Origin of the sequence: Altererythrobacter sp. C41 (assembly GCF_016803135.1) — a bacterium.
Taxonomy (GTDB): Bacteria; Pseudomonadota; Alphaproteobacteria; order Sphingomonadales; family Sphingomonadaceae; genus Pelagerythrobacter.
The window spans coordinates 294487-336822 of the sequence record NZ_JAEVFE010000004.1 but is presented as its reverse complement, the minus strand read 5'-3'; the positions used below and the strand labels follow the sequence as shown (position 1 = coordinate 336822).

42 protein-coding genes and 1 riboswitch (1 of these 43 only partly in view) are annotated in these 42336 nt (G+C 67.4%); of the genes, 17 read left to right on the top strand and 25 right to left on the bottom strand.

Annotation, left to right across the window (positions count from 1 at the left end; genetic code table 11):
- Nucleotides 1-109: 109 nt before the first annotated feature.
- Nucleotides 110-283, bottom strand: coding sequence for an ATP-binding protein (locus JNO53_RS15570; protein ID WP_203110466.1), 174 nt, complete (start codon nt 281-283; stop codon nt 110-112).
- A 247-nt stretch (nt 284-530) separates the two neighbouring features.
- Entirely contained in the window at nt 531-3521 is a 2991-nt protein-coding gene (gene uvrA, locus JNO53_RS10210; RefSeq protein ID WP_203110464.1) for an excinuclease ABC subunit UvrA, read from the bottom strand.
- Between the two features lie 131 nt (nt 3522-3652).
- On the opposite strand from uvrA, the gene JNO53_RS10205 reads away from it, so the two are divergent.
- The 3 genes from JNO53_RS10205 to JNO53_RS10195 all read left to right on the top strand — a co-directional run bounded on the left by JNO53_RS10205 (nt 3653) and on the right by JNO53_RS10195 (nt 7333).
- On the top strand, nt 3653-4177 hold the full coding sequence (locus JNO53_RS10205) for an endonuclease domain-containing protein (RefSeq protein ID WP_238401806.1): 525 nt from the start codon (nt 3653-3655) through the stop codon (nt 4175-4177).
- A gap of 221 nt (nt 4178-4398) precedes the next feature.
- The gene (gene thpR, locus JNO53_RS10200; protein WP_203110462.1) at nt 4399-4932 is read left to right on the top strand and encodes an RNA 2',3'-cyclic phosphodiesterase; all 534 of its coding nucleotides are present in this window, start codon (nt 4399-4401) and stop codon (nt 4930-4932) included.
- Nucleotides 4933-5074: 142 nt separating this feature from the next.
- Nucleotides 5075-7333, top strand: a complete 2259-nt coding sequence (locus JNO53_RS10195) for a M3 family metallopeptidase (protein ID WP_203110460.1) — start codon at nt 5075-5077, stop codon at nt 7331-7333.
- A gap of 154 nt (nt 7334-7487) precedes the next feature.
- On the opposite strand, the gene JNO53_RS10190 is transcribed toward JNO53_RS10195, so the two are convergent.
- Nucleotides 7488-9422, bottom strand: coding sequence for a TonB-dependent receptor plug domain-containing protein (locus JNO53_RS10190; RefSeq protein WP_203110458.1), 1935 nt, complete (start codon nt 9420-9422; stop codon nt 7488-7490).
- Nucleotides 9423-9511: 89 nt separating this feature from the next.
- Nucleotides 9512-9726, bottom strand: a riboswitch (cobalamin riboswitch).
- Nucleotides 9727-9931: 205 nt separating this feature from the next.
- Here JNO53_RS10190 and JNO53_RS10185 point away from each other — a divergent pair.
- The 14 genes from JNO53_RS10185 (at nt 9932) to JNO53_RS10120 (ending at nt 26424) form a co-directional block, all read left to right on the top strand.
- Nucleotides 9932-11059 carry a cell wall hydrolase gene (locus JNO53_RS10185; RefSeq protein WP_338015336.1) on the top strand — a complete coding sequence of 376 codons (1128 nt, stop codon included), beginning with the start codon at nt 9932-9934 and terminating at the stop codon, nt 11057-11059.
- A 143-nt stretch (nt 11060-11202) separates the two neighbouring features.
- The gene (locus JNO53_RS10180; protein ID WP_203110456.1) at nt 11203-11547 is read left to right on the top strand and encodes a hypothetical protein; all 345 of its coding nucleotides are present in this window, start codon (nt 11203-11205) and stop codon (nt 11545-11547) included.
- Between the two features lie 141 nt (nt 11548-11688).
- Nucleotides 11689-13668 (top strand): putative bifunctional diguanylate cyclase/phosphodiesterase, encoded by a 1980-nt coding sequence (locus JNO53_RS10175; protein ID WP_238401805.1) that lies wholly within the window; start codon nt 11689-11691, stop codon nt 13666-13668.
- Nucleotides 13669-13949: 281 nt separating this feature from the next.
- Nucleotides 13950-14912, top strand: a complete 963-nt coding sequence (mdh, locus tag JNO53_RS10170) for a malate dehydrogenase (RefSeq protein WP_203110454.1) — start codon at nt 13950-13952, stop codon at nt 14910-14912.
- Between the two features lie 96 nt (nt 14913-15008).
- Entirely contained in the window at nt 15009-15899 is an 891-nt protein-coding gene (gene sucD, locus JNO53_RS10165) for a succinate--CoA ligase subunit alpha (RefSeq protein WP_203110452.1), read from the top strand.
- Between the two features lie 51 nt (nt 15900-15950).
- On the top strand, nt 15951-16235 hold the full coding sequence (locus tag JNO53_RS10160; RefSeq protein WP_203110450.1) for a GIY-YIG nuclease family protein: 285 nt from the start codon (nt 15951-15953) through the stop codon (nt 16233-16235).
- Nucleotides 16236-16287: 52 nt separating this feature from the next.
- Complete coding sequence (locus JNO53_RS10155) at nt 16288-19137, top strand: 2-oxoglutarate dehydrogenase E1 component (RefSeq protein ID WP_203110442.1); 2850 nt, start codon at nt 16288-16290, stop codon at nt 19135-19137.
- Nucleotides 19138-19148: 11 nt separating this feature from the next.
- Nucleotides 19149-20420 carry a 2-oxoglutarate dehydrogenase complex dihydrolipoyllysine-residue succinyltransferase gene (gene odhB / locus JNO53_RS10150; RefSeq protein ID WP_203110440.1) on the top strand — a complete coding sequence of 424 codons (1272 nt, stop codon included), beginning with the start codon at nt 19149-19151 and terminating at the stop codon, nt 20418-20420.
- A complete protein-coding gene (locus tag JNO53_RS10145) occupies nt 20420-20773 on the top strand; it encodes a hypothetical protein (RefSeq protein ID WP_203110437.1) in 354 nt (117 codons plus the stop codon). The genes odhB and JNO53_RS10145 overlap by 1 nt, the downstream gene beginning before the upstream one ends.
- Nucleotides 20766-22181 carry a dihydrolipoyl dehydrogenase gene (lpdA, locus tag JNO53_RS10140; protein ID WP_203110435.1) on the top strand — a complete coding sequence of 472 codons (1416 nt, stop codon included), beginning with the start codon at nt 20766-20768 and terminating at the stop codon, nt 22179-22181. Before JNO53_RS10145 ends, lpdA begins: the two co-directional genes overlap by 8 nt.
- A 96-nt stretch (nt 22182-22277) precedes the next feature.
- Nucleotides 22278-23756, top strand: a complete 1479-nt coding sequence (locus JNO53_RS10135) for a DUF4403 family protein (protein WP_203110433.1) — start codon at nt 22278-22280, stop codon at nt 23754-23756.
- Nucleotides 23757-23820: 64 nt separating this feature from the next.
- Entirely contained in the window at nt 23821-25152 is a 1332-nt protein-coding gene (locus tag JNO53_RS10130) for an amidase family protein (protein ID WP_203110431.1), read from the top strand.
- A 49-nt stretch (nt 25153-25201) separates the two neighbouring features.
- The gene (locus JNO53_RS10125) at nt 25202-25624 is read left to right on the top strand and encodes a YbaY family lipoprotein (protein WP_203110429.1); all 423 of its coding nucleotides are present in this window, start codon (nt 25202-25204) and stop codon (nt 25622-25624) included.
- Between the two features lie 146 nt (nt 25625-25770).
- Nucleotides 25771-26424: a trimeric intracellular cation channel family protein gene (locus tag JNO53_RS10120; protein ID WP_203110428.1), complete on the top strand. Its 654-nt coding sequence runs from the start codon at nt 25771-25773 to the stop codon at nt 26422-26424.
- An 18-nt stretch (nt 26425-26442) separates the two neighbouring features.
- Here JNO53_RS10120 and JNO53_RS10115 read toward each other — a convergent pair whose 3' ends face one another.
- From JNO53_RS10115 to rpsQ, 22 genes are all read right to left on the bottom strand, one after another.
- A complete protein-coding gene (locus tag JNO53_RS10115) occupies nt 26443-27117 on the bottom strand; it encodes a hypothetical protein (protein ID WP_203110426.1) in 675 nt (224 codons plus the stop codon).
- 113 nt (nt 27118-27230) lie between these two features.
- Entirely contained in the window at nt 27231-27743 is a 513-nt protein-coding gene (locus JNO53_RS10110) for a hypothetical protein (RefSeq protein ID WP_203110424.1), read from the bottom strand.
- A gap of 265 nt (nt 27744-28008) precedes the next feature.
- Entirely contained in the window at nt 28009-30165 is a 2157-nt protein-coding gene (locus JNO53_RS10105) for a prolyl oligopeptidase family serine peptidase (RefSeq protein ID WP_203110422.1), read from the bottom strand.
- Nucleotides 30166-30240: 75 nt separating this feature from the next.
- Nucleotides 30241-31596 (bottom strand): serine hydrolase domain-containing protein, encoded by a 1356-nt coding sequence (locus tag JNO53_RS10100; RefSeq protein ID WP_203110420.1) that lies wholly within the window; start codon nt 31594-31596, stop codon nt 30241-30243.
- A gap of 94 nt (nt 31597-31690) precedes the next feature.
- Nucleotides 31691-32113: a 50S ribosomal protein L17 gene (rplQ, locus tag JNO53_RS10095; RefSeq protein WP_203110418.1), complete on the bottom strand. Its 423-nt coding sequence runs from the start codon at nt 32111-32113 to the stop codon at nt 31691-31693.
- Nucleotides 32114-32367: 254 nt separating this feature from the next.
- Nucleotides 32368-33420, bottom strand: coding sequence for a DNA-directed RNA polymerase subunit alpha (locus JNO53_RS10090; RefSeq protein WP_203110416.1), 1053 nt, complete (start codon nt 33418-33420; stop codon nt 32368-32370).
- Nucleotides 33421-33520: 100 nt separating this feature from the next.
- Nucleotides 33521-33910: a 30S ribosomal protein S11 gene (gene rpsK, locus JNO53_RS10085; RefSeq protein WP_047805755.1), complete on the bottom strand. Its 390-nt coding sequence runs from the start codon at nt 33908-33910 to the stop codon at nt 33521-33523.
- Nucleotides 33911-33969: 59 nt separating this feature from the next.
- Nucleotides 33970-34338, bottom strand: a complete 369-nt coding sequence (gene rpsM, locus JNO53_RS10080) for a 30S ribosomal protein S13 (RefSeq protein ID WP_203110414.1) — start codon at nt 34336-34338, stop codon at nt 33970-33972.
- A 372-nt stretch (nt 34339-34710) separates the two neighbouring features.
- The gene (locus JNO53_RS10075; protein ID WP_238401804.1) at nt 34711-35400 is read right to left on the bottom strand and encodes an SRPBCC family protein; all 690 of its coding nucleotides are present in this window, start codon (nt 35398-35400) and stop codon (nt 34711-34713) included.
- 79 nt (nt 35401-35479) lie between these two features.
- Nucleotides 35480-36124 carry an adenylate kinase gene (locus tag JNO53_RS10070; RefSeq protein WP_203110412.1) on the bottom strand — a complete coding sequence of 215 codons (645 nt, stop codon included), beginning with the start codon at nt 36122-36124 and terminating at the stop codon, nt 35480-35482.
- Between the two features lie 33 nt (nt 36125-36157).
- Nucleotides 36158-37522: a preprotein translocase subunit SecY gene (secY, locus tag JNO53_RS10065; protein ID WP_203110410.1), complete on the bottom strand. Its 1365-nt coding sequence runs from the start codon at nt 37520-37522 to the stop codon at nt 36158-36160.
- Nucleotides 37523-37626: 104 nt separating this feature from the next.
- The gene (rplO, locus tag JNO53_RS10060) at nt 37627-38151 is read right to left on the bottom strand and encodes a 50S ribosomal protein L15 (RefSeq protein WP_203110408.1); all 525 of its coding nucleotides are present in this window, start codon (nt 38149-38151) and stop codon (nt 37627-37629) included.
- A 123-nt stretch (nt 38152-38274) separates the two neighbouring features.
- Nucleotides 38275-38460, bottom strand: a complete 186-nt coding sequence (rpmD, locus tag JNO53_RS10055; RefSeq protein WP_203110406.1) for a 50S ribosomal protein L30 — start codon at nt 38458-38460, stop codon at nt 38275-38277.
- Nucleotides 38461-38465: 5 nt separating this feature from the next.
- Nucleotides 38466-39278, bottom strand: coding sequence for a 30S ribosomal protein S5 (gene rpsE / locus JNO53_RS15355; protein ID WP_238401803.1), 813 nt, complete (start codon nt 39276-39278; stop codon nt 38466-38468).
- The gene (rplR, locus tag JNO53_RS10045; protein ID WP_203110404.1) at nt 39278-39622 is read right to left on the bottom strand and encodes a 50S ribosomal protein L18; all 345 of its coding nucleotides are present in this window, start codon (nt 39620-39622) and stop codon (nt 39278-39280) included. Before rplR ends, rpsE begins: the two co-directional genes overlap by 1 nt.
- A gap of 1 nt (nt 39623) precedes the next feature.
- A complete protein-coding gene (rplF, locus tag JNO53_RS10040) occupies nt 39624-40157 on the bottom strand; it encodes a 50S ribosomal protein L6 (protein WP_203110402.1) in 534 nt (177 codons plus the stop codon).
- Nucleotides 40157-40552 carry a 30S ribosomal protein S8 gene (gene rpsH / locus JNO53_RS10035; protein ID WP_203110393.1) on the bottom strand — a complete coding sequence of 132 codons (396 nt, stop codon included), beginning with the start codon at nt 40550-40552 and terminating at the stop codon, nt 40157-40159. The genes rplF and rpsH overlap by 1 nt, the downstream gene beginning before the upstream one ends.
- A gap of 11 nt (nt 40553-40563) precedes the next feature.
- Complete coding sequence (gene rpsN, locus JNO53_RS10030; RefSeq protein WP_203110385.1) at nt 40564-40869, bottom strand: 30S ribosomal protein S14; 306 nt, start codon at nt 40867-40869, stop codon at nt 40564-40566.
- Between the two features lie 43 nt (nt 40870-40912).
- Nucleotides 40913-41497 carry a 50S ribosomal protein L5 gene (rplE, locus tag JNO53_RS10025; RefSeq protein WP_238401802.1) on the bottom strand — a complete coding sequence of 195 codons (585 nt, stop codon included), beginning with the start codon at nt 41495-41497 and terminating at the stop codon, nt 40913-40915.
- The gene (gene rplX, locus JNO53_RS10020) at nt 41490-41810 is read right to left on the bottom strand and encodes a 50S ribosomal protein L24 (RefSeq protein ID WP_203110378.1); all 321 of its coding nucleotides are present in this window, start codon (nt 41808-41810) and stop codon (nt 41490-41492) included. Before rplX ends, rplE begins: the two co-directional genes overlap by 8 nt.
- Entirely contained in the window at nt 41810-42178 is a 369-nt protein-coding gene (gene rplN / locus JNO53_RS10015) for a 50S ribosomal protein L14 (RefSeq protein WP_061924894.1), read from the bottom strand. The genes rplX and rplN overlap by 1 nt, the downstream gene beginning before the upstream one ends.
- A 98-nt stretch (nt 42179-42276) precedes the next feature.
- Nucleotides 42277-42336 carry the 3' end of a 30S ribosomal protein S17 gene (rpsQ, locus tag JNO53_RS10010; protein WP_203110376.1) on the bottom strand. 216 nt of this gene lie beyond the right edge of the window, so only the last 60 of its 276 coding nucleotides appear in the window; its start codon lies off the right edge, out of view; the stop codon is at nt 42277-42279.

Genomic DNA, 42336 nt, shown 5'->3' with positions numbered 1-42336 from the left:
GCCTCCGCTTCCTTCAGCACGCCGATGATCTGCTCTTCCGAAAACCTCTTACGCTTCATCTCGTCCGTCCTTCCATCAGGGCCGGACTCTAATCGAACGTGGAGGAAAATCAGGGGGTCAGGTCACTATGGATCGCTTCAAGGATGGTGGTCTTTCCACTCTCGTTTAGACCCACGAGGGAAAACACATTGGCCCCTGTCGAAGACCGTAAGTCGACCTCGGTGTCCTTGATGCCTTTGAAGTTCTGGATCCGAAATTTTAAGTAGCGCACCTTCCCCCCCATCCGACGCACTTCGCTTGCCCTCAGCTCTGGAGAGTATCACTTTCCGCGCGGATACCAACCTTTTCGGTTTCGAGACGGGGCGGCAATACGATGATCGGCTAAATGCCCTCCGAACTTCGCTTCCAAAAGTAGGCTAAAGCCCCCCAACTTCTCCAGCATCGGCTTCAATACCGCCCCGTACAGCTCGCCGGCGTCGCCGCGACCTCCTCCGGCCCCGGATCACGTCCGGGGCAGGCTCGTTCCCGGGTCACGCCTTCAGCATGGCTTTAAGGTATTGGCCGGTGTAACTCCTCGGATTGCGAGCGACCTCTTCGGGAACACCCTGCGCCACGATCTCCCCGCCGCGCACGCCGCCGCCGGGGCCGAGGTCGAGGATGTGGTCGGCGGTCTTGATCACGTCGAGGTTGTGTTCGATGACGACGACGGAATTGCCCTGGTCCACCAGGCGGTGGAGCACTTCGAGGAGCTTGCGAACGTCCTCGAAATGGAGGCCGGTGGTCGGCTCGTCGAGGATGTAGAGGGTCTGGCCGGTGCTGCGGCGGCTGAGTTCCTTGGCGAGCTTCACACGCTGCGCCTCGCCGCCCGAGAGCGTGGTCGCCTGCTGGCCGACCTTGACGTAGCTTAAGCCCACCTCGTTCAGCATGTGCATCTTGTCGCGGATCGGGGGGACGGCCTTGAAGAACTCCTCCGCATCCTCGATCGTCATGTCGAGCACGTCGGCGATCGAGAGGCCCTTGAACTTCACCTCCAGCGTCTCGCGGTTGTAGCGCTTGCCGTGGCATTCCTCGCAGGTGACGTAGACGTCGGGCAGGAAGTGCATCTCGATCTTGATCAGCCCGTCGCCCTGGCACGCCTCGCACCGGCCGCCCTTGACGTTGAAGCTGAAGCGGCCCGGCTTGTAGCCGCGCGCCTGGCTTTCGGGCAGGCCGGCGAACCAGTCGCGGATCTGGGTGAAGGCGCCGGTGTAGGTCGCCGGGTTGGAGCGCGGGGTGCGGCCGATCGGCGACTGGTCGATCTCGATCACCTTGTCGCAGAACTCGAGGCCGGTGACCTTGTCGTGCGGGCCGGCGATCACGCGCGCGCCGTTGAGCGCGCGGGCCGCGGCGGCGTAGAGCGTGTCGATGGTGAAGCTCGACTTGCCCGAGCCGGAGACGCCGGTGACGCAGGTGAACGTGCCGAGCGGGAGGCTGGCGGTCACGTCCTTGAGGTTGTTCGCGCGCGCGCCGTGGACGGTGAGCTGGTGCCCGTTGCCCTTGCGGCGCTCGGCCGGGACCGCGATCTCGCGCCGGCCGGTGAGATAGTCCGCGGTGAGCGAGCCCTTGGCCTTGAGGATCTGCTTGAGCGTGCCCTGCGCGACCACCTCGCCCCCGTGGACGCCGGCGCCGGGGCCGAGGTCGACCACGTGGTCGGCGGCGCGGATCGCGTCCTCGTCATGCTCGACCACGATCACCGTGTTGCCGAGATCGCGCAGGCGCTTGAGCGTTTCGAGCAGGCGGTCGTTGTCGCGCTGGTGGAGGCCGATCGAGGGCTCGTCGAGCACGTAGAGCACGCCCGACAGGCCGCTGCCGATCTGGCTGGCGAGGCGGATGCGCTGGCTCTCCCCGCCCGAGAGGGTGCCCGAGGTGCGGTCGAGGTTGAGGTAGTCGAGCCCGACGTTGTCGAGGAAGCCCAATCGCTCGTTGATCTCCTTCAGGATGGCGTGCGCGATCTGCGCCTGGGTCTCGCTGAGCTGCCCCTCGAGCCCGAGGAACCAGGCCTTGGCGTCGGCGACGCTCATCTTCGTGGGGGTGGCGATGTCGGTCGGCCCCTCGGCGCTGGGGACCTTCACCGCCAGCGCCTTCTCGTTCAGCCGCTTGCCGCCGCAGGTCTCGCACGGCTGCGCGGTCTGGAACTTGGAAAGCTCCTCGCGCATCCACGCGCTCTCGGTCTGGAGCATGCGGCGGTTGAGATTGCCGATCACCCCCTCGAACGCCTTGCGCACCGTATATTCCTTGCGTCCGTCCTTGAAAGTGAGCGGGACCGGCTTGCCGCGGGTGCCGTGGAGGATGATGTCGCGGTGCTCCTCGCTGAGCTCACTCCACGGCGTGGTCAGGTCGAACCCGAACTCGGCCGCGAGGCTGGCGAGGACCTGCATGTAGTAGGGGCTCGGCGGGTTGGACTTGGCCCAGGGCACGACGGCGCCCTGCTTGAGCGTCAGCGCCTCGTTGGGCACGACGAGCTGCGGGTCGAAGAGCTGCTTCTCGCCCAGCCCGTCGCACGTGGCGCAGGCGCCCTGCGGGGCGTTGAACGAGAACAGGCGCGGCTCGACCTCCTCGATCGTGAAGCCGGAGACCGGGCAGGCGAAACGCTCCGAGAAGACGATGCGGTTGGGCGGGAGGCCGGCGCCTTTGAGCTTGCCGCCTGCACCACCCCCAACCCCCTCCTCTAAAGAGGAGGGGACTTTTCCGGCGCGCTCTTTCTTCCCCCCCTCCTCTTTAGAGGAGGGGGTCGGGGGGTGGTGCAGTTCAGCCACGGTCCCGTCCGCCAGATCCACATACGCCAGTCCGTCCGCCAGCTTGAGCGCCTGCTCGAAGCTGTCGGCCAGCCGCGTCTCGATCCCCTCGCGCACCGCGAGGCGGTCGACCACGACCTCGATGTCGTGCTTGTACTTCTTGTCGAGCGCGGGCGCCTGCTCGATCTCGTACATCTCGCCGTCGATGCGCACGCGGGTGAAGCCGGCCTTCTGCCATTCGGCGAGCTCCTTGCGGTACTCCCCCTTGCGCCCGCGCACGACCGGCGCGAGCAGGTAGAGTCGCGTCCCCTCCGGCAGCGTCATGACCCGGTCGACCATGTTGGAGACGGTCTGCGCCTCGATCGGCAGGCCGGTCGCGGGCGAGTACGGCACCCCTACCCGCGCCCACAGCAGGCGCATGTAGTCGTAGATCTCGGTCACCGTCGCGACGGTCGAGCGCGGGTTGCGGCTGGTCGTCTTCTGCTCGATCGAGATCGCCGGGCTGAGGCCGTCGATATGCTCGACGTCCGGCTTCTGCATCATCTCGAGGAACTGGCGCGCATAGGCGCTGAGCGACTCGACATAGCGCCGCTGCCCCTCGGCATAGATCGTGTCGAACGCGAGGCTCGACTTGCCCGAGCCGCTGAGCCCGGTGATCACGATCAGCGCATCGCGCGGCAGATCGATGTCGATGCCCTTGAGATTGTGCTCGCGCGCGCCGCGCACGGAGATTTGTGTGAGAGCCATGAAGTGCCGTGTTCCGGAAATGTTCGCTGCCGTCAAGAGGGGTGCGGGAGGTCAGCGGTGAGGATGCGATATGGTTTCGGCGGGCCGATTTGCAACGGGTGAGGACGGGCGGGGAGAGAGCAGTTCTGATCATGGTCGACGCACCGGCCCACCCCGCTGCGACTAGGTTCGCTGCGCTCACCAAGTCTCGCGCCCCTCCCGCAGGCGGGAGGGGTTGGGCGTCTGGGCTCACCCTCTGTGGCTGGCCTCTCCCCTCCCGCTTGCGGGAGGGGCTAGGGGTGGGCAGTGCGGCGGTGCCAACCTTCAAACCGCGGAACACGAAGCGCGCACGGGAGCTTCGCAACCGGGCCACTCCGGCGGAGCGGGTTCTATGGCGGTATCTTTCGAAGTCGCAGCTCGGGGTGAAGTTCAGCAGGCAGATGCCGGTCGGGCCGTATTTCGCCGATTTTCTGTGCCGCGAGCGCAAGCTTATCGTCGAGCTCGACGGGTGGTCGCATGATGTGGCGCCGGAGCGGGATGTCGTGCGGGAGCGGTTTCTGCGGGGTCAGGGGTATCGGTTGCTGCGCTTTATGAACGAGGATGTTCGGGGCAACGTCGAAGGGGTCGTGACCGCCATTCGGCTGGCGTTGCGCGAGGGCCCACCCCGCTGCGACTAGTTTACTTGGAGCACACGACCCACCCCGCTGCGACTAGCTTCGCCTCCGGCTCAGCAAGTCTCGCTCCCCTCCCGCAAGCGGGAGGGGCTGGGTGCGACTGGCCTGCGCCGCTCGGGCCGGCCTCCCCCCTCCCGCTTGCGGGAGGGGTCGGGGGTGGGCTGGCCTGGAATGAGCCAACCACTGCGGATGCGGCCCGGCTCGCGACCTGCTAAAGCCGCCCCATGCACCGCCTGTTCGCCGCCCTGCCCTTGCCGCCAGACGTAACCGACACCCTGCTCGACACGATGGACGGGATCGAAGGGGCGCGGTGGCAGTCGGAGGAGCAGCTTCATCTGACCCTGGGGTTCGCGGGCGAGCTCGATCCGCGGCAGGGGGAGGATCTGGTTACGGCGCTGTCGCGGGTGGAGAGCCCAGCGTTCGATCTGGAGATCCGCGGCGCCGGGCATTTCGAGCGCAAGGGGCGGCCGCATACGCTCTGGGCCGGGGTTGCGCCGAGCGAGCCGCTGGCGGTACTCCAGCGGCGGGTCGAGCGGGCGTGCCGCGCGGCGGGCCTGCCGCCGGAGACGCGCAAGTTCGTGCCGCATGTCACGCTCGCCCGGCTCAACAGCGGCAGCGGGCCGATCGGCGGCTGGCTGGCGGACAACGCCCTGCTTTCGGCCGGGCCGTGGCGGGCGGAGTGCTTCGCGCTCTACGAGAGCCGGCTGACGCCCTACGGCCCGGACTACGAGCGGCTGGAGGACTTTGCGCTCCGCTGAACGCGCAGCCACGTGCCGCTTCGTTGCCCCCGTGCAAGCCCTTGCATTCGCCATCAATCTCCGGTTCAAGCGGCCGCAGGAAGATTCCGTCGCATGTCAGGCACGCCGTGCCGGTGCCGTTCGAAACGAGATTGGAGAGACGATGAAGGCCCATATTCTGGCCACCACCGCCATTGCGTTCGCGCTCGCGGGTTGTTCGACCATGCGGGAGGGTAACGTGCAGTCCGCCAGCGATAGCTCGCCCGCCGCCGCCGCCGACATTCCCGAGGCGACCGGCTATTTCGCGCAGCCGAGCACGCTGCCGTTCCATGCGCCCGACTTCACCAAGATCCAGGACAGCGACTACAAGCCTGCGTTCGAGCAGGCGATGATGATCCACAGCGCCGAGATCGAGGCGATCAAGACCAATCCCGAGGCGCCGACGTTCGAGAACACGATCGTCGCGCTCGAGACCTCGGGCCAGATGCTGAACCGCGTCGCGACCGTGTTCTTCGCGCTGACCGGCGCCAACACCAACGACACGCTCGACGCGGTCCAGGCCGAGATGGGGCCGAAGCTGTCGCAGCATTCGGACGCGATCGTGCTCGACCCCGTGCTGTTCGAGCGGGTCAAGGCGGTCTACGACAACCGCGCGGCGATGAGCATGACGCCCGAGGACGCCAAGCTGCTCGAGGAAACCTACGAGCAGATGGTCCACGCCGGCGCGCTGCTGACCCCGGCGCAGAAGGAACAGGTCAAGACGATCAACTCGAGCCTGTCCGAGCTGACGACCGAATTCTCTCAGAAAGTGCGCGAGGCGACCGTCGCCGGGGCGCTGGTGGTCGAGGACCCGGCCGAGCTCGCGGGCCTTTCTCCGTCGGAGATCGATGCCGCGGCCAAGCTCGGCGTCGAGCGAGGTCTGCCCGGCAAGTACGTGATCGCGCTGCAGAACACGACGCAGCAGCCGCTCCTGCCCGATATGGAGAACCGCGCCGCGCGCGAGAAGCTGTTCATGAACAGCATCCACCGGGCCGATCGGGGCGGCCCGAACGACACGCGCACGCTGCTGGCCGAGATCGTGGAGCTGCGCGCGAAGAAGGCCGCGCTGTTCGGCCAGCCCGACTGGGCGAGCTACGTCATGTACGACCGCATGGCGGAGAACCCGAAGACCGCGCTCGACTTCATGCAGCAGATGGTCCCCGCCCTTGCCGCGACGCAGCGGCGCGAGGCGGCCATGCTCAACGAGCAGATCAAGGCCGAAGGCGGCGACTTCGAAGTCAAGCCGTGGGACTGGTACCGCTACGCCGAGAAGGTCCGCAAGGCGAAGTACGACATCGACGAGAATGCGGTGAAGCCGTATTTCGAGATCACCAGCGTGCTCGAGAACGGCGTGTTCTACGCCGCCAACAAGCTCTACGGCCTGAGCTTCAAGAAGCGCACGGACCTGCCGGTCTATCACCCCGACGTCACGACCTATACCGTCTATGACGCCGACGGCAGCGAGCTCGGGATCTTCTATTTCGATCCCTACCAGCGCCCGAGCAAGCGCGGCGGGGCGTGGATGAGCAACTTTGTCGAGCAGAGCCACCTGTATGGCACCAAGCCGGTGATCTACAACGTGCTCAACATCCCCAAGGCAGCCGAGGGCGAGCCGCAGCTCGTGAGCTTCGACAACGTCAACACGATGTTCCACGAGTTCGGCCATGCGCTGCACGGGTTCTTCGCGGACCAGAAGTACGCCTCGCTCTCGGGCACGGCGACGGCGCGCGACTTCGTCGAGTACCCGAGCCAGGTGAACGAGCTCTGGGCGACCTATCCGGACGTGCTGCGCAACTATGCCAAGCACTACCAGACCGGGGCGACGATCCCGGCCGAGCTGATCCAGAAGATCGAGGCCGCGGCGAAGTTCAACCAGGGCTACGACTTCGGCGAGACGGTCGAGGCGGCGCTGCTCGACATGAAGTGGCACGCGCTGACGCCCGAGCAGGCCGCGGCGATCGACACGCCCGAGGAAGTCGACGCGTTCGAGCGCAAGTCGCTCGAGGAGCTGGGGCTGGAAGTCGACCTGGTGCCGCCGCGCTACCGCTCGAGCTACTTCAACCACATCTTCTCGAGCCCCGCGGGCTACAGCGCCGGGTACTACTCGTACCTGTGGACCGAGATGCTCGACCGCGACAGCCGCAAGTGGTTCCTCGAGAACGGCGGCCTGACGCGCGCGAACGGCGACCACTACCGCAAGACCGTGCTCAGCCGCGGCGGGACGATGAACTACTTCGAGATGTTCGAGAACTTCGCCGGCCGCCAGCCGGACGTGACTCCGATGCTCGAAGCGCGCGGCCTCGTCGGCAACGATCCGACCGCGGAACCGGGCACTTCGGACGGCCCGCTGCCGCCCGAGACGACCGACGAGGGGGCGCGGTAAGGCCCTCCCGTCATCCCAGCGAAAGCTGGGATCGGGTGCAGCCAGGTCCGACCGGGCGGAGAGCGATCCCAGCTTTCGCTGGGATGACGGACGGTTGAACGCTCAGAAAATCGAAAGCGCCCGGCCTCCCGCGAGGCCGGGCGCTTTTTCATTATCAGAACCGCGCGCGGGCGCCGATGTAGGCGCTGCGGCCGGGCGTGGCGTAGCCGGCGGCGGTCTGGTAGTCGGTGTCGAACAGGTTCTCGACCCGGCCGAACAGCTCGAACCGCTCGCCGAACGGCAGCGAGGCGCGCACCGAGGCGAGCGCGTAGCCGTCGAGCGGGGTGGTGTTGGCCGCGTTCTCGAACGAGTCGCTGACCATCCGCACGTCCCCGCCGATCGTGAAGTTGCGGAGCGGCGTGCGCCAGTCGGCCGATAGCGTCAGCGCGTGCTGCGGGCGCCGGGCGAGCACGTTGCCCTGGTTGGCCGAGCCCGGCGTGCGGTTCTCGGTATCGACGTAGGCGTAGACCGCGCGGGTGGTCACCCGGTCGGACGGGCGCGCGCCGAGTTCGACTTCGACGCCCTGCGCCCGGGCGCGGTCGGTGTTGCCGTAGTAGCCGAACGGCCGGTCCGCGCAGAACGGGTCGGTCCCGCCGAAGCAGCTCACGAACTCGATCTGGTCGCGCGCGTCGCGGCGGAACGCGGTGAGCGCGCCGTAGAAGCGGGACTTCGTCAGCGAGCGGTCGCCGTGGATCAGGCCGATGTCGTAGCTGGTGCTGCGTTCGGGCTGGAGCGCCGGGTTCCCGTAGTCGGAGAAGAGCTGGTAGAGCGTGGGCGCCTTGAAGCCCTCGCCCACGCTGGCGCGCAGGCGCAGGTCGCGGGTCAGGGCATAGCTGATGTCGCCGCCGAAGCTCGTCTCGCTGCCGAAGCGCGCGTGGTCGTCCAGCCGCACGCCGGCGTGCGCGGCGAGCGGGCCCATCTCGATGCCGACCTGGGTATAGGCGCCGAAGATGCGCGTGGTCTGGCGCTCTTCGGTGGAAGTGCTGAAGGCCTCCCATTCGTTCTCGGCGCCGAAGTTGACCAGCAGCGGGCCGATCGGGCGCCACTCGCCGCGCACTTCGACCCGGTCCGAATGGCCGTCGCTGGAGAAAGTCGGCTCGCCGGCGGCATCGCGGTTCACCCGCTCGGTATCGGCGAAGGAGTAGGCGGCGCTGACGAACAGCGGGCCGGTGTCGTAGATCGCGCCCGCTGAGCCCGAATATTGCCGGGTGTCCTGCGTGTCCCCGGTATCGGCGAGCGCGAAGTCCGGCGCCGGGAAGCCGTCGAGGTCGAGGTCGCCTTCGGCCCAGCGGCCGCGGGCGAAGATCTCGAAGCTGGGCGAGAGGTAGAGGCGGCCCTGCCCGCCGGCGGTCCACTGCTCGAACCCGTCGGCTTCGGTGCCGTTCGCGGCCTGCGAGAAGCCGTCAGTACGATAGTAGCTCGCCGAGGCGCCGAGGAAGCCGCGATCGCCGCCGATCCCGCCCGAGACGGCGCCGGTGGCGGTGTCGCGCGCGCCGTATTCGGCACTCGCCTGGAGGCCGCTTTCGGCGCGGGTCGAGGCGACGATCACCCCGCCGATCGCGTCCGAGCCCCAGATCGTGCTGTTCGATCCGCGCAGCACCTCGATCTTGGCGAGATTGCTGGTGAGCAGATTGCCGAAGTCGAACGCGCCGCCGGGCGAGGCCGGATCGGCCACGCGCACGCCGTCGATCAGGACGAGAAGCTGCTCGCCCTTCGCGCCGCGCAGGCCGACGTTGGTGACCGCGCCGACGCCGCCGTCGCGGCTGACCGCCAGGCCGGGTACCCGCTCGAGCACGCGCGTCAGGTCGGCGCCCTGGATGCTCTGGATCTCGTGCTCGCCGATCACGGTGACGGCTTGACCGGTGTCCTCCAGCTCGATCCGCGTGCCGGTGGCGGTAACGGTGATCTCCGTCTCCTCCGGCCGGAAGTCGGCGAAGGGATCGGACGAGATCTTCGGGGCTTCGGCCGCCGCATCGTCGCCGCTGTCCTGCGCCTGAAGCGGCGCGGCGAGCGCCACGAGACTTGCACCGATTATCAAGTAATTACGCATGTATCCTCCTGTCACGAACGAACTGCCGCTCATGACGGAGCGAGGGCGCACGCCCTCCCCGCTTGCTTCCGGTGCACCCCGCCCGGCAGCGCGAACGACCGTCATCGGCAGGTCTCCTGGCTCCCGGATCTTCGCGGCCCGCTCCGCCTTCCCGGCCGTCCGAGGGACGAGACCAGTGGCGCGTGGGAACGGGCGCTCCCCGGTCACAGTTGCGGGGGCAGCGGGGGCATTCAACCCCCTTCCCTCTTCGGTCCGCCCTCCCTTGCGAAAGGGCAGGCGGACAACCCATGACGTCGCGGGCCCTTAGACGCGCCTCCGCGCCGCGGCAAGCCACTGGGCCAATGATGCGACGTCGCCGTTCGTAACCCGTTCTTCAGCATCCCGATTAACCGGCGCTTGCGATCTGTACCGCCAAGGGACGCCCGCGACGGGGCGGTCGAAGCGCGCCTTCGCTGCTGATACGCGCCGCCAGCGCGCCGCGCATTTGCCTCCTCGAATCAAGGACAGCCGTGACCCCTGCCCCCGCTTCCGCTGCGAAATTCCGCACGCGCCGCAAGCCGGTGACGCTGTGGTCGCGCCTGGCGCGGCGCCTGAGCGGGCGGCGGATCCTCGCGCTGGCCGCGGCGATCGGCGTGCCGGCGATGGCGGCGCCCGGCGACTGGACAGCGTTCGGCGAGCCGGCCGCCGCGCTGACGCAGGCGGAGACGGTCCAGCCGCTCGCCTACGAGCGCGCGGGGCAGAACTTCCCCGGCTCCGCCTTCTACTTCCTCGAGGACGCGCCGCGCGTCGCCTACGCCCTGCCCGAGAATGCCGCCACGCTCTACGATCCGACCGGCACCGGCGACGGCGTGGCCGCCGAACTCGCCGCTGCGCGGGTCGCGGGGCCTGCCGCCGCAGCGTTCCGGCTGGCCGGAACAGGCATCGACAAGGCGCGCGCGCTGCACTGCCTGGCGAGCGCGGTCTATTACGAGGCGGCGAGCGAAGCGATCGGCGGGCAGCGCGCCGTGGCGCAAGTCGTGCTCAACCGCGTGGCGCACCCGAGCTATCCGAACAGCGTGTGCGGCGTCGTGTTCCAGGGGTCGGAGCGCAAGACCGGCTGCCAGTTCACCTTCACCTGCGACGGTTCGCTCGCGCGCAAGCCGATGAAGGCGGCGTGGGACCGGGCGCTGACCGTGGCGCGGCAGGCGCTGGCGGGCGAGGTCTACGAGCCGGTCGGCCTCGCGACCCATTACCACACGATTTGGATCAACCCGTACTGGGCATCGAGCCTCGACACCGTCGGCACCATCGGCGCGCACCGTTTCTACCGCTGGCGCGGCGCCGCCGGACGGCCGGCGGCATTCACCGCAAGCTATCGCGGGGTCGAGCCGGCCGCTGCGCCCCACCCGCGCTCCTCCGCCCCGGAGCCCGCCGCAGCGACCGATCCGGTGGCGCTCGCTCGCGCTTACGAGGAAGCGCGGATCAGCGCGGCGGCGGCGAGCCCCGGAACGGCCGCTCGCGCGCCGGCGCCCGACTACGCGGCCGCGGTGGAGGCGCACGGCGGCGACGCGGCATTCACCGCCGACAGCTTGCCCTCGGGCGGCACGGTCCGGCCCGAATATGCCAACAGCGGGCGGTGGATCGCGCAGCCGAACTGACCGGCTCGCGGGGGCCGGCGGGCCCCAAGTCTTAACGCCGCGGAAACCGTAGCGCCAAACGCTCGCTTAGGGGCTCGGGCCCTAGTTCCATCGCAAGTCGCAACCGGCACCGCCCCGGCGGGAGCCTGATGGAAGGCCATCGCATGACATTCCGCTTCGCAGCCTCGCGCTCTGCCGCGAACTCGCCGCTCGCGCGGATTCTCCAGCGCCGCGGAGCCGCCGCCGCTGCGAACGACAACTGCACGACGCGCGGCGACGACCGCATGCTGCACGCCGCGCTGCGGCACTTCGCGCGCCACGGCCTCGGCGCCGCCCGCGAGGCGCGCCGCCAGGCGGAGCGCGCCTTCTTCGCCGGCGACCGGGAAAGCTACGACTGGTGGCTCGGGATCTGCCGCGCGCTCGATGCGCGGATCGCGCGGTCGCTGGAGCAGGGAACCCGCGGACGCCCGCAGGCCGTAGTGCGGCCCGCGTCGGATGGCTCGGGATAGAGAGGACCGTCGTCCCAGCGAAAGCGGGGATCGGGTGCCGCGAAGTCAGACCAGGCTGACAGCGATCCCGGCTTTCGCTGGGATGACGGACTATGCGCAGTGCGCCCCGTAAGCAGCCTGTTAACTATGCAGTGACCACTTATGGTTATGCCCCCGCACATGGCGACCAGCGATCCCGAGGGGAAGGCCTTCAACGCCTTGTCCTACTTCGAGAGGGGCGACGCGTTGTCGGAACGCGTGCGCCGCACGCTGGTCCGCACGCTCTACACCCAGCCGAGCAGCCTCGCCGCCGGCGCGGCGAGCGGCATCGTCTCCTCGCTGGTGGTCGCCTACGTCAGCGATTCTGCAGTCATGTACGTGCTCACCGTGGCGCTGTGCATCGTCGCGCTGGCGCGGGTCACACTCGCCTTCAGCCACTCGCCCGACAGCGACACCAGCACCAGCGAACTGGAGATCGTCTACGAAGTCGGCGCGTTCACCTACTCGTTCCTTCTCGGCACCGCCGCGGCGGCGGCGCTCGTGCTGAACGTCGATCCGGCGGCGCAAGTGCTGATCTCCGCCAACGCCATCGGCTACGGCGTCGCCATCTGCGCCCGTAACGCGGGCCGCCCGGTGATCGCGATCGGCCAGCTCATTCTCGTCTCGCTGCCGATGATCGCGGCATGCGTCTATCTCGGCTCGCTGGCCTTCACCGTCTTCGGTGTCACCATCCTCCTGATGGTCCCGGCCATGGCCGCGATCACGATGAGCGTGTTCAAGGTGCTGCGGGACAATATCGCCGCGGCCGAAACCAGCGCCCGCCTGGCGGAGAAGATGCAGCAACTCGCCCGGACCGACGCGGTGACCGGCCTCGCCAATCGCGCGGGGCTCAACCACGCCATGGTCGAGACGCTGATGGACCTGCCCGACGGGCAGATGATGGGCATGATCTGGATCGACCTCGACCGGTTCAAGGAAGTGAACGACCTGCTCGGGCACCCGGTCGGCGACCGCCTGCTGCAGACCGTGGCGAAGCGACTGCAGGAGATCACGCCCCCCGGAACCACCGTCGCGCGCTTCGGCGGGGACGAGTTCATCGTCTTCTGCGCGGTCGAAAGCCGGGCCGACTGCATGCGGCTGGCGAGCGAAGTCCATGCCGAGATCATGCGCCCGGTGCGGATCGACGGCGAGCGGCTGGAGATCGGCGCCTCGCTCGGCGTCGCCGTGCTGCCCGAGGACGGCGCCGATGCCGACAGCGTGATGCAGGCCGCCGACCTCGCGCTCTATCACGCCAAGGTCAACGGCCGGCGCCAGACCTGCTTCTTCGATGCCGCGATGAGCCGCGATCTCGCGCGCCGCCGCGAAGTCGAGGCGGAGCTGCGCGGCGCGATCCAGAAGAACGAGTTGTCGATCTTCTTCCAGCCGATCGTCGACCTTTCGACCGGGCGCATCCGCACGTTCGAGGCGCTGGTGCGCTGGTTCCACCCGAAGAAGGGCGAGATGCGGCCCGACGAGTTCATTCCGGTGGCGGAAGAGACCGGGGTGATCGTCACGCTCGGCAACTGGATCACTGCGCAGGCGGCCCGCGCCGCGGCGCAGTGGCCGGCGGACGTGACGCTGGCGGTCAACCTCTCGCCGCTACAGATCAAGGCGCCGGGCGCGGCGCTGGGGATCATCAACGCGCTGCGCGAGGCGGGGCTCGATCCCGCCCGGCTGGAGCTGGAAGTGACCGAGAGCCTGTTCCTCGACGACAGCGAGGCGACCGATGCGTTCATCCGCGAGCTGTCGGAACGCGGCGTGCGCTTCGCGCTCGACGATTTCGGCACCGGCTACTCCTCGCTCGCCTACGTCAACAAGTATCCGTTCCGGAAGATCAAGGTCGACCGGAGCTTCGTGTCCGGCCCCGAGGTGTCCCGGCGGACCGAGGCGATCATCCGTGCGGTCGCCGAAATGGGCGCGCAGCTCGACATGGAGATCGTCGCCGAAGGGCTGGAGACGATCGAGCAGGTCACCGCCGTGCGCGACGCGGGCTGCACGCTCGGCCAGGGCTACTACTTCAGCCGTGCCGTGCCCGACTATCTCGCGGCCATGCTGCTGGCGCAGGAGCGCGACGAGGACCTGCTGCGCAGAACCGCCTCCTGACGGCCTTCGCGAGCGCGAGCGGGGAACCCGATGCGCAACGATCGATTTCTTATCCGATAGCCCGCGAGCCCGCAGTTATCGTCCCGTTACAACTATTTATTGCAAATGCGAACCAATCGCAAAGATAGTTCCACACGCGGGACCTTTCACGGTTGCAATCGCCATTCGCCGAGCCTAGGTCGCATGCCGTTCAACCGGCGCGGCTTCCTCGCGGGACACGGGGCTGCGCGCATTACGGCCAGGCATCACGTCCCGCGTATCGGAAGGACACACGCTCAGCCATGGCTCGTAAGAAGATCGCCCTCGTCGGCGCCGGCATGATCGGCGGCACTCTCGCCCACCTCGCAGCGATGAAGGAAATGGGCGACGTCGTCCTGTTCGACATCGCCGAAGGCATGCCCGCGGGCAAGGCGCTCGACCTCAGCCAGGCGGGCCCGGTCGAAGGCTTCGACGCGAAGCTCAAGGGCACGAGCGACTACAAGGACATCGCCGGCGCCGACGTGGTGATCGTGACCGCAGGCGTGCCGCGCAAGCCGGGCATGAGCCGCGACGACCTGCTCGGCATCAACCTCAAGGTGATGAAGGCCGTGGGCGAAGGCATCAAGGCCAACTGCCCCGACGCCTTCGTGATCTGCATCACCAACCCGCTCGATGCGATGGTCTGGGCGCTGCGCGAATTCTCCGGCCTGCCGCACAACAAGGTCGTCGGCATGGCCGGCGTGCTCGACAGCGCGCGCTTCCGCCACTTCCTCGCCGAAGAGTTCGACGTCTCGATGGAAGACGTCACCGCCTTCGTGCTCGGCGGCCACGGCGACACCATGGTCCCGGTGATCGAGTACTCGACCGTCGCCGGCATCCCGGTCCCCGACCTCATCAAGATGGGCTGGTCGACGCAGGAGAAGATCGACGCGATCGTCCAGCGCACCCGTTCGGGCGGCGGCGAGATCGTCCAGCTTCTCGGCAACGGTTCGGCCTACTACGCGCCGGCGACCAGCGCGATCCAGATGGCCGAGAGCTATCTCAAGGACAAGAAGCGCGTCCTCCCCTGCGCCGCGCACCTGACCGGCCAGTACGGCGTCGACGGCCTCTACGTCGGCGTGCCGATCGTGATCGGTGCGAACGGCGTCGAGCGCGTGGTCGAGATCCCGCTGGACGACGAGGCGAAGGCCGGCTTCCAGAAGAGCGTCGACGCGGTCAAGGAGCTGCTGGTGGCGTGCAAGGGCATCGACGAAAGCCTGAAGTAATTCGTGAGTCCCCGCGGAGGCGGGGACCTCAGTCGGCCCAGCGCCAATCTGCCTGAGACCCCCGCCTTCGCGGGGGATCGGAAAGGGAAAAGAAGAATGTCCATCCTCGTCGACAAGAACACCAAGGTCATCACCCAGGGCATGACCGGTGACACCGGCACGTTCCACACGCAGCAGGCGCTCGATTACGGGACGCAGATGGTTGCGGGCGTGACGCCGGGCAAAGGCGGCACCGAGCATATCGGCCTGCCGGTCTACAACACCGTCGCCGAAGCGAAGGCCGCGACCGGCGCGACCGCGAGCTGCATCTACGTGCCGCCGCCGTTCGCCGCGGACTCGATCCTCGAGGCGATCGACGCCGAGATCGAGCTGATCGTCGCGATCACCGAGGGCATTCCGGTGCTCGACATGGTCCGCGTGAAGCGCGCGCTCGACGGTTCGAAGTCGCGCCTGATCGGCCCCAACTGCCCTGGCGTGCTGACCCCCGGCGAGTGCAAGATCGGCATCATGCCCGGTTCGATCTTCCAGAAGGGTTCGGTCGGCGTGGTCAGCCGCTCGGGCACGCTGACGTACGAAGCCGTGCACCAGACCACGCAGGTCGGCCTGGGCCAGACCACCGCGGTCGGCATCGGCGGCGACCCGGTCAACGGCACCAACTTCATCGACGTGCTCGACCTGTTCCTCAGCGACGACGCGACCAAGTCGATCATCATGATCGGCGAGATCGGCGGCTCGGCCGAGGAAGAAGCGGCCGAGTTCATCAAGGACCAGGCGAAGAAGGGCCGCAAGAAGCCGATGGTCGGCTTCATCGCCGGCCGCACGGCTCCTCCGGGCCGCCGCATGGGCCACGCGGGCGCGATCGTCAGCGGCGGCCAGGGCGGCGCCGAGGACAAGATCACCGCGATGGAAGCCGCCGGCATCCGCGTCTCGCCCTCGCCCAGCGAACTCGGCACGACGCTCGACGCCATGCTGAAGGAACTGGCCTAGCTATCGGTGTGTCCCCGCGAAGGCGGGGACCTCAGGCCGCCCGGACGACGCATGAGAGCAGGCTATGTCTACATTCTCACCAACAAGCCGATGGGCGTCCTTTACATCGGAGTCACCGACGATCTGGCGAAGCGTGTCGAGCAGCATCGCTCGGGCGCAGTGTCGAGTTTTTCGAAACAGTACAATTGCCACCGACTGGTCTGGTTCGCGGAATTCGAGAACATTCACGATGCCCGTTCGTTCGAACGGCAAATGAAAAAATGGAACCGCTCATGGAAAGTGGCTCGGATCGTCGAAATGAACCCGGAGTGGCAGGACCTTGCGGACGAATTGTAATCATGCGGCAGCGGCCTGAGGCCCCCGCCTTCGCGGGGGCTCGGAGATAGAAATGGGTAACGAGAGCCACGATTTCCTCCCCGAACTTTCCGATCAGGGAGGGCCGCAGCCGGGGCCGAGCTGGGACAACCCCCGCTGGCCGCTGACCGGGATCGATGCCGAGAGCGACCTGACCCAGGCGCTCGACCCGACGACGATGAAGATCGCGGTCAAGGCCGCGGCCGAGAAGGCGGGCAAGCCGACCGATCCCAGGGCGATCGAGGAAGCCGCGGCGGATTCGATCCGCGCCATGCTGCTGATCCGGCTCTACCGCGTGCGCGGGCACCTGGCGGCCGATCTCGATCCGCTCGGCCTCAGCAACCGCGAGCTGCCCGAGGATCTGCGGATCGAGTGGCACGGCTTCGCCGGACAGGACGACAAGGAAGTCTACGTCGGCGGGCTGATGGGCCGCGACTGGCTGAAGGTCGGCGAGCTCGCCGAGATTCTGCGCTCGAGCTACTGCGGCAAGGTCGGCCTCGAATACATGCATATCGCGGACGTCGAGGAACGGCGCTTCCTGCAGGAGAAGTTCGAAGGGCCGGAAGACGTCATCCAGTTCACGCCGGAGGGCAAGCGCGCGATCCTCGCCGCGGTCATCCGCGGCGAGCAGTACGAAGCGTTCCTCGCCAAGAAGTACGTCGGCACCAAGCGCTTCGGCCTCGACGGCGGCGAGTCGATGATCCCCGCGCTCGAGGCGGTGATCAAGTACGGCGGCCAGTCGGGCGTGCGCGAGATCATCTACGGCATGGCCCACCGCGGCCGGCTGAACGTGCTCGCGAACGTCATGGGCAAGCCCTACAAGGTGATCTTCCACGAATTCTCCGGCGGCAGCGCCAATCCGGAGGACGTCGGCGGGTCGGGCGACGTGAAGTACCACCTCGGCACCAGCACCGACCGCGAGTTCGACGGGATCGACGTGCACATGAGCCTCGTGCCCAACCCCTCGCACCTCGAGGCGGTGGACCCGGTCGTGCTCGGCAAGACCCGTGCCCAGCAGGCGATCCGCGACGATCTGAAGAAGCACGAGCAGGTCCTGCCCGTGCTGATCCACGGCGACGCGGCCTTCGCCGGCCAGGGCATCGTGTGGGAATGCTTCGGCTTCTCCGGGGTAGCCGGCTACAACACCGGCGGCTGCATCCACTTCGTCATCAATAACCAGATCGGTTTTACGACGAGCCCCAAGTTCGCCAGATCGTCCCCCTACCCCTCCGATGTCGCCAAGGGCGTCCAGGCGCCGATCCTGCACGTCAACGGCGACGATCCGGAAGCGGTGACGTTCGCCTGCAAGCTGGCGATGGAATACCGTCAGCGGTTCGGCCGGGACATCGTGATCGACATGTGGTGCTATCGCCGCTTCGGCCACAACGAGGGTGACGAGCCCAAGTTCACCCAGCCGCTGATGTACGAGGCGATCAAGAACCATCCCAAGGTCAGCGAGATCTACGCGGCGCGGCTGGTCGAGCAGGGCGTGATCGACGAAGGCGAGCGCGACAAGCTCTGCGCCGAATTCGTCGACACGCTGGAGCAGGAGTTCGAAGCGGCGAAGAGCTACAAGCCCAACGAGGCGGACTGGTTCGGCGGCCGCTGGACCGGGCTCAACAAGCCGGCCGATCCCGAAACCGCGCGCCGCAACATCGACACCGGCGTAGAGCGCAAGCTGTTCGACAGCCTCGGCCGCACGCTCACCGGCGTGCCCGAGGGCCTGACGATCCACAAGACGCTGGGCCGCGTGCTGGACGCCAAGCGCAAGATGTTCGAAAGCGGCGAAGGCTTCGACTGGGCGACGGCCGAGGCTCTCGCCTTCGGCAGCCTCGTGACCGAAGGCTTCGGCGTGCGCCTGTCGGGCCAGGATTCGGGCCGCGGCACGTTCAGCCAGCGCCACGCGGTCTGGGTCGATCAGACCGACGAGCACAAGTACATCCCGCTCACCCAGCTCCCGCACGGCAAGTTCGAGGTCTACGACAGCCCGCTGAGCGAATACGGCGTGCTCGGCTTCGAATACGGGTTCGCCTCTGCCGATCCGAAGACGCTGGTGCTGTGGGAGGCGCAGTTCGGCGACTTCGCGAACGGCGCGCAGATCATGATCGACCAGTATATCGCCGCGGGCGAGGTCAAGTGGCTGCGCGCGAACGGTCTCGTCCTGCTGTTGCCGCATGGCTACGAAGGCCAGGGGCCGGAGCACTCGTCCGCCCGCCTGGAACGGTTCCTGCAGCTCTGCGCGAACGACAACATCCAGGTGTGCAACATCACCGTGCCGGCGAACTACTTCCACGTCCTGCGCCGGCAGATGAAGCGCTCGTTCCGCAAGCCGCTGGTCATCATGACCCCCAAGTCGCTGTTGCGGCATCCGATGGCCAAGAGCAGCGCGGACGAGTTCCTGGGCGAAAGCCACTTCCGCCGCATCGTCAGCGACACGGCCGACATCGCCGACGAGACAATGCGCCGCCTCGTGCTATGTTCGGGCAAGGTCGCCTACGACCTGATCGAGAAGCGCGACGAGGAAGGACTGGACGATGTGTCGATCGTGCGAATCGAGCAGCTCTATCCCTTCCCCGGCGAAGCGCTCGCGCTGCGCCTCGGCCGCATGGTGAACCTCGAGGAGGTGATCTGGTGCCAGGAAGAACCGAAGAACAACGGCGCCTGGTTCTTCGTCGAGAGCCAGATCGAGGAAGCGCTCGCATCTGCCGGGCATCAGGGCATGCGGCCGCGCTATGCCGGACGCGAGGTCGCGGCCTCCCCCGCAACCGGGCTCGCCAAGCGGCATGAGGAGCAGCAGCGCTGCCTCGTCTCGATGGCGCTCGGACTGAACGATGGCGGCGAGGCCGCGCGCAATGGCAAGACTGCCGGCAAGAAGAAGGCTTGAGGAACGCGAATATGGCCAGCGAAGTCAAAGTCCCCACACTCGGTGAATCGGTCACCGAAGGCACGATCGGCGAGTGGCTGAAGAAGCCCGGCGACGCGGTGAAGGTCGACGAGCCGATCGTCAGCCTCGAGACCGACAAGGTCGCGGTGGAAGTCCCCTCGCCCGTTGGCGGCGTGCTGAGCGAGCAGAAGTTCGCCGTGGGCGACACGGTCGAGGTCGGTGCGGTGATCGCCGTGATCGAGGACGATGTGGCCGCGGGCGAAAGCACCAAGGTCGAGCCGCGGCAGGAGAAGGCCCCCGAGCAGCCGGCGGAGGAGAAGGCGGACAAGCCGGCCCCCGCGCCCGCCGCCGCCAAGGAAGCCGCCCCGGTCGACACCCAGACGCTGTCCCCCGCGGTGCGCCGCGCGGTGCTGGAGCACGGGGTCGACCCGACGACGATCAAGGGCACCGGCAAGGACGGCCGCCTGACCAAGGAAGACGTGCTCGCCGCCGCCGAGGCCAAGAAGGGCGGCGCGGACACGATCGACGACGCCGCGCCAGCGCAGGCGAAGATCGACATCCCTGCCCCCGCCGCCGAAGGCGCGCGGCGCGAGGAACGCGTCAAGATGACGCGCATGCGCCAGACGATCGCCAAGCGTCTCAAGAGCGCGCAGGAGAATGCCGCGCTGCTCACCACCTTCAACGACTGCGACATGAGCGCGGTGATCGAGGCACGCGAGAAGTACAAGGACCTGTTCGCCAAGAAGCACGACATCAAGCTCGGCTTCATGGGCTTCTTCGCCAAGGCCGCCTGCCTCGCGCTGAAGGACGTGCCCTCGGCCAACGCGTATATCGAGGGCGACGAGATCGTCTATCACGACTTCGTCGACATCTCGGTCGCGGTCAGCGCGCCCAACGGGCTGGTGGTGCCGGTGGTGCGCGATGCGGACCGCAAGAGCTTCGCCCAGATCGAGAAGGACATCGCGGACTTCGGCAAGCGCGCCCGCGAGGGCACGCTGACGATGGAGGACATGAAGGGCGGCACCTTCACGATCTCCAACGGCGGCGTATTCGGCAGCCTGATGTCGACCCCGATCATCAACCCGCCGCAGAGCGCGGTGCTCGGCCTGCACCGGATCGAGGACCGCCCGGTCGTGGTCGACGGCGAGATCGTGGTGCGCCCGATGATGTACATCGCGCTCTCCTACGACCATCGCCTGATCGACGGCCGCGAGGCGGTGACCGCGCTGAAGATCATGAAGGAGGCGATCGAGGATCCGACGCGGATGCTGATCGATCTTTGATGGAACAGAGGAAACAGATGCTCGGGAAAACGGTCGCCCTTCTGCTCGTCGCGGGATCGCTCGCGGGCTGCGATGCGGCGACGCAGATCGCCGGCGACGCCGTCGAAGGCGAGGTGCGCAACGCCGTCGCAGCCCAGTGCGCGCAGATGGCCGGGAGCGCCGGCATCGTGGGCGCGCGGGTCGCCGAAGTATGCCAGTGCAGCGCGGATACCTTCATGGCCGATCCCGACCTGACGCTCGAGGATGCGACCCCTGAGCGCATTGAGGGGATCGTCAACGACTGCGCCACGCGCACGGCTGGGGCGACCGGCAATGCGGCCGACACCATGACAGCGGAGAATATTGGTGGCTGACCAGAACTACGACTACGACGTCCTCGTCATCGGTGCCGGCCCCGGCGGTTACGTCGCGGCGATCCGCGCGGCGCAGCTCGGGCTGAAGACGGCCTGCGCGGAAAGCCGCGACACGCTCGGCGGCACCTGCCTCAACGTCGGCTGCATCCCCTCTAAGGCGATGCTCCACGCGAGCGAGTATTTCGACGCCGCCGCGAACGGCGCGATGGCGAAGATGGGTGTCGAGGTCAGTCCCAAGCTCAACCTCGAGGCGATGCACGGCCAGCGGCTCGACGCGATCAAGCAGCTCACCGGCGGGATCGAGTTCCTGTTCAAGAAGAACAAGGTCACCTGGCTCAAGGGCCGCGCCGCGTTCGAGGATGCGCATACGGTCAAGGTCGGCAACGAGACGGTGACGGCGAAGAACGTCGTCATCGCCACCGGTTCCTCCGTGACCCAGCTCAAGGGCGTCGAGGTCGACAATGCCAAGGGCGTGGTGGTCGACAGCACCGGCGCGCTCGAGCTCGCCGCAGTGCCGAAGAAGATGGTCGTGATCGGCGGCGGCGTGATCGGGCTGGAGCTCGGCTCGGTCTGGCGGCGGCTCGGAGCGGAAGTGACGGTGGTCGAATTTCTCGACCAGCTCCTCCCCGGCATGGACGGCGACGTGCGCAAGGAAGCGGCCAAGATTTTCAAGAAGCAGGGCATGGAACTGCGCCTCTCGACCAAGGTCACCGCCTGCACGGTCAAGGGCAAGAAGGCGACGCTGACGCTCGAACCCGCCAGCGGCGGCGAGAGCGAGACGCTGGAGGCGGACTGCGTGCTCGTCTCGATCGGGCGGCGGCCGAATACCGAAGGGCTCGGGCTCGATGCGATCGGGCTGGAGCCGAACCAGCGCGGCCAGATCGAGACCGATCACGATTTCCGCACGAAGGTCGCCACAGAACACGGGGGCGTCTGGGCGATCGGCGACGTGATCCCCGGCCCGATGCTGGCGCACAAGGCCGAGGACGAGGGCATCGCGGTCGCGGAGAACATCGCCGGCCAGACCGGCATCGTGAACCACGCCGTGATCCCGAGCGTCGTCTACACCTGGCCCGAAATCGCCGGCGTCGGCCTGACCGAAGAGCAGGCGAAGGAAAAGGGCGAGGTCAAGGTCGGCAAGTTCCCGATGCTCGCCAACTCCCGCGCCAAGACCAACCACGAGCCCGAGGGCTTCGTGAAGGTGATCGCCGATGCCGAAACCGACCGCGTGCTCGGCGTCTGGTGCATCGCCAGCGTCGCCGGCACGATGATCGCGCAGGCGGCCCAGGCCATGGAATTCGGCGCCACCAGCGAGGACATCGCCTACACCTGCCACGCCCACCCGACGCACAGCGAAGCGATCAAGGAAGCGGCGATGGCGGTGACCGGCAAGCCGATCCACATGTAAGCAGCGGCCCGGTTCCGGCGCGCGAGGCTCTTTCGCGCTGGAACCGATCGCCGGCCCGGGTATATCTGCATCCAGGGCAACAGGATGCAGCGATCCATGGCGATCGGTCGAATTGCCGCATTGGCGGCCCTCGTGGCCGCATTCGCACTGACGGGCTGCAAGAAGGATGCGCCCGCCGGCCCTCCCCCGCGGGCGCAGGGCACGATCCAGGTGCCGCCGCAGTCCTCCGTCATCGCCGTGCCGGTCACGGCCGACCTGTCCGCGCTCGGCGCCGCGCTCGAACGGGAGGTGCCGCGCACGCTATGGACGATCGACCGCAAGGGCGAAACCTGCGTCGCCTCCGAGCGGATCGAGGTCGCCTTCGTCAAGCTCAAGACGCCGCGGATCGAGTGCGACATCGTCGGCACGGTGACGCGCGGGCGGCTGACCTTCGAGGGGCGCGGGCAGCGGATCGTGGTCACCATGCCGATCCACGCCGAGGTGCGCGCCAAGGACATCGCCGGCGTGTTCAAGCAGGAGACCGCGACCGGCGACGCACAGGTGCGCGCGGTGGTCGACATCGCGCTCAACCGCGACTGGAGCCCGCGCGGCACGGTCGACATCCAGTACGACTGGACCGATGCCCCGCACGTCGACTTCCTCGGCCAGCGCATCGAATTCACCAGCAAGGCGGACGCCAAGCTCAAAGGCGTGGTGGCGCGGCTGGAGCGCACGCTGCCGCGCGAGATCGCCAAAGTGCAACTCCGCGGCGAGGTCGAACGGCTGTGGAGCAAGGCCTTCACCTCGCTCCAGCTCAACGAATCGAACCCGCCGGTGTGGATGCGCATCACTCCGCAGGAACTGCAGTACGGCGGCTTCACGCTCTCGGGCAAACGGATCGAGCTGCAACTCGGCATGAAGGCGCGCACCGAGACTTTCGTCGGCGACCGGCCCGCCGATCCGGCCGCCACGCCGCTTCCCCCGCTCGAGGAACTGGACGAGGAGCCGGGCAAGCTGGTGTTCTTCATCCCGGTGATCGCCGACTACGCCCAGCTCGAACCGGTGATCGCGGAGGCCCTGGCAAAGCGTGCGCAGCGGCCCTTCGCCCTCCCCGGCATCGGCGCGGTGGACGCGCGGTTCGGCGAGGTCGAGGCCTATGGCACCATCGGCGGCCGGCTGGCGGTGGGTGTCACCTTCACCGCCACGCCGCGCGACCGCGCGCTCGGCGCCGCCAGCGGCACCGTCTGGCTGACGGCCAGGCCAGTCAACGCGGAGAACTCGCGCGAGGTTTCGTTCCGCGATCTCGAAGTCACCGGCGATACGAACCGCACGGGCGCGGATCTGCTGCTCGATCTCGCCAACTCGCCCGGCTTCTCGCAGACGATCGCGCTGGCGCTCGCCCAGAACTTCGAGAACGACTACGACGAACTCCTGGCGAAGATCGGGCGGGCGATCGAGAGCAAGCCCGAAGGCGACCTGCTGATCCGGGCGCGGATCGAGGACGTGCAGACCGGCCGCCTCACCGCGGCGGGACAAGGGCTCTACCTGCCGGTCCGCGGCACGGGAACGGCGTCGATCACCCTCGCCCCGCGTTGACCTCCGCGCTTGCAAATCAGGCCCGTTTGCCCATGCTGCGGCGGCGAACGGGAGATACGATCGAATGATTCCGACATTGACCGACCAGCCGGGCGCGATCGCGCTCGCGGCGCAGATCCGCAGCGGGGCGCTGTCGCCGCTCGAGGCGGTCGATGCGGCGATCGCCCGGATCGAGGATCGGGACATGCAGATCGACGCGGTCGTGGTCTGCGATTTCGAGCGCGCCCGCGAGACGGCCGCGGCGCTCGACGGTCAGACGCCCGGGGAAGACCGCCCGCTGTTCGGCGTGCCGATGACGATCAAGGAAAGCTTCGACATCGCCGGCCTGCCGACCACCTGGGGGCACGAGCAGTTCGCCGGGAACATCGCCAGGCGCGACGCGCGGATCGTGCAGAAGCTGAAGGCGGCCGGCGTGATCTTCATCGGCAAGACCAACGTGCCGCCCGATCTGGCCGACTGGCAGTCGCGCAACCCGGTCTACGGCCGCACCCGCAACCCCCACGACACCTCGCGCAGCCCGGGCGGCTCCTCGGGCGGATCGGCGGCGGCGGTCGCGAGCGGCATGGTACCGTGCGAATACGGCACCGACATCGGTGGATCGGTCCGTGTGCCCGCGCACTTCTGCGGCGTCTGGGGCCACAAGACGAGCTGGGGCCTTATCTCGAAGCACGGCCACGATCATCCGATGATGGCCGGCAGCGACGCGCACGACGGAGCGCTCTCGATAGCCGGACCGCTCGCGCGCAATGCCGACGATCTTGCGCTCCTGCTGCAGTTGACCGCGTCGATCCCGATGCACGCGAGCGGCAGGCGGCTCGCCGATTGCCGGCTGCTGCTGGTGACCGACTATCCGGGGAGCCCGGTCGACGCGGCGGTGCTCGGCCCGATCGAGGCGGCGGTCGCGGCGCTGGAGGACGCCGGCGTGCGGGTGGAGCGCACGACCGACCTGCTGCCCGATCTCGCGCGGCAGCAGCAGGACTATATGAAGATGCTCAACGTCGCCATGGCGCGCGGGATGCCCGCGCCCGACGGCAAGCGCGCCACCGCGACCGACTGGTTCGACCTGCTCGACGCACAGGCCCGCACCGAAGCGGCGTGGCACGCGCTGTTCGAAACCTACGACTTCGTCCTCGCGCCGCCGGCGCCGGTGCTCGCCATGCCGCACCGCGAGGGGCGTGTGTTCGACGGCACGCTGACGATCAACGGGCGCGAGGAAAGCGCGGCCGCCGGGCTCGCCTGGGCCGGGATCGCGACCTTCCCCAACCTGCCCTCCACCGTGCTGCCGGTCGGCGCGACCGACGGCCTGCCCTGCGGCATGCAGGTGATCGGCCCGCGCTGGGCCGACCTCGACTGCATCGCCGCGGCAAAGGCGATCGGGGAGATTTTGCACGGGTGATGGCCGCCTAATGGCGCTACACCGGGCAAATCCATCGGGAGAAACGACGATGCGTCTTCTACTGTTGCTGCCGATCCTTGCGGCGCTCGCCGCCTGCGAAACCACCGATACCTCGTCTGCGGCGTCCGAAACCGCGGCGGCCCGCGTGACTCTCGACGGAACCGCTGCTTATCGTGAGCGCATAGCCCTGCCGCCCGATGCGCGGCTCAGGGTCGCGATTTCGGACGTAAGCCTGGCGGATGCTCCGGCTACGGTCATCGCGGAAACCGAGATCGAGACGGCAGGAAGGCAAGTACCGATCCCCTTCGCTCTCGAGTATGATCCGGCACGGATCGTACCGGGCCGCAGCTATGCCGTCTCGGCCCGGATCACCGACGCTTCGGGCACACTGCTGTGGATCACCGACACCCGGTTCGCGCTCCCCGCACCGGGGACGCCGGCAAACCTGATGCTCGTGCGGGTGCAACGCTAAGCGCGATGGGGGGCGAGCGCGGTGGCAGCGCTGTCGCCGGGATCGGGCTCGTGACCGGATACTTCAACTCGAGTTGAAGTTTACTCTCCGGGGGGAACACACACCGCCCGTTCCCTCGCACGAGAAACGGGCCTAGGAATGGCATCATGTTTCCGGACGCCCCTGCCCTCCCCCCGGCGCTCGATCTTGCCGGCACCGCGGTCTTCGCGCTCACGGGTGCGCTGCTTGCGGCGCGGCTGCAGCAGACCTTCGTCACCATGGCGTTCTTCGCGCTGGTGACGGGCGTGGGCGGCGGGTCCGTGCGCGACATGCTGATCGGCGCACCCGCCTTCTGGCTGCGCGATCCGTGGGTGGCCCTGGTGATCTTCGTGACGGCGCTGATCGCCTGGTTCACGCCGCGCCGCTGGTGGGAGGGGAGCCTGCTCGAATGGGCCGATGCGGCGGGGATGGCGGCCTTCGCCGTGCTCGGCGCGGCCAAGGCGCTGGCCTATGGCGTCGACCCGTTTCCCGCCGCCGTTCTCGGCATCATCACCGGCTGCGCGGGCGGCGTGGTGCGCGATGTGATCGCCGGTGTCCCGTCGATCATCATGCGGCCCGAGCTCTACGTCACCGCCGCGGCGCTCTCGGCGAGCCTGACGGTGGTCGGCACCGTCGCCGGTCTGCCCGACGCGGCGGCGTGGACCACGGCCTGGGCGGCCGGCTTCGCGCTGCGCGGCGCGGCGATCCGCTGGCAGATCGCCCTGCCCAGCTACCGCGAACGCGAGCGGCGGAAGAAGGAGGAAGCGGAGGCGGAGCGCTGATGCCCCCGCCGCGGGGCCTCAGTAGCCTTCGTAGGTCTCGCCCGGCAGCGGGCCGCCCGGATAGGCCGGCTGCGGCGACGCCGCGCCACCATCGACACGATCCCAGGCGGCCGCATAAGTCTCGTCGTCCCACTGGTTGCCACGCGCCTCGGTGATGTAACGCACCCCGCCTTCGCCGTAGTCGATGTCGGAGATGCGCCCGTCGTTGCCGATCCGGCAGGTGAAACCCTCCCCGTCGTAGAGCGAGCCGTTGACGCGCCAGCCCCCGGCCGCGCGGTCCACGCCGTCGACCGAGGCCACGCGCACGTCGCGCTCTATTTCGGCGACGCACATCTCGGCCGCGCGGTCGAGACCGTCGCTCCGGTAGCTCTGCCGGGGATAGCGATAGTCGGCGCGCGGTTCGTCGCGATCGTTGTCGAAGGCACCCGCAAGCGCGGCGATACCGCCGATGAGGACGGCGCCGGCGATCACGTCGCCAGCGTCGATTCCGTTGTCGCGGTCCCGCCAGTGGCGGTGCCGGTGGCGCCAGCGCGAACGCTCGGCGGCGACGTTTTCGGCGCTCCAGACGGCCAGCGCATTTTCCACGACGGCAGGGCCGCGCGCAGGCAGTTCGGCCGCGGCGGCGGGCGTCGCAGCCATCGCGAGCGCAGCGGCGCTCGCGAGCATGGTGGAGATCTTCGAAATACGGCTCATGAGCCAGGTGCCTTCCAAACGGCGGCATTCTGCCGCTCGATTGCAGAAAAGACTAGGCGGTCCAGGATTTCGACATCCTGAACCGCCCGTCCGTCGTGGTTTTCCTGTCGGCCTTAGCTCAGGCCGCGGATGCCGTCGTAGTCGATGTCATAGACCCGCCCGCGGTCGATGCGGCAGGTGAACTTGCCGCTGTCGTAGCCGCGGCCGCGATCGTAGCGGTCGTAGCCGTAGCGGTTGTAGCGATCGTAGCGCCCGTCGACCGTCATGCGGCCCTTCACGCGCAGATCGCCGCGGCGGCCGTCGACGTCGCGGATTTCGGTGACGTCGGCATAGCGGTAGCCATAGCGGCGGGCGTTGTTCTCGACCGCGGCGACGCAGCGTTCGATCGCGCCGCGCGGGCCGTAGTTGTAGCCGCGGTAGCGGTCGCGATAGCGGTCGTCGTCGCCATCGAAGGCGCCGGCGAGCGCGGCGATGCCGCCGATGATCACTGCGCCGGCGATCACGTCGCCGACATCGATACCGTCGTCACGATCGTAGTAATCGCGCGCCATGGCGGGCGCGGCTGAAGTCATCGCCATCGCACCTGCGGCGACGGTTCCGACCAGGGCTTTGGAAATGGTCTTCATGGTGCATTCCTCGCTCTCCCGGGAGCGGAACTGCTCCCGGCTACGAATGCCCTTTTAGGTCATCCGCAGTGAGACGAGGCTGAATTGCCGCGACAGGCGATATTCAGAAAAGAGCTTCAAATTATGAACGTCTCGTCGCCCCTGCGCAGGCAGGGCCTGGCTGATGTCAGCCTTGCGCGGTCGAGTGCCACCGGCAAAGCGCCAGCGACACCCGACCGCATATTCGCGGGAGTTATGAGCCCCTGCCTGCGCAGGGCGACGGGCGTCACTCGGACGCAGCCCCTTCCTCCGGCACCGCCAGGCCCGTCCAGTGCGCGAGGAAGCCGAGCACGTCGGCCCCTTCCTCGATCGCCTTGTCGGTCGGCTTGCCGCTGCCGTGGCCCGCACGAGTCTCGATGCGGATCAGGTGCGGCTTGTCGCCGACGTCGGCCGCCTGGAGCGCCGCGGCGTACTTGAAGCTGTGCCCCGGCACCACGCGGTCGTCGGTGTCCGCCGTGGTCACGAGCACCGCGGGATAGTCCACGCCCGAGCGGATGTTGTGGTAGGGCGAGTAGGCGCGCAGGACCTTGAAGTCCTCCTCCTTCGACGGATAGCCGTAGTCGTCGACCCAGTAGCGCCCGGCGGTCCAGCGGTCGAAGCGCAGCATGTCCATCACGCCCACGGCCGCGTTGGCGGCGTCGATCAGGTCGGGCCGCTGGTTGACCACCGCGCCGACCAGCAGGCCGCCGTTCGATCCGCCCTGGATCGCGAGGCCGTCCGGCGTCGTGTAACCATTCGCCTTCAGATACTCGCCCGCCGCGATGAAGTCGTCGAACACGTTCTGCTTGTTGTGCAGGCGCCCGGCGTCGTGCCACGCCTTGCCGTATTCGCCGCCGCCGCGGATATTGGCGAGCGCGAAGACACCGCCCGCCTCCAGCCAGGCCATGCGTGCTGCCGAGAAGCTCGGGGTGAGCGAGATGTCGAACCCGCCGTAGCCGTAGAGCAGCGTGGGCGCCGGGCCGGTCACGTCGTTGCGACGGACAATGAACATCGGCACGCGGGTGCCATCCTTCGAGGTGTAGAACTTCTGCTCGGTGACGAACCGTGCGGGATCGAAGGTCAGCTCCGGCTCGGCGAACGTGCTCGTTTCGCCCGTGTCGACGTTCAGGCGGTAGATCGTGCCCGGCCGGTTGAAGCTGGTGAAGGTGTAGAACGTCTCCGGATCGCCCGGCTTGCCGCCGAAGCCGCCGGCCGTGCCGAGCTCGCCCAGTTCGATGTCGTCGAGCGCCTTGCCCTGCAGGTCGTAGACCGCCGCGCGGGTGGTGGCGTCCTTCAGGTAGGTGACGATCAGCTTGTCACCGACGATCGAGGCGCCGTCGATCGGCTGCTCGGTCTCGGGCACGATCGTCGTCCAGGTGGGCGTCGGCGCGGAAAGGTCGGTGGTGACGATGCGATAGCGGGGCGCATCCCTGTTGGTGACGAAGAACGCCTTGGTGCCGATCGTGTCGATCGGGTTCCAGGCGTTCTCGAACCCGGTGACGAGCGGCTTCGCCTCCCACTTGCGACCTTCGTCCTGGAAGTCGATCACGTGCACTTCGTACTGCGCGTCGGTGCCGAGCGAACTGATGATGAAGCCCCAGCGCCCGTCGTCGGACACGCCGAGGCCGTGGCCGCGCTCCGGATGCTCGGGCGTGGCGAAAACCATGCGGTCCTCCGACTGCGGCGTGCCGAGCTTGTGGTAGTAGACCGCCTGATTGTAGTTCAGCGCCTGGAAGTCCTGCCCTTCCTCGGGCTCCGGAAAGCGCGAGTAGAAGAAGCCCTCGTTGCCGAGCCACGAGATTCCGGTGAACTTGGCCCAGCGGATCTCGTCTTCCAGCGGCTGCCCGGTCTCGACGTCGAGCACGCGGATCACGCGCCAGTCGGTGCCGCCGTCCTGCACGGCATAGGCGAGCAGCGTGCCGTTCTCCGACGGCTCCCACCCGGCGAGCGCGGTCGCGCCGTCCTGCGCCCAGGCGTTCGGGTCGATCAGCAGCCGAGGCTCGGCGTCGAGGCCGTGGCGGACGTAGAGCGGGCTCTGGTTCTGCAGGCCGGTGTTGCGGGTGTAGAAGTAGTATTCGCCCGCCTTCTGCGGGATGCCGAAGCGCTCGTAGTCGAGCAGCGCGCCGATGCGGGCCTTGAACCACTCGTTGCCCGGCAGCGCCTTCAGGTAGGTGTCGGTAAACTCGCTCTGCTGCTCGACCCAGGCGGCGACTTCGGCGTCGTTGCGCACGTCGGCCTCGAGCCAGCGGTAGGGATCTGCGATCTCCTCACCGAACAGCGTTTCGGTGACGTCGCCGGTGCGGGTTTCGGGATATGCGGGCAAGGGAACCTCTTCGGCGGTGAGCGGCGCTGCAAGGGCGAGCGAAACGGCAGAAGCCGCGAGCGCGGCGGAACGAAGGCGCATTGTAATCTCCCGAAGGGCCAGTCCAGACTGGTTGCCGATGTAACCGCCTGACGCGGCTTTGCAATCCGTGAGAGATCAGTTGTCCAGCGCGGCGAGCACGTCGCGTGTGAAAGCGGCGATGTCGAAGCCGCCGCCGGGCGGATCCTCGCCGCGGCGGACGATGACGACCTCGCGGCTGGGCACGATCACGACATATTGCCCGCGGTTGCCCATGGCGGCGAAGGTGTCGGGCGGCACCCCTTCGGACCTGTTGAACAGCCAGAAGCCGGCGCCATAGCCGAAGTCGCCATCCGGCTGCGGGCCGCTCGGGCGGGAGACGTAAGCCGCCCAGTCCTCGGGCAGAAGGCGTTCGCCGTTCCACACGCCGCCGTCGAGATAGAGCTGGCCGAGCGCCGCGAGATCGCGCGCCGTCGACCAGACTTGGCTGGAGAGGATGTAGTTCCCCTGCCAGTCGGTCTCCGCGACGGTGTCGTGCATGCCAAGAGTGGCGAGCAGCTCGGCGGGCGGATGCTGCCCGAACGTATCCTCGATCGCCTTCACCGCCATCAGCGTGTCGTTGTTGGCGTAGCGGAAGACAGTGCCCGGCGGGTGGACCAGCGGCCAGACCGCCGCGCGCTCGCCGACCGCCGCGCCGCCGAAATAGAGCGGATCGGTGCGGTTGCCGGGCGTATCGGAATAACGGCCCGAGGCCATGCGCAGGAGGTGATCGACCGTGATCGCCCGGCGCGGGTCGGTGTCGGTCAGGCCCAGACCGGCCGGGGATGCCACGTCGATGTCTCGGCGCTCTACGGCCGCGCCGATCAGGGTCGCAGCGATGCTCTTGGCGACCGACCAGGTCCGCTGCGGCATATCCGGGCCAAAACCCTCGACATAGCGCTCGCCGAGCGTGTCTCCGCCGCGCCGGACCAGAACGGCCGTCGTGCGCGCGCCCTCACCGTAGGAAGGGGAGAAGCCACGATCGAGCGCGGTGGCCAGGGTCGCGGCCTTGGGCTGGGCAACCGGAGCGGAGGGGAGGGACTCCTGCCGGGCCGCAACCTTGCCGGTCGACGGTTCGCCACCGATCGGGAGCAGCGCGCATCCCTTGTCCGTGTCGTGCACCGCGTAGCGCGGCGGCATATCCTCCGCCCAGCCGACGGAGACGTGGCGTACCTGAGCCCCGCCCTCATCCGCCCGAACGATCTCGTAGGGCAGTTCGCCAACGATCTCGTCCAGCGGCGCCTGAATGCCGGTGAGTTCCCACTGCATCACGCTTTCGGGCGTCCGCTCCGCCCCGGCGCGTTCGGCGTTGGCGATCGCGCTGCACAGGAACAGCGCCTTGTACCCCGCCGCGAGCGCGCGGTCGTAGCGGGCGTCGAGCGTCTCCTGCTGGCTTTGCGCGATGGCGGGAACGGGCGCGAGGAGCGCGGCGGCGGCGATGAGATGGCGGATCATGGGCCGCGTTGTGCCACGCGTTCGCGCGCAGTCAAACGAAAGGGCCGCGGAGTTTCCCCCGCGGCCTTCGTGCTCACACCTATCTTGGTGCCGATCAGGCTTCCTCGAACTCTTCCTCGTCATTCATGACGGGGCCGGAGTCCTGACCCTTCGCCTCGACATCGCGGTCGACCAGCTCGATCACCGCCATCTGCGCGGCGTCGCTGGCGCGGTAGCCGGCCTTGATCACGCGGGTGTAGCCACCGTCGCGGTCGCCGTAGCGCTCGGCGAGGACGTCGAACAGCTTCTTGAGCTGGGTCTCGTCACCGAGACGGCTCATCGCCAGGCGCCGGTTGCTGAGGCCGCCGCGCTTGGCAAGCGTGATCAGCTTCTCGACGTAGGGGCGCAGTTCCTTGGCCTTGGGGGCCGTGGTCATGATCTGCTCGTGCTTGATCAGCGCGGCGGCCATGTTGCGGAACAGGGCCTTGCGGTGGCCGGTCTTGCGCTGCAGCTTGCGGCCGTGAATTCCGTGACGCATTTCTCGTTACTCCGTTCGTAAGGGGCCCGTGTGAGGTAGCCCGGTCCTGGCCGAATTGAGGGTCGGCCGTTTGCCCTGTTCGATCCTCCCCATTTTCCCTGAGCTTGCGAAGGGCAAATGGGGAGGTGGCAGCGAGCGCGTCAGCGCTCGATGACGGAGGGGCTGTTGTGCCTTACCCCTCCACCACCGAGCCTGCGGCTCGGCGGTCCCCCTCCCCATTTGTGCCTGCGGCAAAAAATGGGGAGGATCATGTCTTAACCAAGCAGTTCCTGTTCGAGCTTCTTGGCCATTTCCTCGATGTTCTCCGGCGGCCAGCCAGGGATGTCCATGCCGAGGCGCAGGCCCATCGAGCTCAGGACTTCCTTGATCTCGTTGAGGCTCTTGCGGCCGAAGTTCGGCGTGCGGAGCATCTCGGCCTCGGTCTTCTGGACCAGGTCGCCGATGTAGATGATGTTGTCGTTCTTGAGGCAGTTGGCCGAACGGACCGACAGCTCGAGCTCGTCAACCTTCTTGAGCAGGTAACGGTTGAGCTGGTTGGCGTCGCTCTCTTCCGGCTGCGCGGCGTGGCCGATCATGGCCGAGCTCGGCTGCGGAATGCCTTCCTCGAAGTGGACGAACAGTGTGAGCTGATCCTGCAGGATGCGCGCGGCATAGGCCACGGCGTCTTCCGGGGTCACGGTGCCGTCGGTCTCGATCGTCAGGCTCAGCTTGTCGTAGTCGAGCTCCTGCCCGACGCGGGCGTTCTCAACCTTGTAGCTGACCTGGCGGACCGGCGAGTAGAGCGAGTCGACCGGGATCAGACCGATCGGCGCATCGGCCGGGCGGTTCTGCACGGCGGGAACGTAGCCCTTGCCGGTGTCGGCGGTCAGTTCGACGTTGAACGTGGCGCCTTCGTCGAGGTGGCAGATCACGAGATCCTTGTTCATCACCTCGATATCGCCCGAGACGGCGATGTCGCCCGCGGTCACCGCGCCGGGGCCGGTCTTCGAAAGCTGCAGGCGCTTGGGACCCTCGCCTTCCATCTTGAGCGCGATCTGCTTCACGTTGAGCACGATGTCGGTCACGTCCTCGCGCACGCCGGCGAGCGAGGAGAACTCGTGCAGCACGTTCTCGATCTTGATCGAGGTGATCGCAGCGCCCTGGAGGCTGGAGAGGAGCACCCGGCGCAGCGCGTTGCCGAGCGTCAGGCCGAAGCCGCGCTCGAGCGGTTCCGCGACGAACGTGGCCGCACGCGACTTGCCGCCGGCCTTGATCTCGAGGCTGTTGGGTTTCTTGAGTTCCTGCCAGTTCTTGGTGTTGACGGCCATGGATTTCCCCTAGGGTTCAAATACGGGCAGGACCGGCTGCGCTGGTGGGCGCGTCCGGTCCGTTAGGGTCGGCGGCATGACACCGCCGGGCAGGTACGGATCAGACGCGACGGCGCTTCGACGGCCTCACCCCGTTGTGCGGGATCGGAGTGACGTCACGGATCGAGGTGATCGTGAACCCGACGGCGGCGAGACCGCGCAGCGCGCTCTCACGGCCCGAACCGGGACCCTTCACTTCGACCTCGAGGGTGCGCACGCCGTGCTCGGCGGCCTTCTTGCCCGCGTCGTCCGCGGCGACCTGGGCGGCGTAGGGAGTCGACTTGCGGCTGCCCTTGAAACCCATCATGCCGGCGCTGGACCAGCTGATCGCATTGCCCTGCGCATCGGTGATGGTGATCATGGTGTTGTTGAAGCTGGCGTTGATGTGCGCGACGCCGCTCGAAATGTTCTTCTTGTCGCGCCGCCTGATCCGGCCTGGTTCGCGTGCCATGGGCTGAGTATCCTGTTCCTAAAAAGAAGTGATGAAAGCGAAGCTGCGAAAGCGTTCGCTTACTTCTTCTTGCCCGCGATGGGCTTCGCCTTGCCCTTGCGGGTGCGGGCGTTGGTGTGCGTGCGCTGACCGCGGACCGGCAACTGGTTGCGGTGACGCAGGCCGCGATAGGACCGGAGGTCCATCAGCCGCTTGATGTTCATCGCGGTGTTGCGGCGCAGGTCGCCCTCGACGGTGTAGTCGCTGTCGATCGTCTCGCGGATCTGCAGGACTTCCGCATCGCTCAGATCCTGCACGCGGCGGGAGTGATCGATGCCCAGCTTGTCGGCGATCTGCACGGCCGTGGTGCGGCCGATACCGTGAATGTAGGTGAGCGCGATGATCACGCGCTTGTTGGTGGGGATGTTTACCCCGGCAATACGAGCCACTTACTTCTCCATGCTCCACAGGGACCCGGCCGGCCGGTCCGCAAGCGAACTGGTGGCGACCCCCTATCTCAACGCTGTCGTTCATCGGCATGGCCGGAGCCGGAATGGCAAAAAGTCCGGATGGCGCGCTACGAAGGCTGCCGCCTGCCAGACTTGTCCGCCCAACTGTCCCGAAATGCCGAATGAACGGCGCGCTTAGGGTGATTCGCTGCGCACGTCAACCGCTATGCGCGCGCATACGAGCACGCCGCCCGATATGGGCGGGCCGCTGGAGAATGCAAGCCTGCGCTATAGCAGCTTGCGCCTCAGGTCAAAAGCCTTCCGGCCCGTTTACCACGATGCGGGCGTTCTGCGCGGGCGTTCCGGCAGCGGTTATTCGTCGTCCGAGAGGTCGCCGAACGCCTCCTCGACGCTCGGCTTCTTCTCGGGCGGCACATCGGCGTCGTTCCCGGTGGATTCGTCCGGGGCCTTCTCCTCGCCCTTCTCCTCGGACGGTGCACCGACCGGGCCGAGCAGCGCGGCAAGGCCGGCGAGCTGCTGGCTCATCACGCCGTCGACCGCCTCCGCGATCGGGGGCATCTCGTACCGCATGTAGCCGCCGACGACATATTCGAAGGTGATCGCGGTGCCCTGCTCCACTTCGGCGAGCGCGATGGTGAGCACGCCTGTCACGGCCTCGCTCTGCAGCGGTCCGAGGGCGCCGCGCATCCGCAGCGCCTTGTCGGGAGCGGCGTGGACGACGGTCATGTGCTGCGCGCTGCCCGCGAGGCCGACGTCCGCCCGGGTCTCGACTTCGGGAATGCGCTCGCAGAAGCAGCCGCCGGCCTGCGGGGCGAGCGAAAGGTTCGCCGGATCGCCCGACCAGGTGTGCGCCTCGTTCCACCACTTCGCCGGCGATATCAGTGCCATCCACGTCTCGCGCGGGGTGCTCTCGACCACCACGGTGTCGCGAGTGACGAAACCCGCCGCATCCTGCTTCACGACTTTCGCGGAGACGGCGGCGGGCGCCAGCGCCGCGGCGGCAACCGCGACCAGCAGCACGGCAGTGCGAATCTTCGGCATCGGCAGTCCCCCTTCCCGCGCAGCTATTCCACAGCTTGTGGCGCGCGCAAAGGCCCGCCCGGTGCGAGGGGAATGGCGGTCAGCCGAGGACCGCGTCGATCGCGCGCGTCACGTCCTCGATGCCGGCCATGCCGTCGACCCGGCTGACGATCCCGCGTTCCTCGTAGATCGGCAGGATCGGCGCGGTCTTGGCGCGGTATTCGGCCATGCGGGTGCGGACGGTTTCCTCGTTGTCGTCGGGACGGCGCTTGAACTCGGTGCTGCCGCACTTGTCGCACACGCCCGGGACCTCGGGCTGCTTGAAGGTGTCGTGATAACCCGTGCCGCACCGGGCGCAGGTGAAACGGCCGGTGATGCGTTCGACCAGCGCGTCCTCGTCGACCTCGAGCTCGATCACGTGATCGAGCCCGCGGCCGTGGCTGGCGAGGATGCGGTCGAGCGACTCGGCCTGGCCGGCGGTACGCGGATAGCCGTCGAAGATCGCGCCGACGTCCTTGCCCATCGCGGTCAGTTCGGCGTCGATCAGTTCGGAGACGATCTCGTCCGACACGAGCTCGCCGCGGTCCATCACTTCCTTGGCCTTGAGGCCGACCGGCGTGCCCTGCTTGACGGCGGCGCGCAGCATGTCGCCGGTCGAAAGCTGGCGCATGCCGTGCTTCTGCTCGAGGCGCTGAGCCTGCGTGCCCTTGCCTGCCCCCGGAGGGCCCAAGAGGATGATGTCCAACCCGCTTCCCCTAACGTTCCGAAACCATCGCGATCAGCGCATGCGGCCCTTGAGCTTCGCCTTCTTGATCAGGTCGCCGTACTGGTGCGCCAGCAGGTGCGACTGGATCTGCGTGATCGTGTCGACCGTGACGTTGACCACGATCAGCAGGCTGGTGCCGCCCAGGAACAGCGGAATGCCCGTCTGCGCGATCATGTATTCGGGGATCACGCAGACCAGGGTCAGGTAGATCGCGCCGATCACGGTGATGCGCGTGAGCACGTAGTCGAGATATTCGGTCGTGCGCTTGCCCGGGCGGATACCCGGGATGAAGCCGCCGTTCTTCTTCAGGTTCTCGGCCGTTTCCTCCGGGTTGAAGACCACGGCGGTATAGAAGAACGTGAAGAAGATGATGCCCGCGGCATAGAGCGCCATGTAGATCGGCTGCCCGTGCGCGAGATACTGGTTGAGCCACACGATCACGCTGCCGAACGTGCTCTCGGTATCGACCTGGTTGCCGGCGAACTGGCTGATCGTCAGCGGCAGCAGCAGCAGCGAGCTGGCGAAGATCGGCGGGATCACGTTGGCGGTGTTGAGCTTGAGCGGCAGGTGGCTGCGGTCGGCCTGCATCACCCCGCGCTGGGTCGCTCGCTTGGGATACTGGATCAGCAATCGCCGCTGCGCGCGCTCCATGAAGCAGATGAACAGCACCAGGATCACGATCATCGCCAGGAAGCCGATGATGAGGACCGGCGAGATCGAACCGCTGCGGCCGCCTTCGAACAGGTTCGTGGCGAAGCTCGGGAACTGGGCGACGATACCGGCCATGATGATCAGCGAGACGCCGTTGCCGATCCCGCGGCTGGTGATCTGCTCACCCAGCCAGAGAAGGAACATCGTGCCGCCGACGAGGCTGATGACCGCACCGATGCGGAACATCACGCCGGGCTGGACGACCGCCTGCAGCCCGCTCTGCGCGCCGTAGGCTTCGAGGCCCGAGGCGAGGAACCAGCCCTGGATCGCGCACAGGAACACGGTGCCGTAGCGCGTGTACTGGTTGAGCTTCTGCCGCCCGCTCGCACCTTCCTTCTTGAGCGCGGCGAGCGAGGGATGCAGCGCCGCGGCAAGCTGGATGACGATCGAGGCGGTGATGTAGGGCATGACGCCGAGCGCGATGAGACTCATGCGCTCCAGGCTGCCGCCCGAGAAAGTGTTGAAGAGATCGAGGATGCCGCCACGCGCGGTATCGTAGAGGTCCTGCAGCACCAGCGGATTGACGCCGGGAAGCGGAATGAAGCTCAGGAACCGGAAGACGATCAGCGCGCCGATCGTGAACCAGATACGATTCTTGAGCTCGGTCGCTTTCGAGAAGTTGGCGAGACTGAGGTTGCTCGCGATATTGTCGGCGCGTGATGCCATGAGAAATGCTTGTGCCCTAACTCGGCGCCGGACCCTCCCGGCTCGGAAAGGCTAGATAGGGTGCGGGAGGCACGATGTCGAACCCCCCACCCCTATTTTTGCCGTTACTTGGCTTTGGCGGCCTTGTTGGCTTCGCGCCGGGCGGCCTTCTTCTCGTGCTCGGGCGTCTTCGCCGCAGGCAGTTCGACCGAACCGCCGGCCTTCTCGACCGCCTCGATCGCGCCCTTGCTGGCGCCGGCGACCTTGAACTGAACCTTGGTCTTCAGCTCGCCCTTGCCCAGCAGACGGATGCCGTCCTTGCCGCCGCGCGCGAGGCCGGCGGCCCGCAGCGCCTCGTCGTCGACGACCTTGCCGGCGTCGAGCTTCTTGGCGTCGATGAACTTCTGCACCATGCCGATGTTCACTTCGGCAAAGTCCTTGCCGAACGGGTTGTTGAACCCGCGCTTCGGCAAGCGCATGTGGAGCGGCATCTGGCCGCCTTCGAAACCCTTCACGGCGACGCCCGAACGGCTCTTCTGGCCCTTCTGGCCGCGGCCGCCGGTCTTGCCCTTGCCCGAACCGATGCCGCGTCCGATGCGGATGCGGCCCTTGCGGGCGCCGGGGTTGTCACGGATGTCTGTCAGTTTCATGGTCTTGCACTCGCTTTCGCTTTGTTCGCGCTAAAAATCGTGAGTCCCCGCGAAGGCGGGGACCTCGTGCCACTGGCGCATCGCCTGCGGACTGAGGCCCCCGCCTTCGCGGGGGCTCGCATGTCAATCGAGGATCGCCACCAGATGCGGGATCTTGGCGATCGCGCCGCGCACCTCGGGGGTGTCCTGACGCTCGACGACCTTGTGCATCTTGTCGAGGCCCAGACCGACGAGGATCTTGCGCTGGCTTTCCGGGCGGCGGATCGGCGAACCGATCTGCTTGATCTTGATGGTCTTGTTGTTCGCCATCTCGATTACTCCACGATAGCTGCGGCGTCGGCTTCAGCCTCGGCCTCGCTGGCGCCACCGCGACCGAGAAGGTCGGCGACCTTCTTGCCCCGGCGCTGCGCGACCGACTTCGGCGAAGTCTGGTCGGTCAGCGCGTCGAACGTGGCGCGGATCATGTTGTAGGGGTTGGACGTGCCGACCGACTTGGTCACCACGTCGGCCACGCCCAGGCTCTCGAACACGGCGCGCATCGGACCGCCGGCGATGATGCCGGTACCCGGAGGCGCGGTGCGCACGGTGACCTTGCCGGCACCGAAACGGCCCTTGCCGTCGTGGTGCAGCGTGCGGCCTTCCTTGAGCGGAACGCGGATCATCTTCTTGCGCGCCGAAGCGGTCGCCTTGGAGATCGCCTCGGGCACCTCGCGGGCCTTGCCGTGGCCGAAGCCCACGCGGCCCGAGCCGTCGCCGACCACGACCAGCGCCGCGAAGCCGAAGCGCTTGCCGCCCTTCACCGTCTTCGAGACGCGGTTGATGTGGACGAGCTTCTCGATGATCCCGTCGTCTTCTTCCTCGCGGCGGTTGCCGCGGCGGTCGTCGCGGCCGCGGCCACGGCCCCGTCCGCCTTCGCGCCCGCCCCGGTCACCACCGTCGCGCCCGCCGCGGCCACGGCCGCGCTGCTGCGTGGCATCGCCGCTTTCGGCCGACTGGTTGTCCGCAGCCTCGGTCGTCGCCGTCTCCGCACCTTCGGTGCCGGTGGTCGGCTGCTCCGTCGCAGCGGCGGCCTGGATCTCGGCCCCGGTGTTTTCGGTGTTCTCGGTGTTGTTTTCTTCAGCCATCATCAGAACTCCAGCCCGCCTTCGCGGGCGGCGTCGGCCAGCGCCTTGACGCGGCCGTGGAACAGGAAGCCACCGCGATCGAAGACGACGGTGGTCACGCCCGCCTTCTTGGCGGCCGCGGCGATGTCCGTGCCGACCTGCTTGGCAGCTTCGACATTGGCACCCGAGGTCTTCCCGCCCAGCGTCGAGGCGGCGGCAATCGTCTTGCCCCCGGCATCGTCGATGATCTGGGCGTAGATGTGCTTGCCGGTGCGGTGCACCGACAGACGGGGGCGATCGCCGGCGCGGCTGCGCAGGGCCGTGCGGACACGGCGACGGCGGCGTTCGAAAAGGGAAAGCTTGGCCATCTTACTTCTTCTTCCCTTCCTTGCGGAAGATGTACTCGCCGCGGTACTTGATGCCCTTGCCCTTGTAGGGTTCGGGCTTGCGCCAGCGGCGGACTTCGGCGGCGAACTGGCCCACGGCCTGCTTGTCGATCCCGCTGATCTCGACCGTGGTCTGATCCGGGGTCTTCACTTCCAGGCCTTCGGGCACGTCCAGGTCGACGTCGTGGCTGTAGCCGAGCTGAAGCTTGAGCTTCTTGCCCTGCGCCTGCGCACGGTAGCCGACGCCCGAGATCTCGAGGACCTTGGTGTAGCCTTCGGTCACGCCTTCGACCAGGTTGGACACGAGCGTACGCTGCATGCCCCAGAAGTCGCGGCTGCGACGGGTGTCGTTCGCCGGCTTGACGCTGATCTCGTCGCCCTCGAGCTTGTACTCGACCTCGTCGGCCAGCCCCAGCGAAAGGGTGCCCTTGGGCCCCTTCACGGTCAGCGTGCCGTTATCGATCGTGGCGGTGACCCCGCTCGGGATCGCCACCGGCTTCTTGCCGATGCGGCTCATCAGAACACCTCCGCCAGCACTTCGCCGCCGACGTTCTGCGAACGGGCTTCCGCATCGGAAAGCACGCCGCGGGGCGTCGAGACGATGGTGATGCCGAGGCCGTTGCGGACGGTCGGGAGTTCCTTGGAACCCGAGTAGATCCGGCGGCCGGGCTTGGAGACGCGGGCGACGTGCTTGATCGCAGGTTCGCCCTCGAAGTACTTCAGTTCGATCCGCAGCGCGGGGTGCTTGCCGGTCGTGTCCTCGCTGTAGCCACGGATGTAGCCTTCACGCTGGAGCACTTCGAGCACGTTCGCACGCAGCTTGGACGCCGGCGAAAGGACGCTGTCCTTCTTCGCCTGCTGCCCGTTGCGGATACGGGTGAGCATATCACCCAGGGGATCGGTCATAGCCATCTGTCAGATCCTCACCAGCTCGACTTGGTCAGGCCCGGAATCAGGCCCTTGTTGCCGAGATCGCGCAGTTCGATGCGGTTGAGGCCGAACTTGCGGTAATAGCCGCGCGGGCGGCCGGTGGTGGTGCAGCGGTTGCGCACACGTGTCGGGTTTCCGTTGCGCGGAATCTCCGCCATCTTCAGGCGCGCGATCAGACGTTCGCCCTCGTCGAGCGACTCGTCGTCCGCGATCGCCTTCAGCTTGGCGTACTTCGCAGCGTACTTCTTCACGAGCTTCTTGCGACGCTCGTTCTTGTTGATGGAACTCAGTTTCGCCATTGGACTTAAGCTCTCTTTGCTTTCCTAGCGTTCAGGGGGCCGCTCACGCGGCCTCCTTCTCTTCGGCGCCCTGCTCGGCAGGGAACGGGAAACCGAACAGACGCAGCAGTTCGCGGGCTTCCTCGTCGGTCTTCGCCGTCGTGGTCACGATGATATCCATGCCCCGGACCTTCTCGATCTTGTCGTACGAGATTTCCGGGAAGATGATCTGTTCCTTCAGGCCCATCGCATAGTTGCCGTGCCCGTCGAAGCTCTTCGGGTTCAGTCCGCGGAAGTCGCGGATGCGCGGCATCGCGACGGTCACCAGGCGGTCGAGGAACTCGTACATGCGTTCACGGCGCAGGGTGACCTTGCAGCCGATCGGCATGCCCTCGCGCAGCTTGAACTGCGCGATCGACTTCTTGGCCTTGGTGATGACCGGCTTCTGGCCGGCGATCAGGGCCATTTCCTCGGCCGCGGTCTGGACCTTCTTCTTGTCCTGGCTCGCCTCGCCCACGCCCATGTTGAGCGTGATCTTCTCGAGCCGCGGGACTTCGAGCCGGTTCTTGTAACCGAACTTCTCGGTCATCGCCTTGACGATCTGCTCGTCGTAGCTGGTCTTCAGACGCGGGATGTACTTGTCAGCCATCGATGGTCTCCCCGGACTTGACGGCGACGCGGACCTTCTTCCCGTCGCGCTCCTCGAAGCGGACGCGGGTCGGCTTGCCGTCCTTGGGATCGGCCACGGCAACCTTGGAAATCGACATCGGCGCTTCGAAGCGGTCGATGCCACCCTGCGGGTTGGCCTGGCTCGGCTTGCGGTGACGGGCAGCGACGTTCACGCCCTCGACGACGATCTTGCCTTCCTTCGGCATGACCTTCTGGACGGTGCCGGTGCGGCCCTTGTCCTTGCCCGAGAGCACGACGACGTTGTCGCCCTTCTTGATCTTGGCGGCGGCCATTACAGCACCTCCGGAGCGAGCGAGATGATCTTCATGAACCCGCGCCCGCGCAGTTCGCGCACGACGGGGCCGAAGATACGTGTGCCGATCGGTTCCTCGTTCTTGTTGACGAGGACCGCGGCGTTCGAATCGAAGCGGATCACGCTGCCGTCGGGGCGGCGAACGTCCTTCTTCGTGCGAACGATCACCGCGCGGTGAACGTCGCCCTTCTTCACGCGGGCACGCGGCTGCGCTTCCTTCACGGAAACGACGATCACGTCGCCGACGCTCGCGGTGCGGCGCTTCGACCCGCCCAGCACCTTGATGCACTGGACGCGCTTCGCGCCGCTGTTGTCCGCGACGTCTAGGTTCGATTGCATCTGAATCATCGATGCGGTTCCTTCTTACCTGGCTTGCCGGAACCCGTCCGGCAGTTCCAAAAACGCCTGTCCTCGAAGCCGAGGATCGGTTGAAATCACTTCGGCGGTCAGGCCTCGAGATCGGCCTCGATCGCCTGCACGCCGCCCGCGACAACGCGGTCGATCAC

Coding starts and splice junctions, on each gene's coding strand:
- odhB (WP_203110440.1), top strand. CDS start 19,149: ATGGCCAGCGAAGTCAAAGTCCCCACACTCGGTGAATCGGTCACCGAA.
- sucD (WP_203110452.1), top strand. CDS start 15,009: ATGTCCATCCTCGTCGACAAGAACACCAAGGTCATCACCCAGGGCATG.
- rpsK (WP_047805755.1), bottom strand. CDS start 33,910: ATGGCACGCGAACCAGGCCGGATCAGGCGGCGCGACAAGAAGAACATT.
- JNO53_RS10190 (WP_203110458.1), bottom strand. CDS start 9,422: ATGCGTAATTACTTGATAATCGGTGCAAGTCTCGTGGCGCTCGCCGCG.
- JNO53_RS10155 (WP_203110442.1), top strand. CDS start 16,288: ATGGGTAACGAGAGCCACGATTTCCTCCCCGAACTTTCCGATCAGGGA.
- rplQ (WP_203110418.1), bottom strand. CDS start 32,113: ATGCGTCACGGAATTCACGGCCGCAAGCTGCAGCGCAAGACCGGCCAC.
- JNO53_RS10105 (WP_203110422.1), bottom strand. CDS start 30,165: ATGCGCCTTCGTTCCGCCGCGCTCGCGGCTTCTGCCGTTTCGCTCGCC.
- secY (WP_203110410.1), bottom strand. CDS start 37,522: ATGGCATCACGCGCCGACAATATCGCGAGCAACCTCAGTCTCGCCAAC.
- JNO53_RS10075 (WP_238401804.1), bottom strand. CDS start 35,400: ATGCCGAAGATTCGCACTGCCGTGCTGCTGGTCGCGGTTGCCGCCGCG.
- rplX (WP_203110378.1), bottom strand. CDS start 41,810: ATGGCCGCCGCCAAGATCAAGAAGGGCGACAACGTCGTCGTGCTCTCG.
- JNO53_RS10110 (WP_203110424.1), bottom strand. CDS start 27,743: ATGAAGACCATTTCCAAAGCCCTGGTCGGAACCGTCGCCGCAGGTGCG.
- JNO53_RS10125 (WP_203110429.1), top strand. CDS start 25,202: ATGCGTCTTCTACTGTTGCTGCCGATCCTTGCGGCGCTCGCCGCCTGC.
- JNO53_RS10100 (WP_203110420.1), bottom strand. CDS start 31,596: ATGATCCGCCATCTCATCGCCGCCGCCGCGCTCCTCGCGCCCGTTCCC.
- JNO53_RS15570 (WP_203110466.1), bottom strand. CDS start 283: ATGGGGGGGAAGGTGCGCTACTTAAAATTTCGGATCCAGAACTTCAAA.
- JNO53_RS10115 (WP_203110426.1), bottom strand. CDS start 27,117: ATGAGCCGTATTTCGAAGATCTCCACCATGCTCGCGAGCGCCGCTGCG.
- JNO53_RS10180 (WP_203110456.1), top strand. CDS start 11,203: ATGACATTCCGCTTCGCAGCCTCGCGCTCTGCCGCGAACTCGCCGCTC.
- uvrA (WP_203110464.1), bottom strand. CDS start 3,521: ATGGCTCTCACACAAATCTCCGTGCGCGGCGCGCGCGAGCACAATCTC.
- rplO (WP_203110408.1), bottom strand. CDS start 38,151: ATGAAACTGACAGACATCCGTGACAACCCCGGCGCCCGCAAGGGCCGC.
- JNO53_RS10130 (WP_203110431.1), top strand. CDS start 23,821: ATGATTCCGACATTGACCGACCAGCCGGGCGCGATCGCGCTCGCGGCG.
- JNO53_RS10145 (WP_203110437.1), top strand. CDS start 20,420: ATGGAACAGAGGAAACAGATGCTCGGGAAAACGGTCGCCCTTCTGCTC.
- rpsE (WP_238401803.1), bottom strand. CDS start 39,278: ATGATGGCTGAAGAAAACAACACCGAGAACACCGAAAACACCGGGGCC.
- rplE (WP_238401802.1), bottom strand. CDS start 41,497: ATGGCTGACAAGTACATCCCGCGTCTGAAGACCAGCTACGACGAGCAG.
- JNO53_RS10175 (WP_238401805.1), top strand. CDS start 11,689: ATGGTTATGCCCCCGCACATGGCGACCAGCGATCCCGAGGGGAAGGCC.
- rplN (WP_061924894.1), bottom strand. CDS start 42,178: ATGATTCAGATGCAATCGAACCTAGACGTCGCGGACAACAGCGGCGCG.
- rpsH (WP_203110393.1), bottom strand. CDS start 40,552: ATGGCTATGACCGATCCCCTGGGTGATATGCTCACCCGTATCCGCAAC.
- rpmD (WP_203110406.1), bottom strand. CDS start 38,460: ATGGCGAACAACAAGACCATCAAGATCAAGCAGATCGGTTCGCCGATC.
- JNO53_RS10120 (WP_203110428.1), top strand. CDS start 25,771: ATGTTTCCGGACGCCCCTGCCCTCCCCCCGGCGCTCGATCTTGCCGGC.
- thpR (WP_203110462.1), top strand. CDS start 4,399: ATGCACCGCCTGTTCGCCGCCCTGCCCTTGCCGCCAGACGTAACCGAC.
- JNO53_RS10205 (WP_238401806.1), top strand. CDS start 3,653: ATGGTCGACGCACCGGCCCACCCCGCTGCGACTAGGTTCGCTGCGCTC.
- rplF (WP_203110402.1), bottom strand. CDS start 40,157: ATGAGCCGCATCGGCAAGAAGCCGGTGGCGATCCCGAGCGGGGTCACC.
- JNO53_RS10090 (WP_203110416.1), bottom strand. CDS start 33,420: ATGGCCGTCAACACCAAGAACTGGCAGGAACTCAAGAAACCCAACAGC.
- rpsN (WP_203110385.1), bottom strand. CDS start 40,869: ATGGCGAAACTGAGTTCCATCAACAAGAACGAGCGTCGCAAGAAGCTC.
- rplR (WP_203110404.1), bottom strand. CDS start 39,622: ATGGCCAAGCTTTCCCTTTTCGAACGCCGCCGTCGCCGTGTCCGCACG.
- mdh (WP_203110454.1), top strand. CDS start 13,950: ATGGCTCGTAAGAAGATCGCCCTCGTCGGCGCCGGCATGATCGGCGGC.
- JNO53_RS10195 (WP_203110460.1), top strand. CDS start 5,075: ATGAAGGCCCATATTCTGGCCACCACCGCCATTGCGTTCGCGCTCGCG.
- JNO53_RS10160 (WP_203110450.1), top strand. CDS start 15,951: ATGAGAGCAGGCTATGTCTACATTCTCACCAACAAGCCGATGGGCGTC.
- JNO53_RS10135 (WP_203110433.1), top strand. CDS start 22,278: ATGGCGATCGGTCGAATTGCCGCATTGGCGGCCCTCGTGGCCGCATTC.